45 protein-coding genes and 2 pseudogenes are annotated in these 57,269 nt (G+C 66.1%); 21 read left to right on the plus strand and 26 right to left on the minus strand.

Features of this window, described 5'->3' with window-relative positions; all coding sequences use genetic code 11:
* Nucleotides 1–60: 60 nt before the first annotated feature.
* The 4 genes and pseudogenes from ABEA30_RS01700 to ABEA30_RS01715 form a co-directional block, all read right to left on the minus strand.
* Nucleotides 61–342, minus strand: a pseudogene (locus ABEA30_RS01700) (transposase); the annotation flags it as partial.
* Nucleotides 343–595: 253 nt separating this feature from the next.
* Nucleotides 596–1,138, minus strand: coding sequence for a DUF6611 family protein (locus ABEA30_RS01705; protein ID WP_345578041.1), 543 nt, complete (start codon nt 1,136–1,138; stop codon nt 596–598).
* A gap of 539 nt (nt 1,139–1,677) precedes the next feature.
* Nucleotides 1,678–2,118: a hypothetical protein gene (locus ABEA30_RS01710; RefSeq protein WP_067243087.1), complete on the minus strand. Its 441-nt coding sequence runs from the start codon at nt 2,116–2,118 to the stop codon at nt 1,678–1,680.
* A gap of 46 nt (nt 2,119–2,164) precedes the next feature.
* Nucleotides 2,165–2,545, minus strand: a pseudogene (locus ABEA30_RS01715) (DNA cytosine methyltransferase); the annotation flags it as partial.
* 281 nt (nt 2,546–2,826) lie between these two features.
* Between ABEA30_RS01715 and mobF the strand changes: the two are divergent.
* Both mobF and ABEA30_RS01725 read left to right on the plus strand, forming a co-directional pair.
* Nucleotides 2,827–6,375 carry a MobF family relaxase gene (gene mobF, locus ABEA30_RS01720; RefSeq protein ID WP_345578044.1) on the plus strand — a complete coding sequence of 1,183 codons (3,549 nt, stop codon included), beginning with the start codon at nt 2,827–2,829 and terminating at the stop codon, nt 6,373–6,375.
* 152 nt (nt 6,376–6,527) lie between these two features.
* A complete protein-coding gene (locus tag ABEA30_RS01725) occupies nt 6,528–6,884 on the plus strand; it encodes a sulfate permease (RefSeq protein ID WP_345578047.1) in 357 nt (118 codons plus the stop codon).
* 18 nt (nt 6,885–6,902) lie between these two features.
* Here the strand turns inward: ABEA30_RS01725 and ABEA30_RS01730 are convergent, their stop codons facing one another.
* The 3 genes from ABEA30_RS01730 to ABEA30_RS01740 all read right to left on the minus strand — a co-directional run bounded on the left by ABEA30_RS01730 (nt 6,903) and on the right by ABEA30_RS01740 (nt 10,086).
* Nucleotides 6,903–7,739: an AraC family transcriptional regulator gene (locus ABEA30_RS01730; RefSeq protein ID WP_345578050.1), complete on the minus strand. Its 837-nt coding sequence runs from the start codon at nt 7,737–7,739 to the stop codon at nt 6,903–6,905.
* A 185-nt stretch (nt 7,740–7,924) separates the two neighbouring features.
* Nucleotides 7,925–9,322, minus strand: coding sequence for an FtsX-like permease family protein (locus ABEA30_RS01735; RefSeq protein ID WP_345578053.1), 1,398 nt, complete (start codon nt 9,320–9,322; stop codon nt 7,925–7,927).
* Nucleotides 9,319–10,086 (minus strand): ABC transporter ATP-binding protein, encoded by a 768-nt coding sequence (locus ABEA30_RS01740; protein WP_345578056.1) that lies wholly within the window; start codon nt 10,084–10,086, stop codon nt 9,319–9,321. Before ABEA30_RS01740 ends, ABEA30_RS01735 begins: the two co-directional genes overlap by 4 nt.
* Nucleotides 10,087–10,190: 104 nt before the next feature.
* Between ABEA30_RS01740 and ABEA30_RS01745 the strand changes: the two genes are divergently transcribed.
* Both ABEA30_RS01745 and ABEA30_RS01750 read left to right on the plus strand, forming a co-directional pair.
* Nucleotides 10,191–11,429, plus strand: a complete 1,239-nt coding sequence (locus ABEA30_RS01745) for a sensor histidine kinase (protein ID WP_345578059.1) — start codon at nt 10,191–10,193, stop codon at nt 11,427–11,429.
* Entirely contained in the window at nt 11,426–12,079 is a 654-nt protein-coding gene (locus ABEA30_RS01750; protein ID WP_345578062.1) for a response regulator transcription factor, read from the plus strand. The genes ABEA30_RS01745 and ABEA30_RS01750 overlap by 4 nt, the downstream gene beginning before the upstream one ends.
* 758 nt (nt 12,080–12,837) lie before the next feature.
* Here the strand turns inward: ABEA30_RS01750 and ABEA30_RS01755 are convergent.
* Nucleotides 12,838–13,692, minus strand: a complete 855-nt coding sequence (locus tag ABEA30_RS01755; RefSeq protein WP_345578065.1) for a nucleoside hydrolase — start codon at nt 13,690–13,692, stop codon at nt 12,838–12,840.
* Between the two features lie 142 nt (nt 13,693–13,834).
* Here ABEA30_RS01755 and ABEA30_RS01760 point away from each other — a divergent pair, with 142 nt between their 5' ends.
* From ABEA30_RS01760 to ABEA30_RS01770, 3 genes are all read left to right on the plus strand, one after another.
* Entirely contained in the window at nt 13,835–14,800 is a 966-nt protein-coding gene (locus tag ABEA30_RS01760) for a carbohydrate ABC transporter permease (RefSeq protein WP_345578068.1), read from the plus strand.
* A gap of 37 nt (nt 14,801–14,837) precedes the next feature.
* Nucleotides 14,838–15,623 (plus strand): carbohydrate ABC transporter permease, encoded by a 786-nt coding sequence (locus ABEA30_RS01765; protein WP_345578071.1) that lies wholly within the window; start codon nt 14,838–14,840, stop codon nt 15,621–15,623.
* 63 nt (nt 15,624–15,686) lie between these two features.
* On the plus strand, nt 15,687–16,985 hold the full coding sequence (locus ABEA30_RS01770) for an ABC transporter substrate-binding protein (RefSeq protein ID WP_345578074.1): 1,299 nt from the start codon (nt 15,687–15,689) through the stop codon (nt 16,983–16,985).
* Nucleotides 16,986–17,018: 33 nt separating this feature from the next.
* On the opposite strand, the gene ABEA30_RS01775 is transcribed toward ABEA30_RS01770, so the two are convergent.
* A complete protein-coding gene (locus tag ABEA30_RS01775; protein ID WP_345578077.1) occupies nt 17,019–17,876 on the minus strand; it encodes a LacI family DNA-binding transcriptional regulator in 858 nt (285 codons plus the stop codon).
* 93 nt (nt 17,877–17,969) lie between these two features.
* Here ABEA30_RS01775 and ABEA30_RS01780 point away from each other — a divergent pair, with 93 nt between their 5' ends.
* Nucleotides 17,970–19,109: an ROK family transcriptional regulator gene (locus ABEA30_RS01780; RefSeq protein WP_345578080.1), complete on the plus strand. Its 1,140-nt coding sequence runs from the start codon at nt 17,970–17,972 to the stop codon at nt 19,107–19,109.
* Between the two features lie 103 nt (nt 19,110–19,212).
* Here the strand turns inward: ABEA30_RS01780 and ABEA30_RS01785 are convergent, their stop codons facing one another.
* Nucleotides 19,213–21,345: a family 78 glycoside hydrolase catalytic domain gene (locus ABEA30_RS01785; RefSeq protein ID WP_345578163.1), complete on the minus strand. Its 2,133-nt coding sequence runs from the start codon at nt 21,343–21,345 to the stop codon at nt 19,213–19,215.
* Nucleotides 21,346–21,533: 188 nt separating this feature from the next.
* Here ABEA30_RS01785 and ABEA30_RS01790 point away from each other — a divergent pair, with 188 nt between their 5' ends.
* Nucleotides 21,534–22,355 carry an IclR family transcriptional regulator gene (locus tag ABEA30_RS01790; RefSeq protein WP_345578083.1) on the plus strand — a complete coding sequence of 274 codons (822 nt, stop codon included), beginning with the start codon at nt 21,534–21,536 and terminating at the stop codon, nt 22,353–22,355.
* Nucleotides 22,352–23,683: an FAD-dependent oxidoreductase gene (locus tag ABEA30_RS01795; RefSeq protein ID WP_345578086.1), complete on the plus strand. Its 1,332-nt coding sequence runs from the start codon at nt 22,352–22,354 to the stop codon at nt 23,681–23,683. Before ABEA30_RS01790 ends, ABEA30_RS01795 begins: the two co-directional genes overlap by 4 nt.
* On the opposite strand, the gene ABEA30_RS01800 is transcribed toward ABEA30_RS01795, so the two are convergent.
* The 5 genes from ABEA30_RS01800 to ABEA30_RS01820 form a co-directional block, all read right to left on the minus strand.
* A complete protein-coding gene (locus ABEA30_RS01800) occupies nt 23,641–26,478 on the minus strand; it encodes an FAD-binding and (Fe-S)-binding domain-containing protein (RefSeq protein WP_345578089.1) in 2,838 nt (945 codons plus the stop codon). The genes ABEA30_RS01795 and ABEA30_RS01800 overlap by 43 nt on opposite strands.
* A 23-nt stretch (nt 26,479–26,501) precedes the next feature.
* The gene (locus ABEA30_RS01805; RefSeq protein ID WP_345578091.1) at nt 26,502–27,329 is read right to left on the minus strand and encodes a carbohydrate ABC transporter permease; all 828 of its coding nucleotides are present in this window, start codon (nt 27,327–27,329) and stop codon (nt 26,502–26,504) included.
* Complete coding sequence (locus ABEA30_RS01810; RefSeq protein ID WP_345578094.1) at nt 27,326–28,255, minus strand: carbohydrate ABC transporter permease; 930 nt, start codon at nt 28,253–28,255, stop codon at nt 27,326–27,328. Before ABEA30_RS01810 ends, ABEA30_RS01805 begins: the two co-directional genes overlap by 4 nt.
* 17 nt (nt 28,256–28,272) lie before the next feature.
* Nucleotides 28,273–29,514 carry an ABC transporter substrate-binding protein gene (locus tag ABEA30_RS01815; RefSeq protein ID WP_345578097.1) on the minus strand — a complete coding sequence of 414 codons (1,242 nt, stop codon included), beginning with the start codon at nt 29,512–29,514 and terminating at the stop codon, nt 28,273–28,275.
* 105 nt (nt 29,515–29,619) lie between these two features.
* Entirely contained in the window at nt 29,620–31,014 is a 1,395-nt protein-coding gene (locus tag ABEA30_RS01820) for an L-fucose/L-arabinose isomerase family protein (RefSeq protein WP_345578100.1), read from the minus strand.
* Between the two features lie 354 nt (nt 31,015–31,368).
* Between ABEA30_RS01820 and ABEA30_RS01825 the strand changes: the two genes are divergently transcribed.
* The 7 genes from ABEA30_RS01825 to ABEA30_RS01855 all read left to right on the plus strand — a co-directional run bounded on the left by ABEA30_RS01825 (nt 31,369) and on the right by ABEA30_RS01855 (nt 39,471).
* Nucleotides 31,369–32,391, plus strand: coding sequence for a LacI family DNA-binding transcriptional regulator (locus ABEA30_RS01825; protein WP_345578103.1), 1,023 nt, complete (start codon nt 31,369–31,371; stop codon nt 32,389–32,391).
* Between the two features lie 185 nt (nt 32,392–32,576).
* The gene (locus ABEA30_RS01830; protein WP_345578106.1) at nt 32,577–33,584 is read left to right on the plus strand and encodes a LacI family DNA-binding transcriptional regulator; all 1,008 of its coding nucleotides are present in this window, start codon (nt 32,577–32,579) and stop codon (nt 33,582–33,584) included.
* A gap of 164 nt (nt 33,585–33,748) precedes the next feature.
* Nucleotides 33,749–34,579: an ABC transporter permease gene (locus tag ABEA30_RS01835; protein WP_345578109.1), complete on the plus strand. Its 831-nt coding sequence runs from the start codon at nt 33,749–33,751 to the stop codon at nt 34,577–34,579.
* 5 nt (nt 34,580–34,584) lie between these two features.
* Nucleotides 34,585–35,517: a carbohydrate ABC transporter permease gene (locus tag ABEA30_RS01840; RefSeq protein WP_345578112.1), complete on the plus strand. Its 933-nt coding sequence runs from the start codon at nt 34,585–34,587 to the stop codon at nt 35,515–35,517.
* Between the two features lie 29 nt (nt 35,518–35,546).
* On the plus strand, nt 35,547–37,136 hold the full coding sequence (locus ABEA30_RS01845) for an extracellular solute-binding protein (RefSeq protein WP_345578115.1): 1,590 nt from the start codon (nt 35,547–35,549) through the stop codon (nt 37,134–37,136).
* A gap of 29 nt (nt 37,137–37,165) precedes the next feature.
* Nucleotides 37,166–38,491 (plus strand): glycoside hydrolase family 32 protein, encoded by a 1,326-nt coding sequence (locus ABEA30_RS01850; RefSeq protein ID WP_345578118.1) that lies wholly within the window; start codon nt 37,166–37,168, stop codon nt 38,489–38,491.
* A gap of 44 nt (nt 38,492–38,535) precedes the next feature.
* A complete protein-coding gene (locus ABEA30_RS01855; protein ID WP_345578121.1) occupies nt 38,536–39,471 on the plus strand; it encodes a carbohydrate kinase family protein in 936 nt (311 codons plus the stop codon).
* Nucleotides 39,472–39,510: 39 nt separating this feature from the next.
* Here the strand turns inward: ABEA30_RS01855 and panB are convergent, their stop codons facing one another.
* The 9 genes from panB to ABEA30_RS01900 form a co-directional block, all read right to left on the minus strand.
* Entirely contained in the window at nt 39,511–40,401 is an 891-nt protein-coding gene (gene panB / locus ABEA30_RS01860) for a 3-methyl-2-oxobutanoate hydroxymethyltransferase (protein WP_345578124.1), read from the minus strand.
* A 4-nt stretch (nt 40,402–40,405) separates the two neighbouring features.
* Nucleotides 40,406–40,798: an aspartate 1-decarboxylase gene (gene panD / locus ABEA30_RS01865; protein WP_345578127.1), complete on the minus strand. Its 393-nt coding sequence runs from the start codon at nt 40,796–40,798 to the stop codon at nt 40,406–40,408.
* On the minus strand, nt 40,798–41,664 hold the full coding sequence (gene panC / locus ABEA30_RS01870; protein WP_345578130.1) for a pantoate--beta-alanine ligase: 867 nt from the start codon (nt 41,662–41,664) through the stop codon (nt 40,798–40,800). The genes panD and panC overlap by 1 nt, the downstream gene beginning before the upstream one ends.
* Entirely contained in the window at nt 41,661–42,398 is a 738-nt protein-coding gene (locus ABEA30_RS01875) for a Rossmann-like and DUF2520 domain-containing protein (RefSeq protein WP_345578133.1), read from the minus strand. Before ABEA30_RS01875 ends, panC begins: the two co-directional genes overlap by 4 nt.
* A 208-nt stretch (nt 42,399–42,606) precedes the next feature.
* Nucleotides 42,607–43,971, minus strand: coding sequence for an ABC transporter substrate-binding protein (locus ABEA30_RS01880; protein ID WP_345578136.1), 1,365 nt, complete (start codon nt 43,969–43,971; stop codon nt 42,607–42,609).
* Nucleotides 43,972–44,019: 48 nt separating this feature from the next.
* Complete coding sequence (locus ABEA30_RS01885) at nt 44,020–44,913, minus strand: carbohydrate ABC transporter permease (protein ID WP_345578138.1); 894 nt, start codon at nt 44,911–44,913, stop codon at nt 44,020–44,022.
* A 3-nt stretch (nt 44,914–44,916) separates the two neighbouring features.
* Nucleotides 44,917–45,810, minus strand: coding sequence for a carbohydrate ABC transporter permease (locus tag ABEA30_RS01890; RefSeq protein ID WP_345578141.1), 894 nt, complete (start codon nt 45,808–45,810; stop codon nt 44,917–44,919).
* A gap of 208 nt (nt 45,811–46,018) precedes the next feature.
* Complete coding sequence (gene arfA, locus ABEA30_RS01895) at nt 46,019–47,515, minus strand: arabinosylfuranosidase ArfA (RefSeq protein ID WP_345578144.1); 1,497 nt, start codon at nt 47,513–47,515, stop codon at nt 46,019–46,021.
* A 113-nt stretch (nt 47,516–47,628) separates the two neighbouring features.
* Nucleotides 47,629–48,669 (minus strand): LacI family DNA-binding transcriptional regulator, encoded by a 1,041-nt coding sequence (locus ABEA30_RS01900; RefSeq protein WP_345578146.1) that lies wholly within the window; start codon nt 48,667–48,669, stop codon nt 47,629–47,631.
* Between the two features lie 158 nt (nt 48,670–48,827).
* Between ABEA30_RS01900 and ABEA30_RS01905 the strand changes: the two genes are divergently transcribed.
* The 4 genes from ABEA30_RS01905 to ABEA30_RS01920 all read left to right on the plus strand — a co-directional run bounded on the left by ABEA30_RS01905 (nt 48,828) and on the right by ABEA30_RS01920 (nt 54,755).
* A complete protein-coding gene (locus tag ABEA30_RS01905) occupies nt 48,828–49,742 on the plus strand; it encodes a sugar phosphate isomerase/epimerase family protein (RefSeq protein ID WP_345578149.1) in 915 nt (304 codons plus the stop codon).
* Complete coding sequence (locus ABEA30_RS01910) at nt 49,739–50,626, plus strand: NAD(P)-dependent oxidoreductase (protein WP_345578152.1); 888 nt, start codon at nt 49,739–49,741, stop codon at nt 50,624–50,626. The genes ABEA30_RS01905 and ABEA30_RS01910 overlap by 4 nt, the downstream gene beginning before the upstream one ends.
* 11 nt (nt 50,627–50,637) lie before the next feature.
* Nucleotides 50,638–52,557, plus strand: a complete 1,920-nt coding sequence (locus ABEA30_RS01915; RefSeq protein WP_345578155.1) for a right-handed parallel beta-helix repeat-containing protein — start codon at nt 50,638–50,640, stop codon at nt 52,555–52,557.
* An 89-nt stretch (nt 52,558–52,646) separates the two neighbouring features.
* On the plus strand, nt 52,647–54,755 hold the full coding sequence (locus ABEA30_RS01920; protein ID WP_345578156.1) for an alpha-galactosidase: 2,109 nt from the start codon (nt 52,647–52,649) through the stop codon (nt 54,753–54,755).
* On the opposite strand, the gene ABEA30_RS01925 is transcribed toward ABEA30_RS01920, so the two are convergent.
* Together ABEA30_RS01925 and ABEA30_RS01930 are read right to left on the minus strand one after the other, a co-directional pair.
* Complete coding sequence (locus ABEA30_RS01925; protein ID WP_345578159.1) at nt 54,752–55,405, minus strand: response regulator transcription factor; 654 nt, start codon at nt 55,403–55,405, stop codon at nt 54,752–54,754. The genes ABEA30_RS01920 and ABEA30_RS01925 overlap by 4 nt on opposite strands.
* Nucleotides 55,393–56,967 (minus strand): sensor histidine kinase, encoded by a 1,575-nt coding sequence (locus ABEA30_RS01930; RefSeq protein WP_345578161.1) that lies wholly within the window; start codon nt 56,965–56,967, stop codon nt 55,393–55,395. The genes ABEA30_RS01925 and ABEA30_RS01930 overlap by 13 nt, the downstream gene beginning before the upstream one ends.
* Nucleotides 56,968–57,269 lie beyond the last annotated feature (302 nt).

Here is a 57,269-nt window from a genome sequence, read left to right on the forward strand (position 1 = left end):
CGAGATCTACACCAACCTCCTCGAAGGCCTCGATCAAGCCACCGCTTGACAGCGATCACCCACATAAGTCGTCGCCGCTTTCAAGATCGCGACCTTGTCGCGCAGCTCCTTGTTCTCCGCCTTCAACCGGCGGATCTCGGCATGCTCTTCGGTGGTCTGCCCATCACGGTTACCCGCGTCGATATCGGCTTGCACGACCCACCGGCGCAGCGACTCCGCGCCGACGCCTTCCTGGCGGGCGACGGCCGCGATGGCTTTCGCGTTCGAGGGGTACTCGGCCCGGTGCTCGAGCACCAGCCGGACAGCGCGCTCACGCACCGCAGGATCGATCTTCTTCGGCATGATGACATCCAATCAACTCAAAAGGATGCGGCACCAAACCTGGGGCGGTTCACCGTGACACTCACCGAACGCGTACACCAAAGGATCACCACCACACCCTTCGAGAGCTACTACGCGACCTCGTGGGACCAAATCGCACACAGATCCATTGCCGCCGCCGCCGCAGAAGCACTTCTCTAGCGTCGCCGAATCCCTACCAGTGGACCCATCGATGGTCACGGGCGCCAGCTCCCAGCGCGAATCCGCGTGCTTACTAATCTCGCGCGGGAGACAGTGCATGCGTCTCCTCGTAGACGGCCATCCACACGCGGTCGTACACGCTTCGCGTGATCCTCCCGTGACGAAGATCCTCTGTTGCGCGCTCCATCAGCAACGACAGCGTCGTGATCATCTCTTCACGATCCTCATCATCACGACGAGGCCAGAACACGAATCGGCTCGACCACGCCATTGCCACCCGTCCACGAAGCGGACGTGCCTTCCACCAAAGGAACACTCCGGCCGACACCCCCACCAGCACGATCCCGACCGCCGACGCCTCAGGAGACGCGCCAACCGCGATAAGCACAAGCCACAGCAGCAGACCCATGCTCAGGGCCGCCGGCACGAAAGCACTCGCCAACCGTGCCCAGAACCGTTCACGCTCCGACGACACCGGCGAATACACGACCAGGCGGGACGTCCCCACACCGTGACGCGCGACAGTGTGACAAACGGATCCCCAGCGCACGGGTCGCGGCAACCGGGAACCGCTGGGCTGTCGCGACCGGCCAGCTGTGGGACTTACACGAGACATGCACTGATGCTCACCCGCTCACGGGACCGCCGCGAGAGCGCCATACGGAGCCCATGCAGCAAACCGGCAGATCACCGCGGTTCGCTAACGCATTCCCAACACTAACGCCCCCGTTTACCGGGCACATCCGACCCATCAAACGCCCGAGCACCGCGCCGCAGGGGGCAGCCGGAGCCGCTGATCGTTCCCAATCCCTTGGCTCTCGCGTACGGATCGAGCGCGATATCGGCAGCAGCTTCGCCATGCTCCGCGTCGGTGAGCATGCTGGCAACAAGCAGGTCCTCACAGTGCTGGTGTATCTCAGAAGTTGAGCATCTTCCGGGCCGCTCCCAAAGCCGCGACAGCTTGCCTCGGGAGAACACCGTTCCCGAGCGACGCAAGTTGTTGGTTGGCGGTCAGCCCATGACACGCATCGGTCACCCATCCGGCCGGTAGCCCCATAAGCCATTCGACGAACGGGGGCGCCGGACGCGGACCGGTCTTGTCGCTCAGAAGCGCCGGTGACGGAGCGGAGCGGCCAGTGATTCGCTCCCATCTGGTCACGGCTTCGGCGTATCGTCCCCAGCGTCGAAGAGCTGCCCGATCAACGACCACAGGCTCTCGGGCTCCTGGGTGCGCGGGTATCCGTGTGGTCCGTGGAGGGCGAGGTCGATAATCTGATGGCTCAGAGCGATCGTGCCCCGCCGTGCTTTCACCTGTTGCAGGGTCTCCCCGCCCCGAGACGCGTCCGACGCGAGTGGGGTCCGGAACAGCGCGGTGGGCGAGGATGAAGACCCGGTATCGGGGATGAGGTGCGCCGATAGCGGAAGCGGGTAAACCGATCCATTGCGCGTCATACCGGAGGTCGGCCAGGTCTCCCAAAACTGCTCCCGCTGCCCGAAGAGGTCGAGTTGCGGTTTCTCCCAAATGCCACGAATCGGATTCCACACTGCGAGAGGCTGCGTCGCTGGGGGTTGCGTCTTTGGGGTTGCGCTGCTCATCGTTGTCTCCTTCGGGAATCGCGCGGATCGCGGGTGCAGATAGCAGCCCGCGCACGTTCTCGATCACCACCCGTTCCGGTTGCAGAACGTCGATCGCTGCTGCCATGTGCGCCCAGAGTCCGGATCGAGTGCCGGGTTTCAGGCCGGCCATCTTCCCGACCGTGGATACGTCTTGGCAGGGGAACCCGCCGCAGAGGATGTCCACCGGCGGGACAGTGTTCCAGTTGATGGTGGTGATGTCGCCGAGGTTGGGGGCGTCGGGCCAGTGGTGGGAGAAGACACGGGAGACGGGTTCGTTTATCTCAGAGAACCAGATCGTCTTCGCTCCGAAGACTTCCTCCACGGCAAGGTCGAGTCCGCCGTAGCCGGAGAACAGCGACCCGACGCGTAGCGGCGCGGCCGGGTCGCTTGGAACCCTATTTGCCATCGGCGAGCCTCCTGGGTCGGTGATCCTCGGAGCCGTGATGCTGCTCCGAGCTGGTCACCAACGAGGTGCACGGTCGGCCCCACCGGCCTACGCCCAGGCCGCTCGCCACGCCCCCGCGTGCCGCGCCCAGAAGTTCGCTCGTCTGACCCCTTCGCGGTTCGCTCAAACGGGTTGTCACGCGTCTTGCAAGCGAGGTTCGCCGCCTCCCGAAAGTGACCTCAGAAGTCACCGCGCCCGCGGGCTGCGGAGCTCACCTTCGTGGTGAGGAGAGGCGGTTCCTGGTGACGGTTTCGATGCGGGTGATGTCCGCCGGCGACGGCTACAAGTACCTCCTGCGCACCGTCGCCACCGGCGACGGTGACAGGGTGCTCTCGACACCGCTCACGAGGTATTACACCGAGCAAGGAACGCCGCCGGGCCGATGGCTCGGATCAGCCGTCACCGCACTCGGCGGCGGAACGGTCGCCGTCGGCGATGAGGTCTCCGAGCAGCAGCTTCAACGCCTGATCGGGCAGGGCCGCGACCCGGTGACCGACAAGGCGCTCGGTAGCCCGTATCGGAAGTACCCGACGGTGACCGAGCGGATCGAGCACCGCACGTCGAGGCTCGACGCTGACCTTCCTGTGACGGAGCGTGCGGAAGCGGTCGCCGCAATCGCGGCTGAGGAGAGTGCTCGTGGGGTGCGGAAGGCGGTTGCGGGGTTCGATTTCACGTTCTCGATTCCGAAGTCCGCATCGGTGCTGTGGGCGGTGGCCGATGCTGGCACGCAATCGCTGATTGCGGACGCGCATCACGCGGCGGTTGCGGAGATGGTTGCGTTCATCGAGCGAGAGGTTGCAGCAACCCGCGTCGGCGCAGCAGGACGCAACGGGGCAGTTGCGCAGGCCGATGTGTCCGGGGTGATCGCGACCGCGTTCGATCACTACGACTCACGGGCGGGTGACCCGCATCTGCACACGCATGTGGTGATCTCGAACAAGGTGCAGACCGTCCACGACGGCAAATGGCGCTCTCTCGACGGCCGCCCCCTCCACGCCGCCACCGTCGCCCTCTCCGAACTCCACGAAGCTGTCTTCGCTGATCATCTCTCCCGTGCCTTTGGCGTCGACTGGGAGGCGCGTGACATGGGGCGCGACCGCAACCCTGCGTGGGCGATCACCACGGTTTCCGAGCGACTGGTGGCGGAGTTCTCGTCGAGGGCCAGGCAGATTGACGAGGAGAAGAACCGTCTGATCGCTGATTACGTTGCGCGTCATGGCAGGCAGCCGTCGCTTGCGACGGTCATTAAGTTGCGTGCGCAGGCGACGTTGGCGACCCGCCCGGAGAAGCAGGTTCGTTCCCTCGCGGACCTCACCGGTGAGTGGCGGGATCGTGCGTCGCACCTTCTCGGTGAAGACGCCACCCGCTGGGCCCGCACCGTCACCGCCAACGGTAAGCCGCTGTTGTTGCGTGCGGACGATGTGCCGTTGGACGTGATCGCCTCACTGGGGCGCAGTGTGGTGGAGGCGGTTGGTGAGAAGCGGTCGACCTGGCGGAGGTGGAACCTCACTGCCGAGGCCGCACGCCAGACCATGCCCTACCGGTTTGCCACCACCCTAGATCGTGAAGCGATCGTCGGCATGGTCGTCGACGCCGCCGAGCACGCCTCGATCCAGCTCACCCCGCCCGAACTCGCCTCCAGCCCAACCGTGTTCCGACGGGCTGACGGCAGCAGCAGGTTCCGACCCGTCGCGTCGACGGTCTACTCATCGCCTGACATCCTTGCGGCGGAAGACCGGCTCCTCGAGCGCGCCCGCACCATGACTGCCCCCACCGTGCCCGTCGAGGTGATCGAGAAGGTCACCCGGCGCCCGGACCGCGACGGCAGGCTCCTCGCGGACGATCAAGCCGCCGCCCTCGCCGGCATTGCGATCTCAGGTCGAGCAGTGGACGTCCTGGTCGGCCCGGCCGGAGCTGGGAAAACCACGGCGATGCGCGCCCTGCGCACAGCGTGGGAGCGTGAGCACGGGCGCGGCAGCGTCGTCGGGCTGGCGCCGTCGGCGGTGGCCGCGCAGGTCCTTGCCGATGATCTCGGCATTCGGACGGAGAACACTGCGAAATGGTGGCAAGACCACCGGAGCACTGGCACCTCGTTCCGTAAGGGGCAGCTCGTGATCGTGGACGAAGCCTCCCTCGCTGGCACGCTCTCGCTGGATCGGATCACGGAGCACGCGGTAGAGGTCGGTGCGAAGGTGCTGTTGGTGGGGGACTGGGCGCAACTGCAATCCGTCACCGCCGGCGGCGCGTTCTCCCTCCTCGTCCACGACCGCGACGACGCACCCGAGCTGGTCGACGTGCACCGCTTCGTCAACGACTGGGAAAAGACCACCTCCCTCGACCTCCGCCACGGCCGGCCAGAAGCCATCGACACCTACGCCGCCCACGGCCGCATCAGCGGCGGGAACACCGAAGCGATGATCGACGCCGCCTACACTGCCTGGCGCACCGACACCCTCGCCGGGACTTCAACCGTATTGATTGCGGAGTCGACCGAGTCCGTCCATGCGTTGAATCAGCGTGCCCGTGCCGACCTCATCCTCGATGGCACAGTGAATGCCCGTCGCGAAGTCGCACTCCAAGGAGATGCCCGTGCCGGGGTCGGCGACACGATCATTACCAGGAAGAACGACCGTCGACTCCACACCCCGCGGGGGTGGGTGCGAAACGGGGACCGGTGGACTGTCACCGACGTCCGAGATGACGGATCGCTCACCGCTCGCCGCGCGAACAGTCGCGGCACCGTAATCCTCCCCGCCGACTACGTCTCGGATCACGTTGATCTGGGATACGCAGTGACCGGCCATAGGGCGCAAGGCATCACTACCGACACCTCGCATGTGCTTGCTGATCCGTCCACGACGAGAGAGAACCTGTATGTCGCGATGACCCGCGGCAGGCACACGAATCTCGTCTACGTCGCCACCGATCGACCCGACGACAACCACACTGCCCCGCACCCGGCGGACGATCCTGAGGCGACTGCGAGGAGCGTCCTCTACGGGATGCTGCAGCACGTCGGCGCCGAGCTCTCCGCGCACGAGACGATCACCGCAGAGCAGGAGGCAATGGGGTCGGTGGGACAGCTCGCGGCCGAGTACGAGACGATCGCGCAAGCCGCCCAACACGACCGCTTCGCCACCCTCATCCGCGAATCCGGTCTCACCCCGGACGAAGCAGAAGACACCATCCACTCCGACGCATTCGGAGCCCTCACCGCAGAACTGCGGCGGGCGGAAGCGAACCACCACAACGTTGACGCGCTCATGCCGCGGCTGGTCGCGGCTCGCGGCTTTGGCGATGCCGATGACATCGCCTCTGTCCTTCACCACCGCCTCGCTCGCGCGACCGAGAGGCCGGCCGGGTCTGGTCGTACCCGCAAGGCGCCCCGTCTGATCGCGGGATTGATCCCCGAAGCAGCGGGACCCATGTCCGCCGAGATGCGGAAGGCTCTGGCGGAGCGGCGCGAGTTGATCCAGCATCGTGCCGAAGCCGTCCTTGACCAAGCCCTCACCGAACGGCAGGAATGGGTGCTCGCGCTCGGAGACACACCCACAGAGACGAGAGCCGCAGCAGCGTGGAAACGGCAAGCGCGAACCGTCGCCGCGTACCGCGACCGGTACGGCATCACCAGACGCACGCCGCTCGGTCCAGCGCCCGATAGCGACGCGCAGAAGATCGACGCTGCACGAGCGAAAGCCGCCCTCGCGAAGCTCCGCGACCTCGCCGGCACCGAGGGCAGTGATTCTCCGTCGCGCGCGGCGCGGCGTGAGGGTGCGAGCCGGGGGCTGTGACCGGTTGCTCTTCCGATTGTCGCTGGTGCGTCGTATCCTGGTGGTGAGGCGGATTTCTCCTTGATATGACGCTCCTTGGGGCAGGCCGCAAGGCCACTCACAAACGCACCGCCTCCGACTATTCGTCGTGCATGTGAGAGGAAACCCCCGTCATGATCCGCCAGCTCTGGACCCTCAGCGTCCACACCCGCGCATTCCTGCGCCGCTACATGCCCACCAACATCCTCCTCGACGCCATCCGCACCCGCCGAGGACTCAAATGGGGCGTACCCGCGATGCTCCTCGCCGTGCCCTACCTCCTCGGCGCGAGCACCTTCACCACCCTCATCGCAGACGGCGGACCCGGGTGGCTCAACCTCCTCGTCCTCCTCTGCTTGTGGAACACGATGAAGTTCATCATCATGGGACCCGTCAGCCTGATCCTGCTCGCCCGCGTCCGGGTACGCGAGGCCGTCGCCGCTCGCGCCGAACGACAAGCATCGACCGAGCTGGTCAAGCAAGCGGTCTGACCGACCCCTGCGGCACCGCTACGCCGCGTCGTCCGAACCGGAGCCACACACGAACTGCCGGTAAGCCGTTGGCGTTGCCCCAAGGCCCCGACGGAACTGGCGGGCTGCGAAGTCGGCATCCGCCCATCCCACATCTGCGGCGATCTGCTTGATCGGAAGCACGGTCGAGCGCAGTAGCTGTGCCATCCGTTCCGTGCGCACCATTGTCAGATACGCGATGGGTGCCTTCCCGAACGCCTCCACGAACACACGCCTCAACTGTGACGGCGACAGGTGAACGGCCTCCGCTAACTCCGGCACGGTCCATTGGTGCGCCGGATCATCTCGTATGAGCTGCGCGATGTGGCGGGCTTCGACGCGAAGTGGCGTGAACTGACGGTGTCGCGGCGCAGCGGGGATCACGGTGCTGCCGCGGCGACCGCTCACCGTAGCGGCTGTTGTCGTCATGAACGGCACGATGACATCGAGCACCGAGAAGAGCAGCGCTTGCGCCCGCAGGAACCGTTCAGGCTGTGGCCCGTCAAGGCTGAGTGCGGTGAGTTCATCCAGCCACGGCATGAGATGACCGGCGCGATCCTCGCCGATATGGACGATCTGCGCGGGTGTCGAATAGTGGGCGTCGAAGAAGTCGCGCGCGTTGTGACGGTCGCAGAACTGCGCGGCGTACTGCCAGAACACCTGATCGATCAGATAGTCACGGTCAAGGTAAAGCGTGGTCGTCGTTATCCAACCCTCAGGCTCTGCTCCGCAGAGGGTGTTCGTCGCCAGCATGACGACATCACCGATGTTGACGTGGTGGTTACCGAACGCGCTGAACAATCGAGCGCCGCCGGCCCGGACGACGATGAGCTTCACGCAGTCAAAGGCAATCGGATTGACCGCAGTATGACGGCTCTCCGTTCGAGCAACGATCGGGGAGAAGGTGCCAGAAGCCGAACTCGGCTTGAGCGACGAAAGCTGCACCCGACACTCACCGCCCACCGGCTTTCGCTGAGCTGCGTGTGCTTCTCTGAGGCCGCATCAAGACATCACACAGCCGTTCAGGACAGGGCAACTGTGTCGCGAGGGTTCCCACGGATCGCAACGAGAGCGGGGACGAGGAGTGAGGTCAGGACGGCGATGATTCCGATTCCTGCGAGAAGGAGCATTTGGCGGAAGTCGATGAGCGGTGTCGCAGGGAGTCCGGTCGCGGTGAGCAAGCCCGCGGCGGTGAGAACGCTCGCGTAGGCGACTGCGAGGCCGAGCCCGATCGCGGTGATGCTGTAGCTGACTGCTTCGGCGAGTGCGATGCTGACGATGGTTCTGGGTGGTGCGCCGGCGGTGCGGATGAGTGCGTATTGGCGGGTGCGTGCTCGGGTGGTGAGCAGGATGCTTGCGACGCTCCCGGTGATCGCGATGACCGCGGCGGGGGTGAGCATGACGTAGGTGTCGATGGTGTTGAGCTCTCCTGCGAGTCCGGCGGTGTGGAGGGCGTTCTGCCAGGTGGCGATGATGCCGAAGAGGATGCCGTACAGGGCGATGCCGATGCTGATGGGCATCACAGCGGTCGACGCTTGCCGGGGGTGCTCGATCGCGGAGTGACGCGCGATGAACCACGACGGCGCGAAACGTGAGGGAACGACCGCCGTCCACAGGCGGATCAGCGCGGGCACGAGGATGGGTGCGAGCGCGCCGATGGTCGCGATCATCATGACGCCGAGGGTGAGCGCCAGCGTCGCGGCGGCGGACTCGACCCCGGAATCCGCACCGAGCGTCTGCGTGGCGAAGACGGTGACGATCACTTGCTGACTGAGTATGAAAACGAGAATGCCGGCGATGATCCATCGTGAGACTGGCATCGTCTTCGACGCTTCGACCGAATCGCGGACGGCGTGCACCGCGGGAATCCGGGCAGCACGACGCGCGGGCGCGAAACTCGCCAGGAAGCAGACGAGCGTTGACCCGGCCAGCGCGACCAGCGCAGGAGCGAGACTGTCGTCGGCGGGGATGGTGTAATCGCCTCGAGTCACCATCCGCACGAGCAAGTCGACTGCTGCTTGACGCAGCGGCAGGGCGATGGAGATTCCGAGGAGCGTGCCGATCGTGTTCACGACAAGCACCTGGACGGTGACCACGGCGCGCACCTGTCGGGGTGTGGCCCCGGCGAGTCGCCAGCGGGCGATTCTGGTGGCGAAGGCCGCGATGGTCGCAGCGCTGGTCGATCCGAGCACCGCAATCGCGGGGATCGCGGTGGAGACGTAGACCACATAGCTCCCAGCTCGGGCTTCCTCGACGGTCGAGCCGAAGCTCTCGATGAGCGCCGCCCCAGACGGGGTGCCGAGCGTCCACCAGTACACCGCTGCGAGATACACGAATACGGAAGCCACGCTCGCAACCAGCAACGGCCCGATCCATAGTCGAGCGTCGGTGCGGAGTTCGGCGAGAGCGAGGCGGATCACGCGGCGTTCCCTTCCATCGCGTCGAGGATCTGCGCACTCGTAGCTCCGGTGAGCATGTGGGTGACGGAGCCGTCGCGCATGACGAGCACATGATCGGCGAGGCTTGCCGCGTCGAGGTCGTGCGTGACCATGACCACGGTGCGTCCGCTGTTCGCGTGCTCTCGGAGCTTCCCGAGCACCAGGCGTGAGGAAGCACTGTCGAGGGCGCCGGTGGGTTCGTCGGCGAACACCAGCTCGGGTGCGTTCGCCATCACTCGGGCGAGCGCGACACGCTGCTGCTCACCGTTGGAGAGCCGGTTCACCCCCGTCCGCGTACGGTCCGCGAGACCGAGCCCGGTGAGTACTGCGTCAGCGTGATCCAGGTCGACGCGCTGGCCGGCGAGCCGCTTGGGGAGCACGACGTTCTCGCGCGCGTTTAGCGCCGAGACGAGGTTGTAGGACTGGAACACGAACCCCACCCGGTCGCGGTAGAGCCGCGCCAGAGCCCCCGGATGCAGTGTGCTGAGGTCGTTGCCGAGCAACTGCACGTTCCCCGCTGTCACCGGGTCCAGGCCCGCGAGACAGAACAGCAACGTCGACTTCCCGCACCCGGAGGGTCCCACGATCGACATCATGCTGCCCGTCGGCACCGTGAACGACACCCCGCGCAGCACCTCCACCTGCGGCAGGCCCCGTTTGCCGCCGAACGACTTCTCAACTGCGTGTGCGACGACTGCCGCTTGACCCTGAAACTCGTGCATACGTCCAGGCTCCCGCCCAGCCACGCGGCAGACGAGAGCGGTTCCCCTCGCCGGGTGAGGGAAACCCCTCATCTTGTTCTCGGGGAACCCCCGAAGTCCACCGATGGCTCGAACGAGACAATAGGAGGATGAGAACCGCGCTTACGCTTCGCCTGCTCCGGGCGAATCCGTTGCGTCTTCTCGCGCGCGCGGCACCGTGGACGGCGGCGGTCTACGGGTTCTCCGGGATGCTGCTGGCTCTGCCGACGATGATGTTCATCGCCCTGTTTCCGCTTCTTCCGGGCTGGGCGTGGCTGTTGAGCGCGATCGAGCGTCAGCGGGTGCGTCTGGTCGGTCATGAGAGCATTCCGGGCCCGCCCACGGCTCTGCGGATACCTCCGTGGCGGCACGTTCCCGCGCGGCTGGCATCGGCGCTCGGGTGGCGTGAGATCGCAGGAACCCTCCTGCACCTGATCTTCGCCGTCCTGACCTTCACCCTCTGGATGTTCGGACTCACCCTGACGCTGACGCTGCTGCTCGCACCGTTCCTACCCTTGTTCGGCTCGGCATTCACAGTTGGCGACTGGCGCATCGATCACCCCGCGGCCACGATCCCGATCGCTCTGCTTGGCATCGTCGTCTTGGCCGTCTTCCTCTACGCGCAGCTTGCGCTTGCCGTCGTACAGTCGATGACCGCTCGGGTGCTGATCGGTTCCCGCGTCGAAGAGCTCGAACAGCAAGTCACCACGCTCGCGGGCGAACGCGTCGCGCTGGTCGATGCGTTCGAGGCAGAACGACGACGCATCGAACGCGACCTCCACGACGGCCCCCAGCAACATCTCGCCGGCGCCGCCCTCCACCTCGGGCTCCTCCGTACCCGCATCGAAGAGGAACAACCCGACCTGCTCCCAGGACTCGACTCCGCACACGATGAAATCGAACGCGCCCTCGACGCCATCCGCGCCGCCGTATCAGGACTGCGCCCACGAGTCCTTATCGAGAAGGGACTGGCAGCCGCCCTGAGCGACCTCGCCGACCGATCCCCGGTACCGGTGAGGGTCGATGTCGATCCTGTGCTCCGGTTCTCTGACGCGGCAGAAGCCAGCCTGTACTCCATCGCCACCGAGTTCGTCGCCAACAGCCTCAAACACAGCGGCGCCCGCCAGATCACGATCACACTCGGCATTGTGCCTGGTGGTGTCCGATTCCTGCTGAACGACGACGGGAACGGTGGCGCGGACCCCGCCCGAGGCACCGGGCTGATCGGTATCACCCACCGTGTCACGCTCCTACGGGGTACCGCCGAGCTCGACAGTCCTATCGGCGGGCACACGACCCTCTCGATCACGCTCCCCAGCGACATCATCAGAACAGGAGCACATGCATGAGAATCGGCATTGCGGAAGACGTTGCCCTGCTCCGTGCGGGCATCACCTCTCTCCTCGAACAATACGGACACACGGTGCTCTGGTCTGTGAGCGACGCAAACGAACTCCGAGCACGAATGGCCGACGACCAGACACCGGAACTGCTGGTCGTTGACGTGCGGATGCCGCCCGACAACACCGACGACGGCCTCCGCGCCGCCATCGACATCCGCAGAAACAACCCCGAGGTCGCGATCCTGGTGCTCTCCCAACACCTCGGGAACGAGTATGCGAAAGAACTGCTGGCCGGCGCTCCCGAAGCATCGGGAGGCACCGGATACCTCCTGAAAGAGCGCGTCGGCCGAGTCACAGACTTCCTCACCGCGATCGACACCGTAGGCAACGGCGGGGTCAGCATCGACCCGAAGGTAGTCGCCGCGCTTCTGGATGCCGGCCCCGGCCGAGGAGCGCTCGCGTCCCTTACCGATCGAGAACGCGAGGTGCTGGCGCGCATGGCTGAGGGGCACACGAACGAACAGATCACCAAGCTGCTCCACCTCAGCGCCCCGACGATCGAACGCCACATCAGCAGCATCTTCACCAAACTCGACCTCAGTGACCGCCGCGGCAACAAACGAGTCCTCGCCGTACTGGAATATCTCAAGAGCTGATAGTGAATCACCTAACTCTCACGGGCGTGGCCGTCTGCCGCGTGGTCGAACGCTGATCCCTTCGGCAACGACAGCGTCTCGAACAGTCTTGGGGTCTACGGCAAGCTGCCCGGCAACTGCATCCAACGTCATCCCCGTCGCGTAGAGAGTGCTCGCACGGACACGATCAGCATCGCTTAACCCAGGCGACCGGAGACGACCCCCGGCACGCCTAACGAACGTCGGGATCGTTCCACGATGCACGCGATACTTCGCCGCTATTTCCCTAACCGGCGTCCCCGACTCATAGTCGGCGACCAGCTCCGCAAGCCGCTCTGACGTCAATCGTGTTTGAGACTTCGTCGGATTTTTCGCAACCGCCCCCCGGGTATCGTGTCTCTCAGAGCTTCGATTACGAGGTCCGCGCCTCTCAGAGCCCCTGAGAACGCGCCGAATCAACGATTTCAGCGCCGGGCGCTTGTTTGAGAATCGCTTGGGAAGGTCCACCAGATGACCCCGGTTCGCCGGGGGTCTTGGTGCTTCTACGCGCGGGAAGGGCCTGGTGGGCTTCAGCTTTCGCGGTCGAGAGCGCGGAGATGTCAGGCATCATGCGCCCCAATGCGCGCCCCAACTGGCTCCCCGAGCGATGGACCTCGGCCGACCTGAGTCCTCGCATCCCCCGCACCATTACCTGGCTTCCACCCCTGCCTGGGCTGCCCTGCTTCGTTCATGGCAACGACTCGAGCGCATGAGACCCCGGGCATGGGAGCGACTCGACACTAGGGGGCGCGGTGGAGTTTTGCGAAGAAGTCCTCAAGGAGGTAGCGCGTATCGAGTCGTTCGCATACGCGAACGGTGTGGCCGCTGGAGCCGCTGATCATCGCGCCGTCTGCGGTGAAGCGAGGGGCGGGATGTCGACGCCAGACGGCCCCAAACGGATTGAGGACTATGCCGATGGCAGGCGAGTCGCCGAGCGAGCGGAAATCGACGCTGCGGTTCATGTTCCTTTCGTTCCAATCCAGGAGTTGACTTACCAGGTAGTCACCGATCCTTCCTCGGGGCCGGACTTTGTGTTCGAGTTCGTCGTAACTGACGCCCACGAGCGTGTAGACGTCCATGGGTACCTGCCAGACGGGCATCGCCGACGAGAACACGACATTGGCTGCGTGGATGTCGTTGGACAGGTTGTACTCCGGCCAGTAGGCGGGCTCGATGTTGTTATACGGGGGTCCCCCGATCCAGATGACGACGACATCGCGCTTGGCGAGATCGGGGTCTAGGAGCAGCGCGCTTGCGACGTCGGTCAGCGGCCCGAGTGCGGCTATGTGGAGGGTCCCACCGCGCTGCGACTCCTCGACAATCTTCCGTGCCGCTGGCGAATCAATGGGGTCGTGCTCGTTGAGCAGAGGCCCGGGGGAGCCAATCGCAATTGGCGTTCGATCCGTCATGCCGAGGAGGCTCAGCAACAGTTTCGCCTCCTCGTGGCTGGCTGCTAGTGAACCTGGGGCACCGAAGTGCGCAGGGAGCACTGCCCGAACGTCGAGAGTGGGTGACAGCAGTGCGTGGACGATGGCGAACTGGTCGTCCGCCTCATTCTTGGCGTCCGTGCTGATGAGAAGTCTGGTCCGTTGCATGGGTCTCACTCTCGCCCTCCCGGGGGTCGTGCCAATGTCATCGATCTTATTTAAGCACTTGAAATTAGTTCTTGTCCTGGTTTAGGCTCTCCCTGTCCGGGGAACCCATCCCCGTTCCGCACGAGTGACGAAGGAGTCCGAAATGCGTCTTGGGGAGTCCGTGCTGGTAGCCGACGGCGCTGCAGCACCGGTGACGCCCGCTGCTTCGCCGGTGGCTCGACCGGTGGAGCGGCGCATTCGTCGCTCCACCGGCGTTCGAGCGCCTTGGTGGTTTCTGTTGCCAGCGGTGGGGATATACCTGTTCGTCGTGGTCGTGCCCAGTCTTCGCGGTGCGTTCTATTCCTTCACTGACTGGAACGGGTTGTCGGCCGGCTGGGACTTCGTCGGCTTCGCGAACTTCGTGGACGTCATCACCGACCGGCGAGCCCTGGCTGCCCTGTGGAACACGGTGATCCTGGCGTTCGTTGTGACCGTCATCCAAAATGCCATCGGTCTGGGTCTGGCACTGGGGCTCAACTCGGTGGTTAAGTCCCGAATGGTGCTGAGAGTTGTCTTCTTCGCCCCCGTGGTGTTGACACCCCTTGTCTCCGGATACATCTGGAGTTACCTTCTGGCCCCCCGGGGCGCAGTGAACGCCGCTTTGATTTCGCTGGGTCTGGAACATTGGGCCCGCGACTGGTTGGGCGATCCTTCTACGGCCCTCTATGCCATCTGCCTATCGATCATCTGGCAGTTCTCCGGTTACTCCATGGTGATCTTCCTCGCCGGGCTGCAGGCTATCCCGGAAGATGTCATCGAAGCGGCAACCATAGATGGAGCTGGCGCTTGGCGCAGATTCTGGAATGTCGTCTTGCCACTGCTCAACGGTGCCGTGGTCATCAATCTGATGCTCTCCCTCATCGGCGGTTTGAAGCAGTTCGATCAGGTGATGGCCATGACTGGTGGCGGTCCGGGGATCGCTACCGAGACCATCTCCACGACCATCTACAAGAGCGCCTTCAGCTCCGGCCAGTACCCGGTCTCGATCGCCCTTGCAGTGGTGATGACGATTCTGATCGCTGTTCTGGCCGCGATTCAGTACCGGCTGACGCTACGGAAGACAGACTGATATGCATCGTTATACCTGGAGATCAGCTGTCCGGGAGGTGGCGCTGATCGTGCTCGCTGTCGGGTTTCTGGTCCCGCTGTTCGCTTTGGTCAACGTGGCCCTTAAGCCCCCCGGCTCTCAGACGACAGCCCTCGAATTGGACCTCCCCCTCACTGCCCAGAACTTGAGCGACGCCTGGCGGCAGGGGGCCTTGGGTGGCGCCATCGCCAACAGTTTCATTGTGGCGGTGCTCAGCGTCTTGGGAGTTGTGGTCATCGCAGCCTTCGCTTCCTATCCCTTGGCCAGAGCGGCACGATGCTGGTCCCGCATGACCTTCTACGGCTTCTTGGCCGGCCTTCTGATCCCGAGCCAACTCGGGTTGCTTCCCCTGTACACGACCATGCGCGACCTTGGCCTTCTCGGGACCTTGTGGGCACTGGTCCTGATCAACATCGGCACCCAACTGCCTTTCTCGATCTTCCTCTACACCACCTTTCTCCGAGAGTTGCCTCTGGATTACGAAGAGGCTGCCCTCGTCGATGGCTGTGGCCCAGGGCACACTTTCGTGAGCGTGGTCTTCCCGCTGCTGCGCGCCGTCACGGGCACCATCGTGGTGCTTAACTCCGTGGGCGTGTGGAACGAGTTCTTCACCCCACTTCTGTACTTGTCGGGAAGCGGCAACACCACTGCACCCGTGGCCATCTACAACTTCGTGGGCCAGTACGTCGCCCAGTGGCCGCTCGTCTTCGCGGCCCTCGTGATCACCGCAATCCCGATCCTCCTCCTTTACTTCCTCCTCCAGAAGCACATCATCAAGGGCTTCGCGGGGGGCCTCAAGGGCTAGTCGCTGACCCCGCACCGAATGACCACCCAGTCGCGCGATGTCGCGACGGACAAAGGAGAACCAATGACACGACCCATCCAACGGCTGCGCCTCGCAGGCGCTGCCACAGTGATCGCTGGAGCGATTGCCCTTGCGGGATGCTCCACTCAAATGCCAGCCCAAGAGGTGGACGGCTCATCGGCCCCGTCTACCGACGCCCAGTCCGTATTGACCTTCGCCAGCGGACAACAGGCGGCCGCCCAGGAGTTGCTCGACGGCTTCCAAGGTGCGTACCCCCAGTACAAGGTCGAGCCGGTGTTCATCGAGCAGGACTCGGCGTACATTCAACAGCTGCGGACGCAGCTTTCTGCCGGGACCGCGCCAGACATCTTCAAGGTCTGGCCGGGAGGCGGTGATTCGATGGCCATCCATTCTGTTGCCGCCGACGGCCTTGTCCAAGACCTCAGCAACGAGGGCTGGGCGTCTCTGGTCCCTGAGAACCTGCGCGGCCTCTCTGGCCTCGACGGTTCCCTCCATTCACTGCCCGCCACGATCGGCGGCATCGGGGCGATCTACAACGACCAAGCCATGAAGGAGATCGGCGCGAGCGCTCCGACCACGTGGACCGAGGTCCTGGACCTCTGCGTGGACGCCAAGGCGGCCGGAAAGGTCGCTTATGCACTTGGCAACAAGGATGCGTGGACCGCGCAATTGCTGCCCTACGCGCTGACCGCTTCCCTCGTATACGGACCAGACCCGGAGTTCACGAACAAGCAGGTCGCTGGCGAAGCCACCTTTGCGGACTCAGGATGGAGCACTGCTCTTGAGAGGATCGACGAGATGCGGAAAGCCCAGTGCTTCAACGAGGGCGCCAACGGCACCGGCTACGACGACCAAATGAAGCTGGTTGCACAAGGTGAGGCGCTGGGAGCCGTCCACGTCAGCCAAGCCGTCTCCGGCGCCCAGCAGTATGCGCCCGAGAACGTCACCTTCTCCTTGGCCCCATTCCCTGCCACGGACAACGCGGACGAGACCTACACTCCGGTCGCACCGGGCCTGAACTTCGCTATGAACGCGAAGGCGAAGAACCCTGAGGCCGCAAGCGCGTTCCTCGAATATGCTGCCTCACCTGAGGGGCAAGCGCTGTTCGCAGTTGCCTCAAACAGCACCCCGGCACTGCCGGCCCCCAGTTACGAGGCTGACGCCATCAACAAGCCACTAATCGCCGCTCAAACAGGGCAGCGGGCAACCGTCTACCCCGATCAGACTTGGCCAAACACTCAGGTGAAGGAGGAGTTCATGATCTCCATGCAGGAACTCTTCAATGGAACTCTCGAGGCAAGCGAGATCCTGAACCGACTCGATGAAGCCATGCAGGGCTGATAGCCACACGCTCGGGCGACAGACAATCTTGAGTCAGCTGTGAGGCGCATTGGTCGAAGCACGGTGCACCAAATGCGCGGTCTCCGCAGGGCTGATCAAAGGGAGCCCGGACTCCACGACGGCCAAGAGGGTCGTGGCGACTTGCTCGCCCAACCCGTGGATATCCCGTCGGAGGGCGGCGATCGGCGGGGTGGCCACTCGACATGCCACTGAGTCGTCCCAGGCGATGATCGAAACGTCGCCTGGGACATCCAGGTTCAAGGCCCGCAGATGGGAAACCGCAGCGACTGCCATGACATCGTTATCAAACACCAGCGCCGTCGGAGTCGGTACGGCACTCAGAAGAAGGTCCGTCGCGGAGCGTCCTCCCTCTGCCGTGTAGTCCCCTTCTGCCAGTACTCCGATGGCTCCGACTGCGTCGCACGCCGACCGAAAGGCCTCCGAGCGGCTCGAGGTGTGCGCGAAGTCGGTCGGGCCAGACACGCGTCCGATTGTCCGGTGTCCTAGAGTCGTCAAGTGCTGAACGATCTCAAGCATCGGTGAGCGTTCGTCGACGCTGACCGCCGATTGACCGGGTGGAGCGGGGTGGGGTGTGAGCATCACGGAGTGGATGCCCAGTTCCCGGACTAGAGCTGGGCGTGGGTCGTCGTGTTCGAGAAGGTCAACCAGGATCACGCCGTCGACGCGCCCGCCCTCGCTCCACCGCCGGTATGCGTCAAGTTCGCTGGCCAGATCCGGGACTACTTGCAATACGAGCGGCTTCTCGCGGGCAGCCAGCACCTCCTCGACACCGCTCATGAAGGAGGTGTAGAACTCTTCGATGCCCAAGGTCCGCACAGGGCGCCGCAACACCAGACCGACGGCAGCGTGGTCCTGCTGGGTTCCATCCACCCCCGTACACTACCCAAATCCTCGCCTAATCTTGGCGCCTGGGGCGGGCTAGTAGAGACCTTCAGCGCAACGATCAACCCTAGGAGGCAGCGGATGGCTGGACAGTTGAGCAATCGCTCGCTCGTGCTCGAGGCGATTCGGACCCACGCTCCCACCAGCCGCATTGAACTCGCGCATTTGACGGGACTCACCGCGGCGTCGATCACCAACATCGTCCGCGTCCTTCTCCGGGACGGATTGGTTGCCGAGGTCGGTCACAGTGAATCAACCGGTGGCAAGCGCCGAGTGCTGCTCGATATCAACCACGAGGCCCGCTACGCCCTCGGCGTTCAGTTCGGCGGAGGGGCCATCGCCGTCGCAATCTCCAATCTCTGGGGAGCCGTGGTAGGCCGTTCCCGGTCGCGCTCAGGATCCGCTCTTGATCCTCATGCCTCCGTGGTCCGGATGGCGTCAGCCGCCAACGGGCTAGTGGACTCCCTCGGGATCGACCGTTCGGCGTTGGTCGGAGCCGGTGTCGCTGCCCCGGGACCTCTTGACCAAGCACGAGGGGCATTGGGCCCAGCCCGAAACCTCCCCGGCTGGCACGGATTTCCCCTTCGAGAGGAGTTCGCACGAGCGGCTGGAATCCCCACCTCGATTCATCACGACGCTACCGCAGCAGCCGCAGGCGAAGCTTGGAGCGGTGCCGCGCGGGCCAGCGAGTCACTCGCCATGGTCTACATGGATGTGGGAATCGGCGCTGGACTCATTCTCAACGGCCTACCGGTAGGAGGATCCAGTGGGAATGCTGGCGAGTTTGGGCACACGGTGGTCACCCAAGGTGGCCCCATGTGCAGATGCGGGGGCCGAGGATGCCTAGAAGCCGTCGCCGGGCCTCATGCGGTAGAGAGCGCCTACGAGGCACTCACTGGAAGACGCCAGAACTTCGCCAAGATCGGCGCCGCGGCGCTCGCGGAAGAGCCCGAAGCTCTATCCCTCCTGCGGCAGTCAGCAGGTGCGATGTCCACCGCCGTGTTGTCGCTAGCCAACGTGCTGGACCTCGATCAGGTCATTCTGGCGGGTCCCGGGTTCGGGGACGTGGCCTCCCTGTACGTTGAATCGGTAGCGGCTCGGCTCAACAGCGAGTTCGCGTCACGGAGCTCCCACGGTGTTCAAGTGGGTATATCCCTGAACATGCGCGACGCCGCAGCCGTCGGAGCGTCCGTTCTGGCGTTGCGAGCCCACCTTGCGTGAATCGGCCGCAGCCAAGATGCCGGCACGATCAGAGAACTGAGGCCTGAGCCTTGAGCAAGAACGATATTGACCCCATCGGGAACATAGCGTCGGGGCCGCTTTTCTACCTCACCCACCGCCAGATGCCGGGGCCCAGCAGGATCGCGTCGCCCTGTGAGAAGGGCAGCCGCACTTCACAGGTGGAACCGTCAGGAACCTCCAGCTCAAAATGCGCGGAGTCGCGACTTCTGTCCCAAGCTACGCCCACATGCCCACGTGCCGTTTGCCGTCGCCAAGCCAGCTGGTCCAAATGGTCGTAGCCCAAGGGATCGACCCGGAAATGCGTCCACCCGGGCTCCACTCGTCGGAGGCCGGCTAGATCCTCATAGATCCAGATCAAGCCACTTCCTTGGAAGAAGTGTGCGTGTGAGCGGGAGTCCTGGTTCCAGGACTCCAGGAGAGTCTGGTGACCGGCCCGCCGCCATGCTTCTATGCTGGGGCCTTCGGGATTCGAGGCGATTCTTAGGGCCAAGTCCGTGGCGCCGCGTCGAGTGAGCAGGGAGTAGAGGTACCTGTTGCCGAGATGGCCCATATTGTGGCGATCTCCTCTCTGCTTTAGATCGCTCAGCAAGTGGTCAAAGACGGCCTCGGCATAGTCTTCGGGCACCTGTCCCAGGGCTAGCGGTAGCAAGTTGGCGGTCTGCCGATACTCATCGCCGACTACGTACTGCCCCTGCTCGCGGCGAAAGAACTGACTGTTCATGGCTGCGACGAGGTTGCTTGACATCTCTCGGCACCGGTCACTGAATGTCAACTCACCGATCCAGCTAGTCGTGCCCGCGAGCTGGGTGAGCGTTGCAGCGAGGATGCTCGTGGCCGTTAGGCGGAGGTCCTCGTGTGGCGCTCCCTCCGTCCCCGGTGAGAGGAAGTCGCCTAGGACACCCACGGCAAGGCCATCCGAATCGAGGCGTGAAGCCTCATACCCGACCCATGCTTGGATGGTGTCCAACCTCTTTGTCACATACGTCGGGTCTCCAGTGTCGTCAGCCAGATCACAGGCAACCTGCGCCAATGTCGCGGTCCACTCGGGTGCCGGGGCGCACTCGTCATACCCCCATCCCGGTGTTGGGGCGATCACGGCCAGTTGACCCGAATCGAGTTGGGTGTCTGCCAAGTGGTCTAGATAGGCGTCTAGGGTTGAATGGATCTTCAGCGTCGCAAGCATCGCATGGCTGCTGACCTTGATGTCCCCGGACCAGCCATTCTTCTCGTAGGTGGGGGTGTCCGTAGGAACGGCGTGAAGGTTGGCTCGCACGGTGTTGATGAACGCACGATGCCACCAAGCCAGTACCTCGTTCGAGATGTGGAGCTCGCCGGACTCCGCCACGTCCCCGTGCGCCTCCACCCCCCAGACCTCGGGCACTTCCGGAGTGCCGGTGACCAGAATGAAGCGGTAGCCACACCAGCTGAAGTTCGGTTCCCATGGCCTCTTGGCGGTCCTCACGTCGAATCGCTGGAACCTGCTGGAACTCAGGTACTGGTTGTGGGCCTGCACACCCTGATCCTCGAGCTTCTCGACCAACGTGATCTGCAATTGCCTGGCGGGACCTGGCGCCACGAGGGGCCAACCCGCAATGACCGAGCCCACATCGCCCAGCCACGTCTCCTCCCCAAGCCGTCGCCACGCGGGGGACACGCGACGCTGCACCCGGATGGGCGCATGGCTACCGGCCCGGTACCGGCCGGGAAACCGACGCCCCCGGGCCAGCGGCCAAGCACCGTCGTCAAACCCGACCGACTTCCAACCCTCGGGTTCGTGGAACTCGTCCCACGTTTCACCTTCGAAGATGGAGTCGAACAGCGTGCCTCCCGTCGAGCACCGCCATTCCTGAGGTACCACCAGTTGGCCGTCAAGTTCCAACACCAGCGCAAAGGCCGGGGCTGCCCGCCACGGCGCCTTGTGCCAGTTCCACACCGTAGGGACCTCCATGTCGAAGAACCCGTGTCCCAATTCGACGGCGATCGAGTTGCGTGGCATCTGGAGCAGATGCGTCACGTCCCACTCCGAAGTGAGCACGACCTTGTCATAGGCCGAGTGGCCCGGAAAGTGCCGGTCAGGGCTGGCGGGCGAACCGTTGATGCTGACCACGCCAATTCCTTGGGCTGTGAAGTGGAGGACCGCCCTTGTAGGACTATGCGTGAGGCTCACTTCACACCGGAAGATCGGCGGAAGGCGGTCCGCATTCGGGTGGAACATCCAAGGCGTATCTGCCCCGAAAGCGGCGCGTGTGGACACTGGGACTCCTGACTGCGATGTCGAACGGTATTCGACACTATGGGCCAGCAGTGTATAAGTCAAGGGCAAGCGGCATCCTTGACCGGCCTATGCAAGCGCGCTACCCTCACCGTAATATCAAGGACGATTCGATATTGTAGAATGGAACCATGGCTGACAACTCTGCATCAGACACGAGCGGGCCCGTCGTTCGTACGCCGATTCAGGTCATCGACAGGGCAATCGCACTCCTTTCGGCCCTTGCCGAGGCGGGTGCGGGTGGAGTCCCACTGAAAGATCTGACGGCTGCCGTAGGGCTCCGGCCGTCCACGGCGCGTACGCTGTTGGCAGCGCTGGTGACGCATGGGATGGTGCGGCAAGAGGAGACCAGCCGCAGGTACCAGCTAGGCTCGGCCTTCTTACGGCTCAGTCAACGCTACGTTGCACGGTCAGACCTCACATCTATCGCTGCGCCCATCCTCCGGGAGTTGTGGCAGAAGAGCCGTGAGACGGTGCACCTCTCAATCTTGGCCAATGCTCAGCGTGTCGACCTGATGGTGCTCGTCAGCCCGCAGATTCTGAACATCAACCCAACCGCTGGACGCCTTCCGGATACACCATCAACTCCCCCATATCTCACCGCAGCCGGCAAAGTCCTGCTCGCAGGATGGATGGAAGCGGAGAGGTCTGCGCTGTTCGACCGCGCGGGGTGGGCGGAGGCCGTGCGATCTCGGGAGGGTGTTGAGGCGATGCTGGAGCAGGTGGCGTCCAGCGGGTGGGCAATCAACCAGGAAGAGGAGGAGCCAGGGGTGTGCGGTGTCGCTGCGCCTGTCCGAGACCACACTGGCCGGGTCATCGCAGCACTGTGTATCGGCTACCCCTCTGTACGCTACACACGGGAGTACGAGGAAATGCTCCGCCTCTCTGTGATCGACGCAGCCGAGGAACTGACCTCGCTACTCGGAGCTGGTCATGCGGAGGCCGGGATATGAGGTCACATTACGACATTGTCGTCGTGGGAGGTGGGGCGGCTGGGTGTCCTGCCGCGGTCCAGGCGGCTCGCATGGGTGCTCGTACCCTGCTCGTGGAGAAGAACGGGGCTCTGGGTGGGACGACCACGGTGGCCGGTGTGGCGCTCCCCGGTTTGTTCCACGCTTGGGGACAGCAGATCATCTCAGGCATTGGCTGGGAGTTGGTCCGCCGGGCGGTCGACATCACAGCCGGCACTTTCCCGGACTTTTCTCAATGGCAATTGCCACACTTCAAGCTCCAAGTCCCCGTAGACCCGGCCATATATGCCTGCGTACTGGACGAGGCCGTTGCCAACTCCGGCGTCGACCTGCTGCTCCACTCGATGGTCGGCGACGTCGAGTTTCGTGGTGATCACTGGGCGGTGCTGCTCTGCCTCAAGGAGGGGCTGGCCCCGATCACTGCTTCGAGGCTCATCGATGCCACCGGGGACGCAGACGTCGTGGGGCGTGCCGGGCTCGAAAGGTTCGTCAGTACGCACCGTCAACCCGGCACCCCTATGGTGCGCTTCGGTGGCTATGATCCGAGCGCCCTGAACTTCAATGCGCTTGACAGCGCGCGCACTGAAGCAGTTAGGGAGGGGGCTCTCGAGCTCAGTGACATGCTGGTTTTCGACAGTCCCATGCGCAAGTTCCTGAACAACAGGGGCGAGAACTGCATCCACATACCGGGCGCAACAGGCGGCAGCAGTGCAGAGCGGACCAGTGCGGAACTGGCCGGTCGTCGGGCAGTGCTGCGCATTTACGAGTTCCTGAAGCGCCAACCGGGCCTAGAGGGCCTCACCATCGATCGTTGGGCCACTGAGACCGGGATCCGGGAGAGCTGCACGATCGATGGCATTGCACGGATAACAGCCGACGACTACGTCAGTGGCCGCCGATGGCCGGATGGGGTCAGTTACTCGTTCTACCCCATCGACATCCACAGCCCCGATGGTGATGGAGTCCGGATCGAGCCGCTCGAGTATGGCACCTTCCCCACCATCCCTCGCGGCGCCATGGTGCCACGCGAAAACGGCCACCTCGTGGTGGCGGGGAGGGCGGTCGCCGGGGACCAAGCCGCGAATTCCGCGTACCGCGTCCAAGCGTCGTGCATGGCTATGGGTCAAGCGGCAGGAGCCATGGCGGTGTTGGCGGCCCGCAACGGTACCCAGATTCAGGATGTTCCGATCGACCACATCCGGGACGAGCTGTACCGCAGCGGTGCCATCGTGCCAGAGCGTCCGGGTGCACCCACTGCGGACGGCAGTCACTCCAGGGCGACTCTCGCCGCAAGCTCCTCGAGGACATGAGTGTAGATTCGGCCGGTGGCGCGGGTGAGTGCGAGCTCACAGGTGCGGTTGCACGACAGATGGAGGTCGGCGTCGAGCCGCTCGACCGCCGCCGCCTGGTCCCGCGTGGCACTGGCGGTGAGCTCCTCATGGAGCAAACCCCGGTCTCCAGCGAACCCGCAGCAGCGCCAACCGTTGGGTACCACGACCTCATCGGCGACGAGACCTGCCAGCAGGGTGAGATGCCGGTTGATGTCCAAGTGCGTGGAGGAGCACGTGGGGTGCACCACCGCCCGGGCCGTGCGTTGGAGAGTGGGCAGCCGTGGTACGACGTTCTCGACCACCCACTCAGTGGCGTCGAGAACCCGAACCGGCTGCGCTCCGGCGGTTCTCAACGCAACGATGACGCCCTCCGTGCAGGACGCGTTGTCGCATACCAGGGGAAGCTCACCGGCACGGGTGTGCTCGATCACCCAAGCCACGAGGCGATCACGCATGACGTCGTACCCGGCCGGTAGCCCCTTCGACTTCCATGGAGTGCCGCAGCAGAGCGTTTCGATGCCGTCGGGGGTACTGAGCGTCAGCCCTGCTGCCACCGCCAGCTTGCGCACGGCCCCGGCCACACCGTCGCCACAAGCGTGACCGCTACCGAACATCGTGCCGACGCACGCCGGCATGAAGATGGCATCGGGCTGATCGTGGCGCGCCACCCTCCGCCTTGGCCCACCGCCGGGCAGTTCAGCGCTCAGCATCGGTATCATGTCGTCCCCGATCGCAGCACGCACAGCCTTGAGCGGTGCTCGCACCAAGGGCGCCGGCAGCTTGTTGGCAACCGTCATCCCGAGAGAGGCGATGTTGACCACTTCGGCCCAATGATCGGCGGCCACTTTCCACGCACCGTCGACCGCCCGAGAGCGCTCCTCGCGGCGCAGAGTACGAACGAGGTCGCCGGTGTTGATCTGCACTGGGCACGCGGTTTCACACATTCCGTCGACAGCGCAGGTCTGGATGACGTCATAGGTCTGCTGCGATCGGAGGCGTTCGGCGACGGCGGGTTCGCCGGCCTGCTCAGCCGCCGCGATCGCTCGCTGGATGACGATTCGCTGCCTCGGGGTGGTGGTCAGGTGTTGGCTGGGGCACACGGGCTCGCAGTAGCCACACTCGACGCAGTCGTCGAAAAGCTGTCGTACGGGTGGAGTGGGTTTGATGTCCTTCAGATGCAGTCTGGGATCCTCCGTCAATACCGCTCCAGGGTTGAGGATCCCGGCTGGGTCACAGGCGTTCTTGATCTGCCACATCGCGGCGTAGAGCGAGTCTCCGTACTGACGGCGGACAAAGGGAGCCATGATCCGGCCCGTGCCATGCTCGGCCTTCAGCGTTCCCTGCGCGCTGAGGACCAGTTCGACCATGTCCTCGGTGAAGTTCTCGTATCGCTTCAGAGCAGCTTCTCCGTCGAAGTCCTCCGTGACCAGGAAGTGGATGTTGCCGTCCTTTGCGTGTCCGAAGATCACGGCATCCTCGTAGCCGTAGCGGTCGAACAGTTCGTGCAGCCCGGAGCAGACGCCGCCGAGGCGCAACATGGGGACCGCGACATCCTCAAGGAGTGCAGCGGTACCAGCGGGACGGTTCCGCGCGACCTTGGTGTAGAGCCCCTTGCGCACGACCCACATCCTCGCCCTGCGCGCGCTGTCCTGGGTCAGCTCGGGCTGCGCAGACACGCCGGTCAGGCCCTCGAATGCTGCCGTGCCCTTGCCGATGGCTTCCTCGATGCCCGTGTCCGTGCCGGCGTGATACTCCACCAACAGAGAAGCGTGACGAGAAACACGGAACCGGGCAGGGAGAACGTCACGGGCAGCCTCGCCCATCGCCCGGATCGAAGCTGCATCGATCAATTCGACCACCGCCGCTCCGGAGTCCGCCAGCACGGGCAGTGCCTCTGTCGCGTCATTCAATGAGTCGAACACCAGGAGCCCCGTGGCCGTGCGCGCCGGGACGGGAACCGTCCGGAACACCGCTTCTGCGACGAAGCCCAGCGTCCCTTCGGAACCCACCATGAGGTGCTCGAGGATCTTTACCGGCCGGTCATGGTCAAGGAAGGAATTGATCCCGTAGCCCATAGTGTTCTTGATGGCGAAGCGACGCTGGATGTCCCCTCGGAACCGTTCGCTGCGGAGCACATCCCGCAGGGAGGAGAGAAGTTTGACCAGCGCAGGCTCAGATCGGGCCAACTGATCATCGGCGTCAGAGGCGGCCGTGTCCACAATGGTGCCGCTGGGCAGCACGATCGTCATCGATTCCACAGTCCTATAGGCGTTGGCAACCGTGCCGCAGGTCATCCCGGACGAGTTGTTGGCGATCATGCCGCCGACGGTGCACGCGATCTCGGAGGCCGGATCTGGGCCCAACTTCTGGCCCATGCGTCCGAGCACCGTGTTCACCTCGCGGATGGTCGCCCCGGGCTGCACCCTAACGCGTGCCCCCTCGTCGAGTACCTCGATGCCACGGAAGTGACGGCGGACGTCCACCGCGAGACCCGCTGCCTGTGCTTGCCCCGACAGGCTTGTCCCGCCCGCACGCAGCGTCAGCGGCCAACCACACTCGACCGCCACCATCATCGCCACACGCACATCGTCCGAGGAACGCGCGCGCAGCACAGCATCTGGAACTCGCAGATAGTGGGAGGCATCCACCGCCGCAGCTGCCCGGTCCAGCTCGCGCGTGCTGACGACATCGTCGCCAAGCAGCTGACGCAGACGTTTGACGGCCGCGGATGGCGGCTCAGCGAAACCGACGCGTGACGAGTGGGAGTGGGACATTGTTGGGCCTTCCTGGGGGATGATCAGCCTTTGAGCCCGCTGGCGAACCCGCGGATGACGTACTTCTGGAGCACGAAGAAGAGCACGACCACGGGACTGATCGCGATGAGGATCCCGGCGAAGACGACGCCCCACTGGGTCGCGAACTCTCCCCGGAAGGAGAAGATGGCGACCGTCAACGTCTGTGCACCGCTGCCGCTCAGGTAGAGCAGCGGGGTCAGGAAGTCGTTCCACACGTGGATGGAAGTCACGATGACAACGGTCCCGGTCACAGCACGCAGGAGCGGAAAGACCACGTGCACGAAGGTCTGTAACGCGCTGGCGCCATCGACGTGGGCGGCTTGTTCGTACTCCGTGGGGAGGAGGACAAGAAAACCGCTGTAGAGGAACACAGTCAGGGGTAGCTGGGAACCTACGCTAAACAAGATCACGGACCAAGGGGTTTGAAGCAAACCTAGGTCGCGCATCAGCTGATAGAGCGGGACCATCCCGAGTTGGATCGGGACCGTGATGCCAAGGGCGATGATGATCAGCAACACTCGGTGCAGGCGACGGCCGCCTCGAACCAGGCCATAGGCGGCCGCGGAGCCTACCGCCACCAGGGCCGTGACACTAAGAGCGGTGATCAAAGCCGTCTGCACGAAAGCGCCGGCGATGTCGGCCTTCACCCACGCTGTGACGAAGTTGTCGAGGTCAAGCCTCTCGGGCGGAGCTAGGCTGGAGGCCGCGACTGCGGCTGGGTCCTTGAACGCGACGACTACGAGAACGTAGATGGGGAATAGCGCAACGGCGCCCAACGCGATGAAGATCAACTCGAGGGCCAGGTGCCGGATGGAATACCGCGGGTTCATCTATTCTCCATTCGCCCACGGGCCCAAATCTGAATGACGGCTGCTGCAGCAACGATCATTGTCAACACCAGTGCCACGGCGGAGCCGTATCCCCAGTTGCCAAGTACGAACGACTGCTTGTAAGTAATGAGGGAAAGCACTTCGGTCGCGTATCCGGGGCCGCCGCCCGTCATCACGAAGATCTGGTCGAAAATCTTGAGTGCGCCGACCAAGGTCAAGGTCAGATTGATCGTGGTGGCTGACCCCAGCAGGGGCCGGGTCACGTTCCAGAAGGTCTTCCAGCCCGTGGCTCCGTCGATGGCTGCAGCCTCGAAGAGCTCTCTGGGGATTTGCTCGAGCCCGGCGAGGTAAATCACGATGGAGAAACCGACGTTCTGCCAGATGAGTGCGACAATGACCGACCAGAGTGCGACCGAGGTATCGCCCAGCCACAGTTTGATCACCCAACCGAGACCCGCGCCCTCCAACACGGTGTCCACGGGCCCGCCCGGGTTGTAAAGAAATTGCCACAGCACCCCGACGATCAGGGAAGGGAGAATGAACGGGAGGAAGAACACGGTTCGCAGAGCCCCGCGCAGCTTCAGCGGCCTGTGCAGACCCAGCGCGATAATGAGGGCCAGGCCGGTTTGGAGGGCAACCATGGACACGGTAAGCACTACGGTGTTGATGATTGACCCTAGGGCTGCCTGATCTCCGAGTAAGCGCCGGAAGTTATCCAGGTAGACGAAATCGTAAGATCCGCCGCCCCTCGAGTTGGTGAAGGCGAGGGCCGCGCCCTTCAGGGTCGGATAGATCATCACCAAGCCGTAGAGGATCAGCGCGGGTGCTGCGAACAGCAAAAGGGCGTAGCCCCTACTGGCCGCTTTTGACTGGGCCTTCAGTGGCGTTGAGCGCTTGAGCAACTCCGCACCCGCACTGGTTCTCATAGCCTTTTAACTTCCGGTCAGCCGAGTTGGTAGGCCGAGTCCATCGCGGCCAATAGTTCGGGGATGGTGATCTCATGGGACGCCAGGAGCGGGCCGTTCTGTAGCAGAGCCGCCTGCGTGTCCCCGTTGACCCAGCGGTGGTTCACGAACGGAGTGAAGCGCTGTTCGGTGAGGAACGGCTTGAGGACGTCTCCGAGCTCCGACTGCACGGGGGTGACGCCTTCGAGGACCGGCAGGGTATTGGTCCGGTCGGCGTACTCCGCTGCGCGCTGGGGGTCGGAGAGGAATTCGAACCACGCCTTCGCGCCATCCGGGTTCTTTGCCTCGGCATTGAGGGCGAGGAGTTCCGGGGAGAGGGGAATGTGGGTGTCGTCAGGGTCGTCTGTCGCGGGAAGTGCAAAGACGCCCACATCTGCTCGGTCCTCGAAATAGTCGAGAAGGACAGGCGAGTTGGAGGAGACCAACGGCACCATGGCCGCCTCGCCGGCAGCTGTCTGTTGCATGGCCCCGTCGAGAGTCACACCGATGGCGTCAGGGGTGATGTACCCCAGGTCGATCAATTCGACGTACTTGGTGAAGACGTCGTTCCAACCGGGATCGTCCACGAAAGAGGTGTCTCCTGCGCGCATCTGTTCGTCGATGTCAGGGTTCTCAGCACTCACGAGCGTGGCAGCCAACATGTAGGGGATGAACTGCACCATGGCGGGGGTGCCCAGACCCTGAGCGATCGGTGTCGTCCCAGCATCCTTGAGGTCTTGGCAGACCTGTAGGAACTCGCTCCACGTGCTCGGGGGCGTGACTCCGACCCGCTCGAAGACGGGCTTGTTGTAGAACATGACGATCGCCTGCCCTGAGGTCGGGTAGGCCCAGATCTTGTCATCGGACTGGAGGAGGCCCCGGTATGACTCTGGAACGCGGTCAACCCACGGTTCGGAGGTCAGGTCGGCCAGTGCACCCTCGTCCGCAAGGGGGAGCACGCCCACGGTGAGGCTGCCGAGGGAGGCCCTCAGCACGTCGGGTGCGGTGCCGGAGTTGATCTGGATGCGAAGTTGCTCGACCAGTGCGTTCACCTCCGAGGTGGTTGGGTCGAAGGAATAGGAGGTTTCTTCGGCGAAGTCGTCGTAGAACTCCTGAAGGCCGGCATCCTGTTCGGTGGTGATGAGTGCCGTGATTTCCGGGGGGGAATCCTGGGCGGACGGTCCGCCCGAACAACCAGCAATGGCAAGGGCGGACGCGAGCAGGCAGGCAGCGCCGATCACAGGCCGCCGACGTAGGGTCGTGTGGGAATTGTGCATCTTCGGGTCTCCAAGTGGGTGGTGGTTTACGGACTTGCGCCGCGGGTGCGACAGCTTGGCGGGAAAGTCTCAGTCATCCTGCGAAACAACGACGGATTCGATGCCCAAGACGTCAGCGACCTTCTTGATGGTTTGGGCGTGGTGGCCCACGCCGAGTGCGTAATGATGGGTCGGCGCCTCGGCCACCCACCGCTTCAGGAAGGTTCGAATGTCGGGCCGGAAGCGACCCAACGTGTTGGTGTTACCGGTCGGCGGAACAGGCAGGTGCAGAGACTCCCCCTCTGCGATGACGAACTTGAACCGGCCTTCGGCAGTAAGGGTGTTGCCCAACATGGTGATGGGCCCCTCCTTGATGTTGAACTCAACGCTCGCTCCACTGCCTGGCTTGCCGTGGTACTTGCGGAGGCTGCGGATGGAAGGTCTACCCTCGGCGATATTGATGTGGTGGGGGCCATCGTGACCCACCAGCACGGCATCGCGATCGAAATCGATCGGGTGGAACTCTGCGAAGCTCCCGCCGATATCCATACGGTCCATGACCATCATCGCCAGACATGTCTTCAGGTCGAACTCGCCGCACATGGGGAAGCCCTCTGCTTGCAGGAGAGAGTTGCCAACCGTCAGGTTCGTCATGACGGTTCGGACATCGGAACCGGGAAGACCCTCGTAGTAATAGGCGAGCCCGTCAAGTTGCTTCTCCTCGATGAAGCCGTCCAGCGCCACGGCCGCCTTAGCGGCGGTCTGCAGGTCGCCGTCCGTGAGCTTCATGGTGACCGGGTCTGAGACGGGGTCCGGTGTGTCGAAGAAGCGGAGTATCTCCTCGGCCTTGGCCTTGACTCGAGCGGGGTCTGGATTCAGGTAGTGGCGCAGGATGTCCTCCGGCTCGCACAGGACCACATGGCTGCCAAACGCTGCCGTCACGGCAGTGGGGTCCGTATGCATGTCCAGCATGGCTTCGAGGACGTGCCCCATCAGCCCGATGCGTGCGTTCCGCAGACTGTGGTAGACGGTCGCTATCCGACACCACTCCGCAATTTCGGCGTCGGCAATGGGATCATCGTGCAGGGTGCCGATGATTACTTCCGGCGGCCGCTTCCCCATCCGCACTGCTACCGCCGCGAACTCGGGCACGGAGCAGAAGTCGTCGTTGCTGAGTTGCATGTACGTCGTGCCTTGGGCGTAATCCAGTGCAGAGAGCGGCTGGAGTGCAACCATCACCACGGGGACGTCAAGTGCGCGGATGAGGACCCCGAACGTGGAGGACGTGGCGTAGGTCACCATGTCCACCATGAGCAGATCCAGGTCTGCAGCTCGAATCTTTGGTAGCACTGAGTAGGCACTCTGGGCCTCGTCGATCAGGCCGAAGTTCACGACTTCGACCCCATGCGCAGCGACCTTGCGCTCCAGGACTGCGGACTTGGCATGCATGTCATCCAGCAACCCCTCGAACTGGTCCCAGTACACGTGGTGCCCCACGGAAACTATGCCAACGCGGGCTGTGAGCGGTTTTCGACGGTCGATCTTCATTGTGGTGAGGGCCTTTCGGGGGCTCGTATGGCTGCTGACTGCCGTGTTGTCGAATCTGCGTTGAATCGATTCATTCACTCTATGGCGCACTGGTCGGCGAGTCAAGCCCCATTTGCGGTTGATCACGAGCCTCGGTTCGGCTGAGGAGCGCCGCTCGGAGCCTTGGGTGCGTAGGCTGGGCTGAAGCGATTCATGCGCCTTGGGCACAGAGCGCATGGATCTGCTGGCTGGGATCGGAAGCCCAGCTGTGCTGGTTACGCTTCCGGGTCATTAGGAAGGTGGAGGATCGTGGTGAGAACCGGCAAGGTGCGGCTCAGCGACGTTGCCAAGGCTGCAGGCGTATCGTCGGGTACCGTCTCGAACACAATCAACCGTCCCGACAGTGTCTCAGAGGTCACCAAGCGCAAAGTGATGGCCGCTATCCGCAAACTGGACTTCGTGCCCAACGAGGGGGCGGCTACGTTGCGCAGCGGCACGAGCAAGCTCCTGGGCCTCGTGATCCCCGACGTAACCAGCTCCTTCTACGCCGAGATTGCCAAGGGAGTGGCTCGGCGGGCGGAGACACTGGGGTATGCCATGCTTCTCTTCAACACGGACGATGATCCGGGAAGAGAGCTGCACCAACTGGAGATCCTCGCTCGGCATCGGTCTATCGGGGCACTCATCGTGCCTCGGCTGGCCGATGAGCAGCGGCTCGCGCGTCTGCGTGAACTCGGCATGCACATGGTGCTCATCGACAGAACGTCGTCAGATCATGATGGCTGTTCGGTTTCGATCGACGATGTCCGGGGAGGGTACTTGGCGGGTCAGCACCTCGTCCGGCTCGGGCGGAGCCGTCTCGCGTATGTGGGGGGTCCTGAAGGGGTCCCGCAGGCCGAACGACGGCTGCAGGGCTTCCGGCGCGCCCAAGCCGCTGCGGGGATGACCCTCTCCACCGAGATGACAGTTCGAGTGGAGAATCCCAGTTACGCAGGAGGCGAGGAGGCCGCGAGTCTCCTTCTTGCGACCGAGACGCTGCCTGACGGCATCTTTTGCCTCAACGACCAGATGGCTGTAGGTCTGCTCAACGGCTTGGTGCGCGCTGGGGTCGATGTGCCCCGCCAGACTGCAGTCATCGGCTACGGCGACTCCGCGGCCGCGCAAGGCGCCGTCCTGCCCTTGACGACCATTCACCAACCAATGATCGAGTTGGGCGCTGCGGCGGTCAACCTCCTGCTCGCAGAGGCTGAGGGGAGTGGCGGTGATCACACTCACTCCTCAACCGTGTTCAACCCCAGGATTGTGGTGCGCAGATCAGCACCGTCCCAGGCTTGAAACTGCGCTCACAGTTCTCTGGTGACGTCTGACCCTGAGGCCCAGCGCTCCACGCCGATGACCTCGGGACCCAAGGGGTTGCTTCAAGAGAATCAGCGCCGGGGTTGACACGCGCCACGTCATACGCATAACCTCTGGTTATACGAATAACTCACCGTGGAGGTTCGATGAAGGACAGGCCGACAATGAACGACGTGGCAGCAGCCGCCGGCGTGTCGCAGGCCACCGTCTCCATGGTCCTCAACCAGTCCCAGGCCGGCCGCGTCTCGGCCGAGACTTCCAAGCGCGTCCTGGAAGCCGCCAAGGAACTGGGGTTCCGCACCAACGTGCATGCCAAGGTCCTGCGTGAGGGCAGGTCCCGGATGATCGGGTTCGTCGGCGACGAGGTGGCCACCACTCCGTTTGCAGGCGAGATGATTCTCGGCGCCCAGCAGGAGGCTTGGCGTCGGGGCTACGTGCTCCTGACGGTGGACACGGCTGGAGACGGCAAGCTCGAGCGTGCCGCCGTCTCCATGATGCAGAGTTATCAGGTGGCGGGGATGATCTTCGCCGCCATGTACCACCGTCCCCTCGAGGCACCACAAGGCTTGGGCGGGATGCCCACGGTGTTCGTCAACGCACAGGACCCGACGGGCACCTTCACCAGCGTCTTTCCCGACGAGGTGGCCGGTGGCCGAGCGGCAGCCCGAGTCCTCCTCGACGCTGGCCATCGCGACATGGCGATGATCAACATCGCTCCGGAGGGATCCTCCCTGCCGGCGGCCTCCGGCCGGCTCCAGGGTTTCGTAGACGCTCTCGCCGAGGCCGGTGTCGCCCTCTCGCCCGAACGGCTCCGCTACGGAGCCGGCGGGTATGAGGACGGGCTCCTGCACGGCACGGACTTGCTGTCCGCCCAGGATCGCCCCACCGCCATCTTCTGCGGCAACGACCGCACCGCGCTCGGCGCCTACCACGCCGCCCAGGCCCTCGGCCTGTCCGTGCCCGACGACGTGAGCATCGTCGGCTTCGACAACCAGGGCCTGCTCATGCCCATGTTCTCGCCCCGCCTCACGACGTTCCAGCTCCCTCTCGCGGAGATGGGGCGCCTCGCGGTCGCCCGGGTTCTCGATGGAGACAAGGAACCCACGCGGCTCGCCGTTGAATGCTCGCTTCAGCTCCGCGACTCCGTCGCTCCCGTGAAGGTCCTCCGATGACGTCCACCTCCATCACCACGCCCCCGACAACCTCCACCAGGCCTGACCCGGCTCCCGCGCTGGCTCCGACGGCGACGTCGCCGCGGCGCCGGGTATCACGCCGCACCGCCATCTTGAGGTCATGGCAGTTATACGTATTACTAACGCCCGGCCTCATCTACTTGGTGATCTTCAAGTACTGGCCCATGTACGGAGCGCAGATCGCCTTCCGCAACTACAACCCGGCCGACGGCTTCCTGGGCAGCCAGTGGGTTGGGCTCGCGCACTTCGAGCGCTTCATCAACTCGTTCCAGTTCCAGGACCTGTTGGTCAACACCCTGACGATCAACACGGTGGGCCTGCTCGTCGCCTTCCCCGTGCCGATCGTGCTCGCGCTCATCGTCAACCAGTTGTCGTCCCAGCGGTTCAAGAAGTTCATCCAGTCCGTGCTGTACTCACCGTCGTTCATCTCCGTGGTGGTCGTGGTCGGCATGGTCTTCCTGCTGTTCAGCCCCAGCTCCGGGGTGGTCAACAACGTGTTGACCCTGGCCGGTGCTGAGCCCATCTTCTTCATGGGTGACCCGTCGTGGTTCCGGCCCCTCTACATCGGCTCCGATGTGTGGCAGAACGCCGGCTTCTCCATGATCATCTACCTGGCAGCCCTCACCGCAATCGACCCCTCCCTCCACGAGGCCGCGAAGATGGACGGCGCCAACAAGTTCCGCCGCATCTGGCACATCGACCTCCCGGGCATCCTGCCCGTGATCACGATCCTGTTCGTGTTGGCCATCGGCAACATCTTCAACCTCGGGTTCGAAAAGGTCTACCTGATGCAGACCCCGCTCAACCTCGAGACCTCCGAGATCATCAACACCTACGTGTACAAGGCGGGCCTCCAGCAGGCGCAGTTCAGCTACTCAGCGGCGATCGGGCTGTTCAACTCCGTCCTCAACCTCATCCTTCTCGTGACCTTCAACTGGGTCGCGAAGAAGGCGAACCAATCGTCCCTCTGGTGAGCCCCATGACCGCGACAACCGCACCCCTGCCCCTGTCCCCCAAGAAGCGCGACGGCGTGCTCACCCGCATGGCCGACCCCACGTTCAACGTCGTCACCGTCGGTCTCCTCCTGCTGGCGGCCGCAGCCATCATCTACCCGCTGTACTTCATCGTGATCGCCTCGGTGAGCGACCCCAACCTCATCGCTCAGGGCAAGGTCTGGCTCCTTCCCCAGGGCTTCACGCTGGAGGGTTACCAGACTCTCTTCAAGAACGACGCCCTCATCCGCGGCTTCGGCAACTCCCTGCTGTACACCGGGGTCGGCACGTTCGTCAGCGTGTCCATCATCTTGTGCACCGGCTACGCGTTGTCGCGCCGTGACATGCCGGGGCGCAACCTCTTCATGATCCTGTTCATCATCACCATGTTCTTCGACGGCGGACTGATCGCCCGCTACCTCGTCGTGCGTGACCTGGGCCTGTTGAACACCATGTGGGCCGTGATCCTGCCGGGCGCCGTCGGCGTCTGGAACCTGATCATCGCCCGCACCTTCTTCGAGACCAACGTCCCCTCGGAGCTCCGGGAAGCCGCCCAGATCGACGGCGCCAACGACTTCCGGTTCTTCTTCAAGGTGGCGTTGCCGCTCACCAAGCCGCTCATCGCGTTGATGGCCATGACGCACATCGTGGCGTACTGGAACTCCTACTTCGACGCGATGATCTACCTCAACGACGAGTCGATGTACCCGCTGCAGCTGGTGCTGCGCAACGTCCTGATCCAGTCGCAGGCCTCCGCCTCCCTGGACACCGGCTCCATCGATTCGTATGCCGCCGCGCAGCGCCTGGGCGAACTGATCAAGTACGGAATGATCGTCGTCTCCACGGTGCCGTTGCTGATCCTGTTCCCCTTCCTCCAGAAGTACTTCGTCAAGGGCGCCACGCTCGGCGCGCTCAAGTGACCCCCACGCCCCGAAAGGACACCACCACCATGATCAAGCGCCGCAGCCTCCTGGCCGGCTTCGCCGCCCTGGCCATTTCCGGCATCGTCGCCGGCTGCTCCAACGGCTCCTCTGGCCGTGACCTCCCGGCCGATGAGACCGACGCCTTCGGCTTCAAGAAGGAGGGCCTGCCCATCGTCGAGAAGACCCTGCCCCTGGTCTTCTCCGGCACCAAGTCCGCGCTGGCCCCCGACTACGAGTCGATGGAGCTGGTACAGCGCTGGAAGGCCGACACCAACATCGACATCACCTGGGACAACCTCCCCGACAACGTCTACGCCGAGCGCAAGAACCTCATGCTCGCCTCCGGCGACCTGCCCGATGCACTGTTCAACACGGGCCTCAGCGACTCCGAGGTCGTGACCAACGGCGCCAACGGCACCCTGATCCCCCTCGAAGCCCTGATCGACGAGTACGCCCCCAACCTCAAGGGCATCCTCGACGAGCGCCCCGACATCCGCGGCGCCATCACCGCCTCGGACGGCCACATCTACACGTTGCCCGCCGTCGAGGAGCTGGGCATCCTGGCCTACCCGAACTTCCTGTTCGTCAACAAGACGTGGCTGGACGAGGCCGGGCTGCCCGTGCCCACCACGATCGACGAGTACGAGGATGCGCTCCGCGCGTTCAAGGCCCGCGGCGGCGGCGTGCTGCCGCTGTCCTTCCGCGTCGACTCCTTCTGCGCCAACGTGGCAGACCTCATCGCCGCCATCGGCGGGCTCCCGGACAACAACGACCACCGCATCGTCCAGGACGACGAAGTCATCTTCACGGCCACGCGCGACGAGTGGCGCACTGCGGTGCGCCGTCTGGGAGAGTGGTACCAGGAGGGCCTCATCGATCCCGAGAGCTTCTCGCAGGACGACCCCACCTACCTCGCCAAGGGCAAGGCCGACCCCATGACCCTCGGGTCGTTCATCTGGTGGGAGATGAAGGAGGCGGTCGGCGAGGACCGTGTCGCCGACTACGTCCACGTCGGCGTGCTGAAGGGTTTCGACGGCAAGCAGCGCGCGTCAGTGTCCAACTACGCGGAGATCAACCGGGGCGCCTTTGCCATCACCCGCGCCAACAAGTACCCCGCCGCCACGATGCGCTGGGCGGACCGCCTCTACGACCCCGTCATGTCGGCGGAGACCCGGTGGGGACCCGTCGGCGTGACGCTGGAGGAGAAGGACGGCATCCTCGTCCAGATCCCTGCGAAGGCCGGCGAGTCCGAAGGCGAAAGGCGCCAGAAGGTCTCCCCGATGGGGCCCTGCATCACCACGCGGGAGGACTTCGAGACCGTCGTCGCGCCCGAGCCCCGCGCCAAGGAGCGTCAGGACATGTGCCGCGAGTTCTACGAGCCGTACCGCGCCAACGACGCCTACCCGCCGGTCATGCTCAGCAACGAGGAACTGCAGCAGATCAACGACGCCCAGACCGAGATCAACACGCTCGTCGGACGCAAGTTCGCCACCTGGATCGTGGACGGGACCATCGACGCCGAGTGGGACGCCTACGTGGCGCAGCTCGAACAGATGGGCCTGTCGAAGGTCATCGAGGTCTACCAGACCGCGTACGACCGCTACAAGAACGCCTGATACCCGCCCCCGACCGAGGTCTGATCGACATGCACCGTGACACCCCCCAGTTCCGCCCCTCGCTCCACTTCACGCCGGAGCGAAACTGGATGAACGACCCCAACGGGTTGGTCCTCCACAAGGGCACGTACCACCTGTTCTTCCAGCACAACCCGCAGGGACGGACGTGGGGCAACATCGGGTGGGGTCACGCCACGTCAACCGACCTCCTCACCTGGCATGAACTACCCGTGGCCATCCCGGCCACGGACACCGAGATGGCCTTCTCGGGCTCCGTCGTCTGGGACCGGGACAACACCTCGGGCCTGGGCGCCGGGTCCGAGGGGCCGCTCGTGGCCTTCTTCACCAGTGCCTACCCCGCCGGCAACCCGACCAGGCCCGGTCAGCAGGCCCAGTCCATCGCCTACAGCCTCGACGATGGCGCCACCTGGGCCCGACATGCCGGCAACCCCGTCCTCGAGCGCGGCTCTGAGAACTTCAGGGACCCCAAGGTGTTCCGTCACGAGCAGTCCGGTCGCTGGGTGATGGCCACCGTCGAGGCGGCGGGCCGTCAGGTCCTCTTCCACTCGTCGGAGAACCTGCTCGACTGGCGCTTCGAGAGCGCCTTCGGGCCGGTCGGGGAGGAGGGCGTTCTGTGGGAATGTCCCGACCTGGTCGAGCTTCCCGTCGACGGCGGCGGCACCCGGTGGGTCCTCGTCCTGAGCACCAACCCCGGGGGGTTCTCGGGCGGCTCGGGGATGCGGTACTTCGTCGGCTCGTTCGACGGCCACCAGTTCGTGGCGGACGGGGATCCCCGCTGGCTCGACTACGGGCCCGACTTCTACGCCGCCGTCTCGTTCCACGGGGCCGGCTCCACCTTCATCGGCTGGATGAGCAACTGGGCCTACGCCAACCAGACCCCCACGTTCCCGTGGCAGTCGGCCATGAGCGTCCCCCGCCGGCTCAGCCTGACCCCGGTTGGAGATGGACTCGTCGTTCGGCAGGAGCCGGTGTTGCCTGAGGTCATGCCCGAGGGCGTGACCAGGGCGGCCATCGAACTCTCGGCGGGTGAGGAGGTGGTGCTCGTCACGGGCAACGGCGACGCCCCCAGTCGCTGCGTCATCCGGCGGCTGGAGGACGGCTCGCTCGTCGTCGACCGGAGCGAGGCCGACCCCCACGGCGTGCACCGCGCCATCGTCGCGACGCCGCCCATCCCGCTGCCCGACGGCCCAGCCACGGGCTGGCTCATCGAGGACCATGGCCTCATCGAGTTGTTCCTCGCTGAGGGCACTGTCGCGGTCACGATGCAGACCTTCCCCCACGCCGGCCCGGTGAGGGTCGTCACCGAGCCCGACGCCGTGGCCGCAGCCGGATGAGACACGATGCAACTGGAGCAACTGCCTCCGCGGGGGTCCGTGCCATGCGGTTCGTGGTCTGCGGGGAGGCGCTCATCGATCTGATGCCAGAGGGCGTTCCATCCGCCGCCCCGGGGAAATGGATCGCGCACTCGGGCGGAGGGCCCTTCAACACTGCGACCGCCTTGGCGAAGCTGGGCGAGGACACGCATTTCCTCGGCAGGCTCAGCACCGATGCCTTCGGGCAGCAACTGCGGCACCACCTGCTGGCGGCCGGCGTGGGCCTGGACCTTGCGGTCTCCACGGAGGAGGCGACATCGCTCGCGATCGTCTCCCTGGATCAGGAGGGGAAGGCCACCTACTCCTTCCACTTCGACCAGACGTCGAACTTCCAATGGCGGGCAGGTGAGTTCCCCCAACTCCACGCCGATGACTGGCTGCACTTCGGGTCCATCGGATCAGTGATCGGGCCAGGCGCGGCTGTCCTGACCGAGTTCGTGCGGAGCACACCCGCAGCGTTGAGCTTCGACATCAACGTGCGACCGTCGACCCTGCCTGACCGGGAGGTCTACGCTGACCAGGTCGAGGAGCTCATGCGGGAGGTGGGGAGGAACGCGGGCATCGTGAAGGCCAGCGATGAGGACATCCTCTGGCTGGCCGATGATGAGGCAGACCCGGTCCAGTACGCGCGACGGTGCGTCGATGAGTTCGGATTGTCGATGTTCGTCATCACCGTGGGTGCGGAGGGTGCGGTGGCTGTCCTCTCCGACGGAAGCACGATCGGGTCACCCGGCCGCCGGGTCTCCGTGGTGGACACGGTGGGTGCCGGCGACACATTCATGGCCGGCTTCCTGTCGGCCTATACCCGTGATCGCCATGATGTCCGCCGCGCGCTGGAGCACGGCATCGCCGCCGCAGCCATCGTCTGCGGCCGCCAGGGGGCACAGCCCCCGACCCGCGACGAGGTGGCCGCGCTGGTGGGGGCCGCGCAACGCAGTTGACCGCCTCGGAGCGTGGCGTATCCCCGGCTTGACCGCTGTCTACTCGGCGAGCGCTGATTCCGAGGCCCGGAAGGCGGCCAGCTCCTCACCGTCGATTCCGTAGCAGTGCTCCGGGGCAGGGTAGGAGCCGTCCCGGACCTCATCGACGAACTGGCGGAGCCCGTCGACCGCCTGGGTGTGCAGGTCCGCGTACCTGCGCACGAAGCGGGCGGAGCCCCCGGTGCCCAGGCCGAGCAGGTCGTGGAACACCAACACCTGCCCGTCGGTGGCCGGTCCGGCGCCGATGCCGATCACCACGACGTCCAGCGTCGACATGATGTCGGCGGCGACTTCGGCGGGGATCGCCTCGAACACGACGGCGAAGCAGCCGAGGTCCTGCAGCCTGCGGGCCTCCTCGGCGACTCTCGCGGCGCTGGCAGCCGTACGCCCCTGCGCCTTGAACCCGCCCAGGGCGTTGGCGGTCTGCGGGGTGAGCCCCACGTGGCCCATCACCGGGATGCCCGCCGCGACGATGGCCGCCGCCCGCGACGCCGGCATGGCGCCGCCACCCTCGAGCTTCACGGCGTCACAGCCGGCCTCCTTCATGAAGCGCAGCGCCGTGGCGACGGCCTGCTCGTCGCTGATCTCATAGGAGCCGAACGGCAGGTCCGCCACCAGTAGCGGGGTGGTGAGCCCACGCCGGACCGCCTTGGCGAGGACGAGCATCTCGTCGACCGTGACGGAGGCGGTGTCCTCATGTCCCAGCACCGTCATGGCGCCGGAGTCGCCAACCAGCACCACGTCGACTTCGGCCTCCTCGGCGGCCAACGCGCCGGGGTAGTCGTAGGCGGTCACCATCACGATGCGCTCACCGGCGCGCTTCATGGCCCCCAACGACGGCGGGGTCAGGCGGCGGCGGGCGGCATCGCGCTGTGCGGGGCGGCTGGACATCGGCTCACTGCTCCTCGGTGAGGAGCGTCGCCACGGCGGTGTCCACGGCGATCATCTTGTTGGTGTCCCGCTCCACGTGCACGACGACGGGCTGGTGCTCGGCGAGCTCCTCGCGGCTGTACTGGCCGTAGGAGATGACGATGATGGTGTCGCCGCGGTGCACCAGCCTGGCCGCAGCGCCGTTGACCTTCATCTGGCCGGTGCCGCGCTCGCCGGCGATCGTGTAGGTCTCGAAGCGGGCGCCGTTGTCGACGTTGACCACGCTGACCTGCTCGAACTCGAGGATGTCGGCGGCCTCGAGCAGGTCGGGGTCGATCGTGATGGACCCCACGTAGTGGAGGTCGGCGTCGGTGACCGTGGCGCGGTGGATCTTCGACTTCAGCATGGTGCGCTGCATCAGGAGGGCTCCTCGGTGTGGGGCTGGGGGCAGATGGGCAGGTTGTCGATGAGCCGCACGTCGCCGACCTTCGCGGCGACGACGGCGAGGCTCGGCAGTGCGAGATCCGTGGCGGGGGCGAAGGAACCAGGATCCACCAGTGCGAGGTACTCCGGCTCGACGCCCCGCTCCCGCATCACGTCGACGCCGTGGGCTTCCGCGCCTCGGGGGTCGGCTCCGGACGCGACCGCCTCGGCCACGGCGTCCAGCCCGGCCTTGAGGGCCAGGGCCCGCGGGCGGTCGGCTGCGGTGAGGCGCATATTGCGGCTCGACATCGCCAGCCCGTCCGGCTCACGCACAGTCGGCGCCGTCTCGATCCGCACCGGCAGGCCCAGGTCCGTCACCAGCCGCCGCACGACGGCCACCTGCTGGGCGTCCTTCTGCCCGAACCAGGCCACGTCCGGCGCGACTGCCACCAGCAGCTTCGTCACGACGGTGGCCACACCGTCGAAGTGGGACGCGCCGCGGTGCGCACCCTCCAGGGGCTCGCTGACCCCGCGGACGTGCACCGAGGTGGCGTAGCCGTCGGGGTACATCTCCGTCACGCCGGGGGCGAAGAGGATGTCCGCGCCGGCGCCCGCAGCCAGCGCGGCGTCGCGCTCCTCGTCACGCGGGTAGGCGGCCAGGTCGGCCTGGTCGTTGAACTGCGTGGGGTTGACGAACAGTGACACCACGACGACCCCGCTCGCGGCGCGGGCCGCCGAGACCAGCGACAGGTGGCCCTCGTGCAGCGCCCCCATCGTCGGGACGAAGCCGACGCGCTGCCCGCTGCGGCGGGCCTCGCCGACTTCCCGGCGCAGCTCGTCGACGGTACGGATGACTCTCATGCGGCGTCCTTTCGGTGGGCGAGCCGGAGCGTGGCCTCGACCAACGCGTCGAAGAGGGCGAGGTCCTCCGGGCACCGCTCGGCGACGGCGGCCCGCTGCCGCGCCACGGTCTCGGCGTCGCCCCGCGCCACCGGGCCGGTGAGTGCAGCCGGGGCGCCCGAAGCCGCCCAGTTGGCCACCGTCGCCCGCACCATCGGCAGCAGGCGCTCGCGGGGCACCCCGGCCGAGGCCGCGAGGCGCTCGGCGAAGTCCTCGAGCGTGACCAGGAAGTTGGACGCCACCGACGCGGCGGCGTGGTACGCGGCGCGGTCCTCGTCGCGCACGCGCACCGGCACCATCCCGACGGAGCGGGCGATGAGCTCAGCCGCGTCCAGCGCGCGGGCCGTGCCACCGTCGACGGCGGCCGCGACCCCCGTGAAGCTGGCGCCGGCCTCCGGGACGGTCATCAACGGGTGGAGCGAGAAGGACTCGTGCGGCTGGAGCGGGGCGAGCGACGTGGCGCCCGAGCAGTGGCCGACGAGCTGGCCGGGCCACGTGGTGAGCGCGGCCGCAGCGACGGCGATCTCACGGTCCGGCACGCAGAGCAGCACCAGACGGGCGGCGGTGTCCGCTCCGCGGCCCAGCGGGCCCTCGACCTGCCAGCCGGCCGTGCGGAGCGCCCCGGTCAGTGCGGTGCCGAGGCGCCCGCCACCCACGACGGCGACGCCGTCGCGCGGCAGCACTGGTGCATCCATCGGCGGGGGCTCCTTGGGTCTGGGGGCGCTTCCCACGACACTAAGCCACGCAGCGCCCCGCGAAAAGTATCGGTCACGCAGCCTCGGCGCTGACATACCGCCCAATTGTCGGGCGCCCCTGTGCTGCGGGCATGGGGCAGCGGCCGGGAGAAGGGGATGTCCCGGCCGCTGCTGATCATCGGGGGAGGGCCTCAGCCCCCGCTCGGGCTTACTCGCCGATCTCGTTCTCGAGGTCGGTCTGGGCCTGGTCGAGGGCTTCCTTGACCGGCGTGTCGTTCTCGTAGACCTCGTTGAGGGTCACGGTGCGGAACCAGTTGTCCACGGCCGGCAGGTTCGGGTTGGCGAACGAGTTGAAGTGGCCGATGCCGTCCTTGACGGAGTTGAGGACGTCGAACAGGTTGGTGGTGAAGTACTTGTTGAACTTGTTGTCAGGGTTGTGGGTGACGGCGTCGTCCTCCCAGACGGACATGTTCACCGGGTCGAAGCCGAGGACTTCCCAGACGGCGACGTTCGCGGGCAGCGACAGCTTGGCGAACGCGTTGAACTCGGTGGCGAGCTCCAGGTTCTCGGACTTGGCCGACACCGCAGTGCCCGTGCCGCCACCGCCGATGGTGAGGATGTCGGAGCCCTCGATCTGCGGCGCGGGGGCGATGGCCACCTTGCCGGCCAGGTCGGGCATGTAGTCCACGAACCGCGAGGTGTACCACGCCGGGTACACGATGGCGGCGTAGTCGCCGTTGTTGATGGCGCCGTAGGCCTCCTCGGCGTCGGGGCTGCCGCCGGCGATGGGGGACAGCGCGCCGGCCTTCTCCATGTCGGCGAGCATCTCGAGCGCCTCCACGGCCTCGGGGTTGTTGACCGACACCTTGCCCATGCCGTCGTCCTCGAACACCTGGCCGCCCAGCTGCGCGGTCACCAGCGGCTCGACGAACCACACGCCGGTGTTGGCGGTGCCGAACGCCTTGCCCGTGGCGTCGTGGTACTTCACGCCGGCGTTCTTGAAGTCCTCCCACGTCTTGATCGTGGTGTAGTCGATGCCCTGCGCCTCGAGGAGTTCCTCGTTGTAGAACGCGACGAACGCGCCGACGTGGGTCGGGTAGCCATAGATCTTGCCGTTGCGGCTGTAGAGGTCCAGCCGGGCCTTGACGATGTCGTCGACGTAGGGCTCGGCCGCGGCGGACAGGTCCGCGAGCGGCGGGTTGTCGCCCTTGACGAAGTTCGAGAACTTGTTGACCTCGATGTCGACCAGGTCGGGCATGCCCTGGCCGGAGTTGGCGGCCAGCAGCAGCTTGTCGTGCATGTCCTGGTACGGGTAGACGGTGATGTCGAGGTCGATGGCCTTGTCGGGGTTCTCCTCGTTCCACTGCGTGGCCATCTCGTCATAGACGGCGGCGTGGAGCTCTGCGAACACCCACATGCTCAGCTTGGTGGCGCCCTCGGGGGCGGGCGCGCCGCTGACGACCTCGCCGTCGGCGGTGGGCTCGGACGAGCTGCCGCCACCGCCGCCGCAGGCCGCCAAGGTCAGGGACAGGGCGGCAGCCGCCACGGCGGCTGTCAGCTTGGTCAATCTCATGGTTCACTCCTTTGTGGTTGTTTTCCGGGGAATCGGAGGGTGGGCCGGTCAGCCCTTGAGGGCACCAGCGGTCATGCCTTCGATGAAGAACCGCTGGAAGGCGAGGAACAGCAGCAGGATGGGGATCAGCGAGAAGAAGGCCCCGATGATCAGCAGCTCGTAGTTGTTGCCGTAGGGCGTCAACAGGGTGTTGAGGCCGATGGGCAGCGTGAACTTCTCGGCCGAGCGCAGCACCAGGAGCGGCCACAGGAAGTTGTTCCAGATGATCATGCCGTTGAGGATCGCCATCGCCGCGAACGCGGGCTTGGAGATGGGCAGCACGATGCGGAAGAACATGCCGAACTCGGAGACCCCGTCGACGCGCCCGGCCTCGAGCAGTTCGCGGGGGATGCCGATGAAGTACTGGCGGAAGAAGAAGATGGTCACGGCCTGCGCCAGGAACGGCAGCACGACGATCCAGTACTGGTCTGCCGCGTTGAAGTTGTTGACCTGCACGTAGAGCGGCAGCATCAGCATCTCGAAGGGGATGGTCATCATGACCAGGACGAGGATGAAGCCAGCGTTCTTGCCGGGGAAGTCGTACATGGCGAAGCCGTAGGCCACGAACGAACTCACCAGCAGGGTGCCGACCACCTGCACCACCGTCAGGATGAGGCTGTTCCAGAACCATTGGAAGTACAGCCCGGAGTCGGTGAACAGCATCACGTAGTTGTCGAGGCTCAGCTCGGAGGGGTCGACGGCGAACGAGATGCCGTTGCGGATGATCTCGCCGCCGTCCTGGAAGGTGCCGATGATGATGGCCGCGATGGGGACGAGGGAGACCAGGGCGAGCACCAGCAGGATCGTGCCCTGCACGATGGCGGCGGTGCGCCGCGTCGGTCGCTTCCGCGGCTGCTCGGTGCGGTCGTCGGTCAGCGGGGCAGGAGTTGCCAGGGTGGACATGGCTCAGGCCTCCTTCTTGAAGGTGCCGGCGAAGGTGAGTTGCGTCAGGTTGATCACCAGCACGAGCCCGAGCAGCACCACGCCCACCGCGGAGGCGAAGCCCAGGTCGTTCTCCTGGATGCCCTTGCGGTAGAGGTAGCCGACGATGGTGAGGCCCTGGTTGTTCGGCGAGCTGTTGCCGGCATAGAGCATGAAGCTCTCGAGGAACATCGCCAAGCCGCCGTAGACGCTGATGGTGGTGACGTACACGATGGTGGGCTTGAGCCCCGGCAGCGTCACGAAGAAGAACTTCTGGACGGCGTTGGCGCCGTCGATGGCGGCGGCCTCGTAGTGCTCCTCCGGGATGGCCTGCAGGCCGGCGAGGAAGTACATGGTGTTGACGCCGGTCCACCGCCACAGGGCCAGCAACAGCAGCGCGGCCAGGCCGGTGAGGTCGTTGCGCAGCCAGCGGACGGGCCCGAAGCCGAGGAAGTCGGCGACCTGGTTCATCATGCCCGTGTCGCTCTCGGAGAACATCAGCCGGAAGATGATGCCCGCGACGACGATGGAGGTCAGCGCCGGCACGAACAGCGAGGCCTTGAAGAAGTTCTTCAGCTTGGGGCTGCCGATCTTCGTGTTGATCATCACCGCCAGCAACAGCGGGATGGGGATGAGCAGCAGCAGCGTCAGCACCATGTAGCGCAGGCTGTTGTAGAGGGCCTTCCAGAAGATCTGGTCGCGCCACAGGCGCTCGTAGTTGCGGGCGCCGATGAACTCGCCCTGCCCGTAGACGATCTCCTGGAAGCTCATGATGACCGACTGGATGACGGGGATCAGCCAGAACACGGCCACCGTCAACAGGAAGGGCAGGATGAACAGGTAGGGGGCCAGGCGCTTGGAATAGAGAAGCCTCGTCATCCCGGTGATCCTCCTCGATCTTCACTTGCGGCACAGCGCGCGGACGGCGGCGGGCACAACTCCGTGACCCTTTGTTTCGTCGGGCGACTAATTGCCTTGAGGCTAACAATCTGAAAAGTGGCCGGTCAACCTTCAGGACAGAAAAGTTCCCGGTTCGTTATAAAAGTTTCGAGCCCGGGCCGGGGTGCGACCCGGCCCGGCCCGGGGGTCACTGCGTCGAGAGGGTGATCATCGTCCACGAGATGGGCGGCAGGGTGACGGTGAGCGTGCCGCCGTCGATGGCGGCGGTCCCGTTCGGCGTGACGCCGACGCTGGAGTCGTCCTCGGCGCTCGCCTTCCAGTTGTGGTCGTCGTGGTGGAGCGTGACGGCCTCCTTGATGGAGCAGCCCGCCGGGAGCGTGATCGACGCGTCGACCGCCTCGTCGGCGTGCCTGTTGACGACGAAGACGCTGGCCTCGCCGTCGGCCCAGGTGGCCACTGCGTCGAGTGCCTGGACGCTGCCGAACTGGGTGGACTCGATCGTGGGGCCGTCGACGATGACGCGCAGCACTTCGCCGCTCGCGTTGGCCGAGGTGAGCGCGAACGGGTGGAAGGTGGTCTGCTTCCACGCCGGCCCGCCCGGCTCGGCCATGATCGGCGCGATCACGTTGACGAGCTGGGCCTGGTTGGCGGACCACACGCGGTCCGTGTGGCGCAGCAGCGAGATCAGCAGGTTACCGACGACGACGGCGTCCGCCACCGAGTAGTTGTCCTCGAGCAGGCGCGGCGCCACCGGCCAGTCGTCGCCCGACGGCGGCTTGGACGGGTCTCGGTCCAGGTACCAGACGTTCCACTCGTCGAACGAGATGCCGATCCTCTTGTCGGTCTTCCTCGCGGCGGCGACGGTGTCGATGGTGGCGCCCACCTGGTCGATGAAGCGGTCCATGTCCTCGGCGCTGACGAGGAACTCCTGCAGCCCGGACTCCTTCTCCCAGTAGTAGGCGTGCGCGGAGATCATGTCGACCTGGTCGTAGGCCTCGGTGAGCACGATGCGCTCCCACTCCCCGAACGTGGGCATGCTGCGGCTGGAGGAGCCGCAGGCCACGAGTTCGACGTCGGGGTCGATCATGCGCATGGCGCGCGCCGCCTCGGTGGCGATGCGGCCGTACTCCTCGGGGGTCTTGTGGCCCATCTGCCACGGCCCGTCCATCTCGTTGCCCAGGCACCACATCTTGACCCGGTAGGGCTCGTCGGCGCCGTTGGCGCGGCGCTGCTCGGCCCAGTCGGACCCGCCGGGCACGTTGCAGTACTCTACGATGTCCATGGCCTCCAGCACGCCACGGGTGCCCAGGTTGATGGCCATCATCGGCTCAATGCCGGCCTTCTTCGCCCAGGCCATGAACTCGTCGGTGCCGACCTCGTTGGGCTCCAGGCTGTGCCACGCGAGGTCCAGGCGCTTCGGGCGGTCCTCGACGGGGCCGATGCCGTCCTCCCAGCGGTAGCCGGAGACGAAGTTGCCGCCGGGGTAGCGCACCGTGGAGACGCCCATCTCGCGGACGAGGTCGAGGACGTCACCGCGGAAGCCCTGCTCATCCGCCGACGGGTGGCTGGGCTCGTAGATGCCGGTGTAGACGCAGCGGCCGAGGTGCTCCACGAAGGAGCCGAACGTGCGCCGTCGCACGGGACCGACCCTGAACGCCGGGTCGATCGTCAACTTGGCTTGCATGGCACTCGCTTTCGTTGTGTAGGTGAACCAAAGCGTGCCATGAAGAACCAGATTTGTGGAGGGATTTTCAGAAATATTTCGGAGAAGTTCTGAAACGTGTAGTGGATGCCTTGTCAGGCAGGCGGCGCCCCCGTCGACCCGCGCACCACGAGCGTCGTGGCCAACTCGATGTGCCGCGACTCGGGCTCCTGGCCGAGGTGGATGGTGAAGGCGGTCTCGACCGCCCGGCGGCCGATGTCGGCCAACGGCTGGCGCACGGACGTGAGGCCGGGGCTGGCCCACGCCGCCATGAGGGTGTCGTCGTATCCGACGACGCTCAGCTCGTCGGGGATCCGCACCCCCAGCGCATGCGCCGCCCGCAACACGCCCAGGGCCTGCGAGTCGCTGCCCGTCATGATCGCCGTGGGCGGGGCGTCCCCGGCCGTCAGCCACTCGGTGGCGACGGCGGCGGCCTCGTCGGCGTCGAAGGCGCAGCGCCGGAGCCACTCGTCGGGAACGGGAGTGCCGGCGGCGCGGCAGGCGGAGAGGAATCCGTCAAGCCGCGCCGTGGCGCTCATGGAGTTGCCCGGCCCCCCGAGCGCGGCGATCCGCCGGTGTCCCAACCCGAGGAGGTGCTCGGCGGCCGAGCGGCCGCCCAGCCAGTTGGTGGAGCCCACCGAGATCACGTCGGGGTGCGTCGAGTCGATGGGGTCGATGACCACCATGGGCAGGCGGGCCCCCACCAGGGATGAGTAGACGTCCTCGCGCACCCCGCTGGTCAGCAGGACGGCGCCCACCCGGTTGGCGGCCAACAGCCGCTGCGTGAGGCTGGCGCTGGTCGGCGGGCCAGCCGGGTCGTTGCTGCGGTGCGTGCGCTCCACCGCCAGGTCGATGCCCAGTTGCTCGGCGGCCTCCACCGCACCCCGCAGCACCTCCATGGCGTAGGCACTGGTGAGGATGTCGGCGAGGAAGGCGATGGACGGACGGCTGCCGGGGGTCTGGCGCCGGTTCGTCTCGTAGCCCAGGTCGAAGATCGCCTGTTCGACGCGCGCGCGGGTGCCCGCCGCGACGTCGGGCCGTCCGTTGGCGACCTTCGAGGCGGTTGCAAGCGAAACTTTTGCCCGAGCCGCGACCTCCGCGAGCGTCGGTTTCCCGACGGGGAGCGTTGTGTCCATGAAACCCCTTGGCGGTTCGGTGTGCTCCCATCCTATCGTTGCGCCACCGCTTTGTCGCTGATACCGTGATTGAAAGTTTCGGCACACACCAAAAAGTTTAGCGACCGCTCACAGGGGATCGGACGCCGTCGTGCCACTGATCACGGAGGACCCTGCCCATGGGATACAGCGCAGCCACGTGGCCCATCGCTGCGGCGATGCTCCCGTTCCCCGGTTCCCAGGATGCCCACCCCGCCGTATGGCTTGGCCACCTCAGCCAGGTGGCGAGGGAGGGCTTCACGGAGGTCGACCTCACCGACAGCTGGCTCCGCATCGGCGACCTCGACGACGCCAGGCGCCGGCTGCTCACGCAGGCGCTGGCGGAGGTCGGCCTCGACCCCATCGCGGTCTCGGCCATCCGCCGGAGCGTGCTCGACCCCGTCGACGGGGAGGCGAACCTGGCCTACTCCCACCGCGTGCTCGACGCGGCCGGGGAGATGGGCGCCACCGTCGTGTCGTTCGGCCTCCACCGGCCGTTGACCCCGGCGCAGCAGCGGGCCTTCTGGTTCTGGACGGCGCAGGGCCCCGTCGACCCCACCGACGACGCGACGTGGAGGTTGGCCGTGCGCCGGTTGCGGGAGCTCGGTGCCCACGCGGCCGAGCTCGGCCTCCAGGTGTCGTTGGAGATGTACGAGGACACGCTGCTCGGCACGTCCGAGTCGGCCGTGCGCCTGGTCGGCGACATCGGCCTCGACAACGTCGGCCTCAACCCCGACCTCGGCAACCTCTTCCGCCTCCACCGCCCCGTCGAGGACTTCCTCACCGCGGTGGAGCGCTGCCTCCCGCACGCGAACTACTGGCACGTGAAGAACTACTTCCGCAGCGAGGACGCCGCCGGCAACGTGGTGAGCGTGCCCGCGCCGATGGCGCACGGCAGCGCCAACTATCGGCGGGCCATCGAGATCGCCGTCGACGCGGGCTTCGTCGGTGCGTTCTGCGTTGAGCACTACGGAGGCGACGGGCTCACCGTCTCCGCGGACAACCGCGACTACATCCGCCGCATGCTAGCCGTCGCCCTTCGGGAGCCGAGATGAGCACCGTCGTTGCAGTACTGGGTTTGGGCGCCATGGGCCTACCGATGGCGGCCCGGCTGGCGGAACGCTGGCCCGTGCGCGCGTTCGACGTCTCGGCCGAGCGGCGCGAACTCGCGGCGGCCGACGGCGCCACCCCGGCCGCCACGGTCGCCGAGGCGGTCCACGGCGCCACGCACGTCGTCGTGGCGGTGCGCGACGGGGCCCAACTCGAGGCGGCGCTCTTCGGGCCCGACGGCGCGGCAGGTGCACTGTCGCCCGGGTCGGTGGTCATCGTGACCTCGACGGTGGGCTCCGAGGCCGTCGTCGACGTCGCCACCCGGCTCGACGGGAGCGGGATCGGCACGGTCGACGCCCCCGTCTCGGGCGGCGCCGTCCGTGCCCGCACCGGTGACCTCCTGATCACCGCCGGAGGGGCCCCCGCCGTCCTCGAGCGGGCCGACGACGTCCTGCGCGCCCTCGCCTCGAACCTGGTGGTCATGGGTGGCGTCGGCGCGGGCCAGGACATGAAGAGCGTCAACCAGTTATTGTGCGGCATCCACACCGCCGCAGCCGCCGAGGCCCTGGCCCTGGCCGAGGCGATGGGCCTCGACCTGGAACTCTGCGTCGACGTCCTCAACAGGGGAGCCGCCGCCTCGTTCATGCTCCAGGACCGCGGCCCCCGCATGGCGCAGCAACTGCGCGGCGAGACGCCGGAGGTGCGCTCACGCGTGGACGTCATCGCCAAGGACATGGGGATCGTCGGCGGCCTCACCCGGCGGCATCGCCTGCCCACGGGCGTCGCGCAGGCGGCCGAGAACCTCTACCGCACCGCCCTGAAGGCCGGCCTCGACGCCGAGGACGACTCCGTCATCGCCGCCTTCCTGTCCCACGGAAACACGCACTGAGGAGCCCTTGCATGGACATCCACGTCTCGACCCACGGGTCCGACCACCACGACGGCACCGTCGGGTCACCCCTGGCGACCATCAACGCCGCAGCGCGGAAGGCCCGCCCCGGCGACACCGTCGTGGTCCACGAGGGCGTCTACCGCGAATGGGTGAAACCGCCCCACGGCGGCTTGAGCAACCAGCGGCGCATCACGTTCACCGCCGCGCCCGGCGAGCACGTCGTGATCAAGGGCTCCGAGGAGGTCTCAGGCTGGGAGCGCGTCGACGGCGCACACTGGAAGGCCGTCGTCGACAACGCGCTGTTCCGGGGGTTCAACCCGTTCGCCCAGGTCGTCGAGGGCGACTGGCTGGTGCGGCCGACGGGTGACGAGCCCCCGGTGCACCTCGGTGAGGTCTACCTGGCCGGCGCTGCGTTGTACGAGGTGCCCAGCGTCGCCGACGTGCGGGACCCCGGCGCGCTGGAGGACGTCGTCGACGACTGGACGGGCATCCCGCAACCCGGCACCGGCGCGCCCACCCGCATGGTGTGGTGCGCGGAGGTGCACGACGACCACACGGTCATCCACGCCAACTTCGGCGACGCCGACCCGCGCCGAGAACTCGTCGAGATCAACGTGCGCCGCTCCGTGTTCTACCCGGAGGCCAACCACGTCGACTGGATCACGGTGCGCGGCTTCGAGATGTGCCACGCCGCCACGCCCTGGGTGCCGCCGACGGCGGACCAGCCCGGCATGGTGGGCCCCAACTGGGCCAAGGGCTGGATCATCGAGGACAACCTGCTGCACCACGCGAAGTGCTCGGCCATCTCGCTGGGCAAGGAGCGCACCACCGGCCACAACCACGCCACCGTCCGCGGCGACAAGCCCGGGTACCAGTACCAGCTGGAGTCGGTCTTCACGGCCGAGGACCACGGCTGGAGCCGGGAGCACATCGGCTCGCACGTGGTGCGCCGCAACACCATCCACGACTGCGGCCAGAACGGCATCGTCGGCCACCTGGGCTGCGTCTTCTCCACCATCGAGGACAACCGCATCCACCGCATCGCGCTGCGCCGCCAGTTCTACGGCCACGAGATCGCCGGCATCAAGCTGCACGCGCCCATCGACGTGCAGATCGTGGGCAACCACATCCACGACTGCTCCCTCGGCCTCTGGCTCGACTGGCAGACCCAGGGCACCCGCATCAGCGGCAACGTGCTGCACTCCAACAGCCGCGACTTCTTCGTCGAGGTCAGCCACGGCCCCTACGTGGTCGACCACAACGTGTTCGCCTCTCCCGCCTCACTCGAGAGCTTCAGCCAGGGCGGCGCCTACGTCGGCAACCTGTTCCTCGGCAGCCTCCGCATCGAGCCCGTTCCAGACCGCGCCACGCCGTACCACCGGCCGCACAGCACCCGCGTGGCCGGGTACGCCGTCATCGTCGGCGGCGACGACCGCTACGTCGGCAACGTCTTCGCCGGCGATGAGGCACGTGAGAACTACCGCGTCGAGCTGCCGGAGATCGCCACGGTGGGGCACGGCCTCTCCGTCTACGACGGGCACCCGGCCAGCTTCGAGAAGTTCATGGAACTGACCACGTCACGCTCGGGCGACCACCGCCGCTTCGCCGGCATCAAGCAGCCGGTCATGGCCCGCGACAACGTGTACCTCGGCGCCGCGCGCCCCTTCGAGGGGGAGGCGCGCCCGGTGCGGATCGACGGCGGCCGGGTGGCCGTCGAGTTCGCCGACGGCGTGGTCACCGTGCACGCCGACCTCCCTGCGGCCGCGTCCCGGGCGGAGACGGTGCGGGGCCCGGAGCTGGGGCGGGTGCGGTTCGTGGACGCCGACTTCGAGGCGCCCGACGGTTCCGAACTGGTCATCGCCCCCGTCGGCACCTCGCCGGTGGCGTCGCTGCCGGCGGGTGTCTCGTCGACGGTGGTGTGGCCCTGACGGCGCTGCGCCGCGCCGGTTGACGGGTCGCGCCCAGCGGCCGGAAGGCCCCATAGGATGGCCGGGTACGGCGTCGACGAGGAGACTCCATGGCCATGACCATCCACCTGCGGGCCGACGGCGTCTCGCTGCTGCTCACCACTGACGGCGGGCTCCCCGAGGTCAAGCACTGGGGGGCCGACTTGGGCCCGGTCACCGCTGACGATGCCGCCGCCCTGTTCAGGGCCGCCGGCTACACCGCGGAGCACAACGCCATCCTCGCGCCGCTGCGCGTCGGGATCGTCCCCGAGGCCCGGCACGGCTGGATGGGCACCCCCGGCCTGGTCGGCTCGCGCGGCGGGCGCGGCTGGACCCCGGCCTGGCGCCTCACCGGCACCACGTTCGACGGACGCGCGCTGGCCGACGGCTTCGCCGAGGAGGGCCCGGGTGCGCTCGAGTTCAGCGCCACTGCGGACGACGCCGGGCTGGCGCTCGCGCTCCGGGTGGAGCTCCTGCCCACGGGGCTCGTCCGGGCCCAGGCCACGGTGACCAACACGGCCGACGACGAGTACTCCGTCGACCAGCTCGCGCTGGCCATGCCCGTGCCGAAGCGCGCCACCGAGGTGCTGGACTTCGGCGGCCGGTGGGCGTCTGAGCGGGTGCCGCAGCGGTTCGACCTCACCATCGGCACGCACCGGCGCGAGGGCAGGCGCGGCCGCACGGGTCACGACGCCGCCTACGTCCTCCACGTCGGCGAGCGCGGCTTCGGCTACGACTCCGGCGAGATCTGGGCGGTGCACACCGCGTGGAGCGGCAACCACCTCCACTACGCCGAGCAGGTCATGCCCGGCGTGCAGGTGATCGGCGGCGGCGAGCTGCTGCTGCCGGGCGAGGGGCGGCTCGCGGCGGGCGCGTCCTACACGTCGCCGTGGGTCTACTTCAACCACGCCGTCGGCCTCGACCCGCAGGCGTGGCGCTTCCACCGCCACCTCCGGTCGCTGCCCGTGCACCCCGACACGCCCCGTCCGGTGACCCTCAACTCCTGGGAGGCCGTCTACTTCGACCACGACGCCGAGCACCTGCGGCGGTTGGTGGACAGGGCGGCCGAGGTCGGCGTCGAGCGTTTCGTGCTCGACGACGGCTGGTTCGGCGCGCGACGCAGCGACGCCGCGGGGCTGGGGGACTGGGTGGTCAGCGCCGACGCCCACCCCGAGGGCCTGCACCCGCTCGTTTCCCACGTGCGGGGGCGCGGCATGCAGTTCGGGCTGTGGTTCGAACCCGAGATGGTCAACCCCGATTCGGACCTTGCCCGGGAGCACCCCGAGTGGATCCTGCAGCCGGAGGGTCGCCTCCCCGGCGAGTGGCGCAACCAGCAGGTGCTCAACCTCGCCATCGACGGCGCCTACCGCCACGTGCGCGACCAGGTCTCCGCCATCCTGGCCGAGTACGCCGTCGACTACGTGAAGTGGGACCACAACCGCGACCTGGTCGACGCCGGCTCGGCGCTGGACGACGGCCGCCCGGGCGTCTCCGCGCAGACCCGGGCGTTCTACCGCCTCCTGGACGAGCTGCGCGAGCGCCATCCCGACACCGAGTTCGAGTCGTGCAGCAGCGGCGGCGCCCGCATCGACCTCGAGGTGCTGGAGCGCGTCGAGCGCGTGTGGGTCTCCGACAACATCGACCCGCACTCGCGTCAACGGATGCTCTGGTGGACCGGCCAGCTGCTGCCGCTCGAACTCATGGGCAGCCACATCGCGTCGGGCACCTCCCACACCACCGGCCGCAGCCACACCATCGAGTACCGCGCCGCCACCGCGCTGTTCGGCCACCTCGGCATCGAATGGGACCTCACGAAGGCCACGGAGGAGGAGCTCGCCGCGCTCCGGCTCGCCGTAGGGCTCTACAAGGAGGTCCGTGGCTTGCTGCACACGGGCCGGGTCGTGCGCGTCGACATGGGCAGCCCCCACCTGTACCTCAAGGGAGTCGTCAGCCCCGAGCGCGCCCTGTTCTCGTTCGCCGTGATCGACGAGCCGATGATGCCGGAGCTGGGCGAGATCCGCCTCCCCGGCCTCGAGCCGGAGTCCCGGTACCGGGTGTCGCTGGTGGGCCTGGGCCACGAGCTCGGCGTCATGACGGGCCGGCAGCTCGCCACCGTCGGCATCCGGTTGGCGGGCCGGTTCCCGGAGGTCGCGCTGCTGATCGACGTGGCACGCGTCTAGCTGGTGCCCTCGAGGTAGCGCACCACGGCCAGGACGCGGCGGTGGTCGTCTGCCGTGACTGGCAGCCCCATGGCGTCGTAGATGTTCGACGTGTGCTGCACCACGGCCTTCTCGGTGAGGAAGAGGCGTTTGGCGATCCAGGCGTTGGACCGGCCCTCCGCCATCAGCCCGAGCACCTCCCGCTGGCGGGGGGTCAGCCGCCGCACCGGCATCTTCGAGCCGTCCGCGCGGTGCAGCATGAGCTCGACGACCTCGGGGTCCAGCACCGTGCCGCCGTCGGCGACCCGGCTCAGGTCGTCGATGAACGTGGGGATGTCGGCGATCCGCTGCTTCAACAGGTACCCCACGCCGCCGCCGTCGGCCTCGAGCAACTCGACGGCGTAGCGGCGCTGCACGTACTGCGACAGCACCACCACGGGCGTGTCCCGGTGGTGCGCCCGGATCCGCAGCGCTGCTTGGATGCCTTCGTCGGTGAACGACGGCGGCATCCTGATGTCGGTGACCACCAGGTCGGGTGCATGCTCGGCGACGGCGGCGAGCAGGTCGTCGGCATTGCCGACGATGGCCACCACCTCGAAACCGCCCTCTTCGAGCACCAACGTGAGGCCCTGCCGCAGCAGCGCCTCGTCCTCCGCGATCACGACCCGCACGGCAGCACCGCCTTCATCCTCGTTCCGACGCCCACCGGGCTGATGACGTCCAGCTTCCCGCCCACGGCCTCCACGCGATCCCGCAGCCCGGCCAGGCCCGATCCCGGTCGGGGTTGGGCGCCGCCCGTGCCGTCGTCGCTCACCTCCACCACGAGGGAGCCGTCGTCCTGCCCCACGACGACGTCGGCCCGCGTCGCGCCGCTGTGTCGGGTGGCGTTGGTGAGTGCCTCCGCCACCACGAAGTAGGCGGTGAGCTCGACGGCGGGTGGCAGGTCGGTGGGCACGCCCGCCATGTCGTAGTTCGTGGTGATCGGCATCCGGTCGGTGAGGTCCTCGAGTGCGCTGGCCAGGCCGCGCTGCTCCAGCGCAGACGGCATGATCTGCTGCGCCACCCGGCGCAGCTCGGAGGCGGCCTCGTCGATGTTGTGCCGCAGCGACGTGGCGGAGGCGTGCAGTTCGTCGATGTCGGTCTGCGCGGTCATGCGCTGGGCCTGCACGCCCAGCAGGACCAGCCTGACCTGGAGCCCGTCGTGCAGGTCGCGCGCAATCGCCGCGCGGACGGCGTCACCGGCCTGGACGAGACGAGCCCGGGAACGCTGCAGCGCTGCCTGGCTGGCGCGCAGGTCTGCGGTGAGCCGCTCGCCCTGCACCGCCAGTGCGACGGTGGCCGCGGCCTCCCGGACGGTTCGGGGCGTGGCGAGCCTGGGGTCGAACACGATGGCGCCCACCAGTTCACCCGAGACCTCCACCGGCTCCATGGCCCGCTCGGCGGTGGGTTGTTCCGGCACGCTCAGGCCGGTGCCGGCGCCGTCGACGAACTCGTCGCGGGTGGGGACCCAGTAGGCGAGCTGGACGGTGGGGTCGCCCAGCGCCCGCTTGAGTGCGTCCTCGACGGCGGGCCGGTCCGTGTCGGCGCTCAGCCATGCGGCCAGCGCTTCGGCTTCGGCGGTGCGGGCGAAGCTACCGAGCATGGTGGCGGCGAGGAATGCGATGGGCACACCGAGGATCAGGCCCAACTGGATCCCCGCGACGGTGAGCGCGTCCATGCCCAACCCGCGCTTCAGGATGATGGACGCGCCGGGGATGAGGACCGCCACGGCCATGCCGTAGCCGTACAGCGGGATGAGGGTGCGGCGCCGGGCAGGCGTGGCCCTGCGCAGCCTCCCCAGCAGCACCCAGGCCAGGCCCAACATCGTGAGCACGCCGAAGGCAGACTGCACCCAGTTCCACACGGCGCCCCCCGCCTCGTCGGGGACCAGGTTGACCGGGATCTGTAGGACGACGGACGTGAAGTAGGCCAGGGCCGCGATCACGATGCTGGACGGGCTGCGCAGCCGGCCGTTGGGAAACCCGAGGAGGAGGTGCACGATCACCGCGAGGATCCAGGTGGCGGACAGCAGTCCCACCACGGCGACACCGGGCACTTCGGTGTTGGCCAGGCCCTCCACGACGAGGCACGCCCCGCCCAGTGAGATGAGTGCACCCATCATGGAGGCGGGTCGCAGCCACCACGCCGTCGCGCCCGCCATGAAGTAGACGGCTGCGATGAGGGGAAAGGTCACGGCAAGGGGATGGGCGCCGACTGCATACAGCAGGATGATTTCGAGCGCGACCGCGCCCAATCCGCCCACGAGCCCCGCAACCAGGGCGGCGCGAAGCGAATCGACGACCTGGGGCCGGCTAGCTGCCACTGAAGTTCCCCCATCCAGTTGGCTCACCCTAGCGTCACGCCACTGACAAAAACAGGGGGCCTGGGTCGCCTGTTTCGCCCCCTGAGCGTGGCGCGTGTCGGTCCCTGAGCCTTGATCCACCGGTTCTGGTGGGTGGGGTGGATGGACGTGTTGTGGGTGTCTGGCTGGGGGTG

The sequence above is a fragment of the Tessaracoccus lubricantis genome (genome assembly GCF_039544535.1).
Classification (GTDB): Bacteria; Actinomycetota; Actinomycetes; order Propionibacteriales; family Propionibacteriaceae; genus Arachnia; species Arachnia lubricantis.

Excerpts from the sequence above, each read along its gene's own strand:
- ABEA30_RS01705 (WP_345578041.1), bottom strand. The coding sequence starts at position 1,138 with ATGTCTCGTGTAAGTCCCACAGCTGGCCGGTCGCGACAGCCCAGCGGT.
- ABEA30_RS01710 (WP_067243087.1), bottom strand. The coding sequence starts at position 2,118 with ATGAGCAGCGCAACCCCAAAGACGCAACCCCCAGCGACGCAGCCTCTC.
- ABEA30_RS01725 (WP_345578047.1), top strand. The coding sequence starts at position 6,528 with ATGATCCGCCAGCTCTGGACCCTCAGCGTCCACACCCGCGCATTCCTG.
- ABEA30_RS01745 (WP_345578059.1), top strand. The coding sequence starts at position 10,191 with ATGAGAACCGCGCTTACGCTTCGCCTGCTCCGGGCGAATCCGTTGCGT.
- ABEA30_RS01750 (WP_345578062.1), top strand. The coding sequence starts at position 11,426 with ATGAGAATCGGCATTGCGGAAGACGTTGCCCTGCTCCGTGCGGGCATC.
- ABEA30_RS01755 (WP_345578065.1), bottom strand. The coding sequence starts at position 13,692 with ATGCAACGGACCAGACTTCTCATCAGCACGGACGCCAAGAATGAGGCG.
- ABEA30_RS01760 (WP_345578068.1), top strand. The coding sequence starts at position 13,835 with ATGCGTCTTGGGGAGTCCGTGCTGGTAGCCGACGGCGCTGCAGCACCG.
- ABEA30_RS01770 (WP_345578074.1), top strand. The coding sequence starts at position 15,687 with ATGACACGACCCATCCAACGGCTGCGCCTCGCAGGCGCTGCCACAGTG.
- ABEA30_RS01780 (WP_345578080.1), top strand. The coding sequence starts at position 17,970 with ATGGCTGGACAGTTGAGCAATCGCTCGCTCGTGCTCGAGGCGATTCGG.
- ABEA30_RS01785 (WP_345578163.1), bottom strand. The coding sequence starts at position 21,345 with ATGTTCCACCCGAATGCGGACCGCCTTCCGCCGATCTTCCGGTGTGAA.
- ABEA30_RS01790 (WP_345578083.1), top strand. The coding sequence starts at position 21,534 with ATGGCTGACAACTCTGCATCAGACACGAGCGGGCCCGTCGTTCGTACG.
- ABEA30_RS01795 (WP_345578086.1), top strand. The coding sequence starts at position 22,352 with ATGAGGTCACATTACGACATTGTCGTCGTGGGAGGTGGGGCGGCTGGG.
- ABEA30_RS01800 (WP_345578089.1), bottom strand. The coding sequence starts at position 26,478 with ATGTCCCACTCCCACTCGTCACGCGTCGGTTTCGCTGAGCCGCCATCC.
- ABEA30_RS01805 (WP_345578091.1), bottom strand. The coding sequence starts at position 27,329 with ATGAACCCGCGGTATTCCATCCGGCACCTGGCCCTCGAGTTGATCTTC.
- ABEA30_RS01810 (WP_345578094.1), bottom strand. The coding sequence starts at position 28,255 with ATGAGAACCAGTGCGGGTGCGGAGTTGCTCAAGCGCTCAACGCCACTG.
- ABEA30_RS01830 (WP_345578106.1), top strand. The coding sequence starts at position 32,577 with ATGAACGACGTGGCAGCAGCCGCCGGCGTGTCGCAGGCCACCGTCTCC.
- ABEA30_RS01840 (WP_345578112.1), top strand. The coding sequence starts at position 34,585 with ATGACCGCGACAACCGCACCCCTGCCCCTGTCCCCCAAGAAGCGCGAC.
- ABEA30_RS01845 (WP_345578115.1), top strand. The coding sequence starts at position 35,547 with ATGATCAAGCGCCGCAGCCTCCTGGCCGGCTTCGCCGCCCTGGCCATT.
- ABEA30_RS01850 (WP_345578118.1), top strand. The coding sequence starts at position 37,166 with ATGCACCGTGACACCCCCCAGTTCCGCCCCTCGCTCCACTTCACGCCG.
- ABEA30_RS01855 (WP_345578121.1), top strand. The coding sequence starts at position 38,536 with ATGCGGTTCGTGGTCTGCGGGGAGGCGCTCATCGATCTGATGCCAGAG.
- panB (WP_345578124.1), bottom strand. The coding sequence starts at position 40,401 with ATGTCCAGCCGCCCCGCACAGCGCGATGCCGCCCGCCGCCGCCTGACC.
- panD (WP_345578127.1), bottom strand. The coding sequence starts at position 40,798 with ATGCAGCGCACCATGCTGAAGTCGAAGATCCACCGCGCCACGGTCACC.
- panC (WP_345578130.1), bottom strand. The coding sequence starts at position 41,664 with ATGAGAGTCATCCGTACCGTCGACGAGCTGCGCCGGGAAGTCGGCGAG.
- ABEA30_RS01875 (WP_345578133.1), bottom strand. The coding sequence starts at position 42,398 with ATGGATGCACCAGTGCTGCCGCGCGACGGCGTCGCCGTCGTGGGTGGC.
- ABEA30_RS01880 (WP_345578136.1), bottom strand. The coding sequence starts at position 43,971 with ATGAGATTGACCAAGCTGACAGCCGCCGTGGCGGCTGCCGCCCTGTCC.
- ABEA30_RS01885 (WP_345578138.1), bottom strand. The coding sequence starts at position 44,913 with ATGTCCACCCTGGCAACTCCTGCCCCGCTGACCGACGACCGCACCGAG.
- ABEA30_RS01890 (WP_345578141.1), bottom strand. The coding sequence starts at position 45,810 with ATGACGAGGCTTCTCTATTCCAAGCGCCTGGCCCCCTACCTGTTCATC.
- arfA (WP_345578144.1), bottom strand. The coding sequence starts at position 47,515 with ATGCAAGCCAAGTTGACGATCGACCCGGCGTTCAGGGTCGGTCCCGTG.
- ABEA30_RS01900 (WP_345578146.1), bottom strand. The coding sequence starts at position 48,669 with ATGGACACAACGCTCCCCGTCGGGAAACCGACGCTCGCGGAGGTCGCG.
- ABEA30_RS01905 (WP_345578149.1), top strand. The coding sequence starts at position 48,828 with ATGGGATACAGCGCAGCCACGTGGCCCATCGCTGCGGCGATGCTCCCG.
- ABEA30_RS01910 (WP_345578152.1), top strand. The coding sequence starts at position 49,739 with ATGAGCACCGTCGTTGCAGTACTGGGTTTGGGCGCCATGGGCCTACCG.
- ABEA30_RS01915 (WP_345578155.1), top strand. The coding sequence starts at position 50,638 with ATGGACATCCACGTCTCGACCCACGGGTCCGACCACCACGACGGCACC.
- ABEA30_RS01920 (WP_345578156.1), top strand. The coding sequence starts at position 52,647 with ATGGCCATGACCATCCACCTGCGGGCCGACGGCGTCTCGCTGCTGCTC.